The following is a 44758-nucleotide window of genomic DNA, read 5'->3' as shown; positions in this document are numbered from 1 at the left end:
GCCGGCGCCCATCGCCTGTTCCTGCCCCCCTTACAGCCCCGATCTGAGCCCGATCGAGCAGCTCGTCTCAAAGCTCGAGCATCTCACCCGACAGGGCGAGCCCGGAACCGTCGAAGCCACTCGGCGGCGCGTCGGACGCGTCCTCGATCTCGTCGCGCCCGACGCATGCTGAATGCCATGCCGTGCCGTACGTGCTACGCGGCGGCGTGTCCTGCAGGCTTCTCCCGCATGAGTACCCGTTCTGGCACAGCGTCTATGACCAGTTCCGTCGCTGAGTCCGGAGCGGTTGACACAGCGCGACGGCCATCGGGACCGGTCGTGGGAGACGCGTGCGCGCCGGATCGATCTGGCGATCCCGAAGCTGAGGAAGGGGAGCTATTGGCGTAGACGTTGCACGCAATGTGCGCGAGCAGGACGTTCATGAGGGTCACTCCGAGGTGGGAGCGATTGGCAGCGCGGACGTCAGCCGCCGCTCAGGAGGTGGTTTCGGGTAAGGAGCAGCGTTGCTCGATACGCCAGATTGCACTGTCGAGAGGTGTGCCCCGCCATTGCGCAAGGTGGCGGTTACTCGCCATCAGGGCAGCCTGATCGACCCCGGTGCGGATGCCCATCGCATCCAGCATGGACACGACGTCCTCGGTCGCGACGTTGCCGGTCGCGCCGGGCGCGTAGGGACAGCCGCCGAGGCCACCGACGGCGGTATCAAAGTGGACGATGCCGGCTTGCAGCCCGGCCAGGGTGTTGGCCAGGGCGCAGCCGCGCGTGTTGTGCAGGTGAAGCTCGAACACGACGTCGGGGAAGTGCGCGATCAACTGCCGCGACAGCCGGTCGACTTGTGCCGGGTTAGCGACGCCGATCGTGTCGCATAGGCCGATCCGTTCGCAGCCACCGTCGACGAGCCGGGTCACGATGGCGAGGATGCGTTCGTCCGGCACCTCGCCGTCGAAGGGGCAACCGAACACCGTCGACAGCGAGATCCGCCGCCGCAGTCCGTGCGCTCCTGCGGCCGCGTGGAGATCGAGGATTTCCGCCAGCGATTCCTCGGTCGAGCGGTTGAGGTTGCGCTTGTTGTGGCTATCCGTCGCCGAGAAGACGAAGGTCATGCCGGCGATGCCGGCGCGCTGCGCCCGCTCCATGCCGCGCTTGTTGGGGATGAGCGCGAAGGCGCTGACCGGCAGATGGCGGGTCGCCTTCACGACCTCCTCGGCATCGGCGAGGTTCGGGATCCACGACGGATGGGTGAACGAGGTCACCTCGATCTCGCCGAGGCCGGACGCCGCCAACTGCTCGATCAGCCTGACCTTCGCTTCCGTCGGCATGAAGCGGGCTTCGTTCTGGAGGCCGTCGCGGGGACCGACCTCGGTGATGTGGGCGAAAGCAGGCAGCTTCATCGTCAGCCCTCCGGCCGGAACGCACGCCCGAGGATATCCATCAGGCCCTCGTAGGTGACTTCGCGCGGGTTCGGACGGATCTGGCGGACATTCGTCAGGCCGTCGCGGGCGAGAGCGTCCATGGCGCTGCGCGGCACACCGAGGTTGTCGAGGTGCGCCGGGATGCCGGCGTCGCGCGACAGGGCTTCGACTGCCACGACCGCCCGCTCGGCACCCTCGCGGACGGAGACATGGGCAACCGTCTCGCCCAGCGCCACGGCGATGTCGCGGTAGCGCGGCAGAGCCGCGACGAGGTTCCAGCGCATCACGTGTGGCAGCAGAACGGCATTGGCGATCCCGTGAGGGATGTTGAATTGCCCGCCGAGCGGCATCGCCAAGCCGTGCACCATCCCGGTCGCGGCGCTGCCGAAGGCGTATCCGGCGTAGAGGCTCGCCGTCAGCATCGCTTCGCGCGCCCCGATGTTCTGGCCATTGTGAACGGCCGTCCGCAGGTTCCCACCGATCAGGCGGATTGCCTTGAGGGCGAAGTCGTCGGTCAGCGGCTGGGCGAAGCGCGAGACATAGGCTTCGATTGCGTGGGTCAGGGCATCCATGCCGGTTGCGGCCGTCACCGAGGCCGGGAGCCCGAGCGTCAGCTCCGGATCGAGAATGGCTGTATCGGCAAGCAGGTAACGGCTGACGATACCCTTCTTGGTGTTCTGCGCCTTCAGGCTGAGCACGGCGACGTTCGTCACTTCGCTGCCGGTGCCGGCAGTTGTCGGGATGATGATTTTCGGAACGCCCGGGGACGTGACCTTGTCGATGCCGAGGTAGTCCTCGACGTTGCCCGGGTTGGTGGCCATGACCGACGCGCACTTGGCGGTGTCGATGGCACTGCCCCCGCCCAGGCCGATGATCAGGTCGCATTTGAGCGTTCTCACGCGGTCGGCGCAGGCGACCACCGTCTCGATGCTCGGATCCGGCTCGACGTCCGAGAAGACCTCGACGTCGCGTCCCATCAGCAGGTCGAGCGTGCGTCCGGCAATGCCGGCCTTCACGAGGCCGGGATCCGTGACCAGCAGGATCCTACGCAGGCCGAAGCGGTCGACCTCGTCGGCGAGCTGGTTCAGGGCGCCGCAGCCATGCACCATTCTCTGGATGGCAGTGAAGATCGCGATGTCTGACACGGGCGTGCTTTCGTTGGGATTGAGTCTGGCCATGGCGTCGCGGCGGGATCAGATCACGCCGTCAGCCTGGAGCCGGGTGATGTCTGCCGGGCTCAGGCCGAGCCGTTCGGACAGGACCTCGTGCGTGTGGCATCCAAGCGATGGACCGACCCACCTCACTGCACCGGGAGTGTCGGACAGCCGCGGCGTCACGCCTTGCATCGTGAGGCGGCCGTACTCCTCGGACTCGACGTCCACGACCGCGCCGCGCTCACGGAAGTGAGCGTCCTGCACGATGCCGGCGGCGTCGTTGAGCGGGCCGGCCGGCACGGCGGACCGCTTGAGGATGGCGAGGAGATCCTCGAGCGGCAGCGTCCGCGTCCAGGCAGCGACGAGGTCGTCCAGCTCCTGCTGATGAGCGCCGCGGGCGCGGTGCGTCGCGTAGCGCGCGTCGGCGGCGAGGCCGGGGTTGCCCATGGCCTCGGCCAAGCGCTTGAAGATCGCGTCCCCGTTCGCGCCGATGATCACCCACTGCCCGTCGCTCGTCGGGTAGAGGTTGGACGGTGCAATGCCGGGCAACCGCGTCCCGGTCCTCTCGCGCAGCGAGCCGGTCGCGCTGTACTCCGCCAGGATGCTTTCCTGCACCGCCAGGACGGCATCGGTGATGCCGACATCCACCACCTGCCCCTTGCCGGTCTTGCGGCGGGCTTCGAGCGCGGCCAGCGTGCCGAGGGCGGCGAAGACGCCCGCCAGCGAGTCTCCGATCGACAGGCCGGCGCGGGGCGGGGGCCGGTCCGGAAAGCCGGCGAGCGTGCGGAGCCCACCCATCGCCTCCGCGATCGCGCCGAAGCCGACATCGCGGCTGTAGGGGCCCGTCTGCCCGAAGCCCGAGACCCGCGCGACGATCAGGCCGGGATTGGCCTTCCACAACGCGGCCGGGCCGAGCCCCCACCTCTCCAGCGTGCCGGGACGAAAGTTCTCGACCAGGATATCCGCATCCTCGATCAATGTGCGTGCGATCTCCTGTCCCCGCTCGGTGCGCAGGTCGAGCGTCAGGCTGCGCTTGTTGCGCGCGATGACCGGCCACCACAGCGACTTGCCGTCGAGCTGGACGGCACCCCACTGGCGCATCACGTCGCCGGATTGTGGCGGCTCGATCTTGATGACGTCGGCGCCGAGATCGGCGAGCAGCTGACCGCAGAACGGGCCCGCGATGAACGAGCCCATTTCGACGACGCGGATTCCGGCCAGTGCGCCAGGGTTCAAGTTTTGGGTCATGATGCCTTTCCTACTACGGAGAAGCCGCGGACCTGATGAGAAGGCACGTCCGTGAGCCTGCTGCCGATATTGCGTGACCGCACTCCATCGATGTGGCACGCGATCGCCGCCGCAGCCTCGTCGGCGCGGCCTTCGCGGATGAAGTTCAGGATCGCGTGATGCTCATCCCAGGATCGGTCGCGGCCCTCCACCGTCCAGACTTCCAGCCACCGCGCCCGCGACAAGCGGATCATCAGGTCCTCGACCGCACGGATGTAGAAGCCGTTGTTCGTCAACCGTGCCAGTTCGACGTGGAAGTCCGAGCCGACGCGGTGCCATGCGGCACGAGACTCGTCCCCCCGGCAGGACGCGAGGATCTCCTCGATGAACGCGATGTCGGCGTGCTGCGCACGACTGCACGCGAGCTTCACTACCTCAACCTCGATCACCTGCCGAAACTCGATGGCTTGCTCGAGTTCGTCCAGGGAGATCGGCGTTACGATCCAGCTCCGATCCTCCCGGGCGACGAGCCCGTCGGTTTCCAGCCGCGCCAGCGCGGCGCGGATGGGAGTGCGCGATCCATCGAAGCGACTTTCCAACGATCGCTCGCTGAACCGCTCACCTGGAGCCATCTTCAGTGAGAGGATGGCGTCCCGAAGCTGTTCGTAGATCGCAGTCATCTGCGACATGCTCTCGCCTCCTTCGGGCAGCGGCAGCAAAGTCACGCCAGCGCAGTGAAGCTATGCTCGGTGCATCGTCGGAACAGGCGTTGGGACGCTCAGTGCCACGACCGCCGGCGGGGCACTGGAGCGGCACGCGACTCGGCGACGGGTCAAGCACAGGATCCCCCACGGCGGACCGCTTCACGACATCCCACGTCAAAGAGGGCCAACGACATCCTGCAGCTTATTCCAGAGTTCATCGCCGAACTTGGCCTGCCAGTTTTTGTAGAACCCGCTTCTGCGCAAGTTATCGCGGAAAGCCGCACGATCGACGTCGACGAACGTGATGCCCTTGGATTGGAGATCCCCGCGCAGAGTGTCGCTGAGCTTGACAACATCCTGCCGCTGCTCGATAGCTGACTTGTTGATCTCGTTCACGACGATGTCACGTAGATCCACGGGCATCCCCGAGAAGGCACGGCGGTTGCCGACGACCCAGAACCCATCCCAGACGTGATCCGTCATCGAGATGCTGTTCTGCACCTCGTAGAGTTTCGTCGTGTAGATCAGCGGAAGCGCGTTCTCCTGACCTTCGACAATCTTCGTCTGCAGGGCAGAGTAAACTTCGTTGAAATTGATTGGCGTGGGGCTGGCGCCGAGCGACTGAAACAGGGACGTGAGCATGGGCGCGACCGGCACACGGATCTTGAAGCCCTTGATGCTCTCCGGGTTTGTGATCCTGCGCGTGGAGGAGCTGACTTGCCGGAAGCCGTTGTTCCATATCTTCTCGGTTACGAATAGGCCGGACTTCGCGATTTGCGCGCGGACGTGATCGCCGAAGGCACCATCCATTGCCTTCCAGACATGGTCGTAATCGGGAAAGGCAAAGCCCGTATTCAGCATCCCACACGACGGGACTAATGTTGCGAGGACCGAAGATGAGATGTTGAGGATCTCGATCCCGCCGCTGCGGGCCTGCGAGATCAGATCGGTGTCCGAACCAAGCTGATTGGCTGGGAAGAGGTTGATTTCGACGCGGCCACTCGTAGCCTCGCGGATGCGCGCGATCGCCTCAGCCGCGCGAACGTTGACGGGATGTGTCGGATCCTGACCTGTCGCGTATTTCAAGACGAACTCGGCGGCCCTGCCGCGCGATGCGCCTATCGATACGAGTGGAAGAGCAGCTATCCCAGACAGTAAGCCACGTCTGGATAATGTGCTCGTTTGATTGTTTATCATGAGAATTCCTCCAAGTTGATTTTCTTGTCGACGGTAATTGCTACGAGAACCCGGGAACATCCATAATCATACAGGCTTTGTTGCACAAACAGCGCTTCAGGCGCGTGATGTGTTCCGGCTGCGGATCCTCATCGGCAGGACTGACAAATTTCCCAGAAGGGATACCGATTGGTATACCAATCGGTATCCCTTTCACGTGTAAGCTGTCAAGCGCTGACTTCCTAATGCACAGGCGCGGACGGACGCAGCAGGCCCTTGCTCACCAACCACCTGTGAACGTGCGAGAAATCGCACTGAGCCATGCACCCTTCGAAGGCGTCGGTGCACTAGATGTATGGTCCCGGGATGAGGTGGTGCGGATTGATCCTGAACCGGTCGGGGTCTTTGGTCCAGGCCTGACAGATGGTCTGGAACGGGGTTTTCCAGTGAAGAGCTTTGAGGTGCTTGGCGAAGTTGTAGGCCGCGACGAAGGCCAGGACATGCGCCTTCAGGCTCTTCAGATCTTCGTAGTGGAAGACCTTGACGGTCGCGTCCTTGATCGTCCGGTTCATGCGCTCGGCTTGGCCGTTCGTCCAAGGATGGTAGGGCTTGGTCAGTCGATGCTCGATGTCATGCTCGCTGCAGACGCGATCGAAGATGTGCGGTCCGAGGAACCGTCGGCTCGGCTCTGTTCTGTTTTTCGGCAGGTCGGCGAAAGCCATGCCGTTGTCGGTCAGCACCGTGTGGATCCTGTAGGGAAAAGCTGCCACGACGTTTCTGAGGAAGGCTGATCCTTCCATCTTTCCCGCACTATCGTGGAACTCGACGTAGATGAACTTCGAGACTCGGTCGATAACGAGGAACATGATCAACTTGCCGTCGGCGTGGCGCAGTTCGCAACTGTCGATGTGCACGTAGCCAATCTCGTAAGTCTTGGACCGTTGGCGCGTTTGCGCCTTCTCGGCTGCCGGGAGGCGGGAGATACCGTGTCGTTGCAGGCAACGATGCAGGGCGGAGCGGCTGATGTTCGGGAGCGTGTCGCGCAGGCAGCCCAGGACATCGTCGAGCGGCAGCAGCGTCCGCCGTCGGAACGCGACCACGATCGCTTCCTCGGCCGGCGTCAGGACCGTGCTCTTCGGCGTCCTCGGCCCCATCGGGGCATCGCTCGTCACCGCCCGCCCGCGCCACTTGGCGACCGTCTTCGGGTACAGGCCGTACCGGGCGGCCAGGGCGCGGCAACTCTCTTTCGACGCTGGGAGCTCGGCTCGAAGACGCGGCGTCGTGCGGGCGCTGCCGTGAAGAACTCCCGCCATAGTGCATCCTCCGCCTCGCGCCTCAGCGTCGATGATGCACCATCACACTCCGGGACCGAACAGGCACCGCCGCGCAGGCAAAGTCGAGCCTGAACGCTCCCTTCGCCTCTACGGTCTCGGCCACGCTGACGGCGATCAAGGACATCGTGACCGGTAGCGACGTGCCCTATAACGAGGGCGCCTTCCGACCGATCAGCATCAAGGCGCCGCTTGGCTGCTTCCTGAACCCGCGCCACCCGGCTCCAGTCCAGGCCCGGATGGAGCCGATCTACCGGGCCTTCGATGCGGTGCTGAAGGCACTGGGCCAGGCGATGCCCGAACGCGTCATTGCTTGCGGCTACGACAGCACCTACTCGACCTCGCTCAGCATTTTGGAGGAGCGCGGCTACCAGGTCTTCATGGAGGTGCATGGCGGCGGCTGGGGTGCGTCCGCCGAGGGCAACGGCGCTGACAGGGTCGCCCAGCCGATCTCCAACAGCACCAATGTCCCAGTCGAGATGATCGACATGGGCTACGACTATTTCCGAGTTGAGAACTACAGCCTGATCCCGGCTTCGGGCGGTCAGGGGAAAAATCGCGGCGGCCACGGCACGATGCGGGCCTTCCGCATCCTCAAGGACGGCGTCCGCTTCGCCATCAATGCCGACCGGTTCGACGTGCCGGCGGCCGGGCTCAAAGGCGGCCAGGACGGCAGCCGAGCGAGCTGCGAGGTGCTGCGCGGCAACGAGCGCATTTCGTATCGGCCGATGGGGTCAGACGTGCTCCGCAAGGGCGACCTGTTGGTGATCCGCACCGGCGGGGGCGGCGGGTTCGGGGCTGCGTGACGGAAGGACAGGCCAGCCGATCGGGTAGAATGCGCATCCGACAGCTCGGTGGCTGCTCACCGGGTTCAGGGAAGTGCTGGGCGCCTTCACGTGTCAGCCGCGCTCTCAGAGCAGCGACATCACCCCCGACAGCAACACCCGGGGACTGGCTGGAGGCGGAGGGTGACCGGTTCGCCTACCGGCGCGACCGCGTCGCCGACGAGGTGGCTGCTCGCCGCCACATGACCCAGGACAAAGGCGAGCGCGACCGCATCTTGGAACTGCGGCTCAGGCACGAGTTGCTCTGCGAGCGGCGGATCCACGATCAAGCGTTGTTGGCCGAGATCGTGCAGGCGTGGGGGCAGCCGGAATGAGGCTGCTGTTCCTGATCGTCTCCCCGTTCGCCTCCCTGCATGTCCGCTTCGCGGTCTGGCAGGTGCGGCGGGATCTCGACCGATCCGCCTGGCATCACGAAATGGCGGAGGCGTACCGCGCGAGGGCGGGTGCGAGGGCTCGCCATCATGGAGAGCTGGCAGCAGACCGCCTGATTCGGCCGCCCCTCCCCGCTGGACGACGGGTAATCTGGGTTGGGCGAGCCCCTCCCCTGTTACCCGTAGTGTTACCCGAACGACAGAGCCGCCCTCCCGGGCGGCTCTGAGTGGCACCTAAATGCTTGAAAACGTTGGAGCGGGTGAAGGGAATCGAACCCTCGTCATCAGCTTGGAAGGCTCAACTAATTCATTGATCTAACGAACCCACGTTCCTCGTCGCACAGCGACGACAGGAGCGCGTTGTGGGTACTTTAAAGAGAAACGCCGCCCCGGGGGTAGGAGCCCGGAACGGCGCTGAGATTGGAGCTTCCGAGAAAAGAAGCGGGCCTGACCGTAAGGTTCCCTACCCTCCCCTGACAAGCCGCCTTATGGCCCTCGTGGACCGTGAAGGGCACGTCTGCGGCCTGTCCACCACGCCCTCGGCACTGCGCCTCCGTCTACAGGGGGGCGCCGCGTGACGGCGATCAATCAGTGGCGCATCGCCATGCGTGTTCACAGCCGCATCGAGCGCACCTTTTACTGCTCCACCCAGGCCGCATCCGAGCAGGCCGCCGAGTTCGTCAGGCGCTTCGACCGCATCCCCGCGCCGCGTCCTCGTACACAGACCACTAGAAAGGGGACGAGGGCATGAGTTCAGCCACTCCCTACGTTTCGACCAAGGATGCGCAGCGGGCCGTCCAAGGCCGTGAGATCGAGATCCTGAACGGGATCGGTATTCCCTGGCGGAAGGGTCGAAGCGAGCACATCGACTGCCCTTATCCCGACCACCGCGGTGATGGCGACTGGCGATTCACGAACAAGAACCGAGCCATCTGCACCTGCACAGGCGGCAAAACGGACAGTGTGTTCGATGTAGTTAGCAAGGTCGAGGGCTTGGACTTTGAGCGATCAAAGATCCGGTGCATTGAAATCATCGGCCGTACTGACATCATCCGACGGAAGTCTGGTGAGGGCAGCTACCAAGCGACCGACGCCTGGAGCCTACTGAACGCCCCGGCCGAGCGCCGCAACGACAGTCTGCCCCGCGCCTATCTCGCGCACCGGCTCGGAATTGAGCCCGAGGCGGTGCCGATGCCGCGCACGCCCGTGGTCGGCCTATTTGCGCTGGCCTACTATGACCCGCCGAAGTCCGGCCGAGATAAGCCGGGGAAGGTCGGTGAGTACCCCTGCGCCGCGTTCGGCATCACCGACGCGGATGGGCGCCAGCACGCCCACCGCATCTATCTAGCCCCCGGTGGGGCCGGAAAGGCGGATCTTGGACTGCGTGCCGACGGCAAGCCGCGAGATCCGAAGAAATCCGCCCGTGTGATCGGCGAGGAGAGCACCGCCGGCCGGGCCGTGATCTGGGGCGATGCCGATGCCGCGCCTTGGGGCATCATCACCGAGGGCATCGAGACCGGCGCCGCCGTTGCTAACGCGTTCCGGCCCGAGATCGAGGCGGGCGAGGCCTACGTGGCTGCGGGCATCAACGCCGTCGGCATCGAGGCCTTCGCGCCCTGGCCAGCCACGAAGCGGATCACCATCGCGGCAGATCGGGACGAGGCCACCAAGCCCGGCCGCCACGATCCGACGCGCCGGGGCGAGCGGGCCGCACGGACCTTCGGCATCCGGCGTCACACCCAGTTCGCCGTAGCGATCGCGCTGGCCGGCGATCCTAGGACCGCGACCGACTGGCTCGAAGTTCATGGCCGGGACGGCGTCGAGGCCGTGCGGTCAGGGATCCTCGCCGCGGCGGCGTTCGTGCCGACGGCCGCGGAGATCCAGGAGGAGCGGGACCGGCTTGAGGGCATCGCTACCGTGCAGACGGTCGCGCGCGACTACCCGTTGCCCGCTTTGGAGAGCATGACCCTCACTTATCAGCGCACGCGCTCCGGCAAGGTATGGGTGCACCAAGCCGTGAAGGTCGGCTACAGCATCGATATGGTGCCGGTGACCTCGCCGTTGGGGGTGGTGGCCCGCCTGCGAATGGTCGACGACGGCGACGCCTACGGCCTGCGGCTCGCCGTCGAGGGGTTCGATGGGAAGCGCCGCACCATCGACGTCGACCGGGCCACCTTCGCGAAGCAGGGCGCGGCTGAGATCCGGGCCATGCTGTTCGGCGCCGGCCTCCGGGCCGAGGGAGAAGGCGAGCACGTCGCGGTGAGGGCGCTTAAGGCCGCCGACCCGCAACAGGAGATCTCGGTGGTACGCCGGCCGGGCTGGCACCGAGTCGATGGCACAGCGGGCAAGTTCTTCGTCTGCCCGAGCGGGCGGATCATCGGCGCACCCGAGGGTACGCCGCTTGAACTGTCCATGGCCGCCCGGGTGAGCGAGGGAATCGCGCGCGGCGGAAGTCTGGAGGGCTGGAAAGAGGCCATCGCCATCGCCGTCGGCGTGCCACGCTGCGAACACTGGGCGATCGGCGCGATGGCCGGGTTCGCCGGCACGCTCTTAGCTCTCGTCGGGCTCGACAGCTGCGGTATCAACCTCTCGGGGGCGACCACGGGCGGCAAGACTACCGCGCAACGCCTCGCTGTCTCGGCATGGTCCCGGGCGGCTCTCGACCAGCGCGACAGCCTCCTACAGACCGCCAGGGCAACCGCGAACGGCGTCGAGGCGATGGCCGCCCGGTCGCACAGCACCGTCCTCGCGATGGATGAGCTGGGGCACGTCAACGGCAAGGAACTCGGGCGGACCATCTACAGCCTCGCGAGCGGCGTCGGGAAGCAACGGATGAGCGCCGACGCCACGCTTCGGGCGAGCTACACTTGGAGCACCTTCATCATCCTCTCGGCCGAGAAGAGCCTGGAGGAGAAGATCCGCGGTGACGGCGGCGAATGGCTCGGCGGCATGGCCGTCCGCATCCCGGACGTCGACATCACGGGCGTAGACCGCGCGGTGGACCGGGCGGTGCTCGCCAAGATCAACGCCGTCGACCAGCACTTCGGCCACGCCGGGCCGGCCTTCGTCGAGAGCATCGTGGCCGAGGGCCTGCACCACGAGACGCAGGATCTCCGGGCGGTGATCAACGCCGCGGCAGTATCGCTAGCGGGCCCGAACGCGGAGGGCACACTGGTTCGGGCGGCGCTGCCCTTCGCCATCATCGGCACGGCTGGCATCCTCGCCCGCAAGTTCGGGCTGCTGCCCGCCACTATGGACACCGGCAGGGCGATCCGCTGGGCCTGGGCGAAGTTTCAGGACTCAACCGACGCTGTCGCTCTGGACCCCGAGGCACAGGCCACGGCCAACCTGCGCACCTGGATCGCTGAGCGGTGGGGCTCAAGCATCCACCCGACCGTCGCGGATGAGGATATCCGGGCGCCAAACCGCGACGCCGTCGGCTGGTACGATGAAGAGGCGGTCTACATCCCGGCCCACCGCATCGTGGAGGCGGCCGGCGGCGCCCTCAAGGAGATCGAGATCGGGCGCGCCCTCGATAGGCAGGGGCTCATTGCCAAGACCAAGGGCGAGCGGCACCTGTTCGTGAACTTCGTCCCGAAGATCGGGAAAGTGAAAGCCTACGCCCTCTCTCGGTCCGGCTTCGGCCGCAGCGGGCGCTCCGAGCCGGTCTTCGCGGTGCACAGCGGAGGGCGGGCCTGATGGACCTCGCCGCCCTTAACCGCGAACTCGCCGTTGAACTGGCGCCCCCCGCAGAGCCAACCGCGGCGCCCGCCGTTCCCACTTTTCCCACTTCTCACGACCCATGTGGGAACGTTCAAGATATTGATATAAAATACATTTCCCACATTTCCAACGGTTCCCACTCGCGTGAATGCGGGTTGGGGTCCGAACCGAACTCCGGACCCCAGGTGAGCGCGAGCGCGGGCGCGAGTGCGCGCGAAGAGAGACCTAACCTGAAACGGTGGGATATGTGGGAAGCGTGGGAAAAGACCGCAAATCCAGATACTTGCATTTCCCACATCCCTCCTCAGAAGTGGGAAATGTGGGAAATGGGAGCCGCCCCTCTGCCGGGCGCCGCTCCCCCCATGCCGCCCCTCGCCGCCGGCACCGAGGAACGGGCCGCCATCATGGCGTTCGTCGGTGGCATGTCCCGCGATGAGGTTGAGGCCTGCGCTGGTGTTCCAGCCGCGCCCACCGTCCTCGACCCCCTTCCGGCTGGAGATGGTCTCGGCCTGTGGCGCGCAGGCGTGGCCCGCCTCTCGCCCCACGCTCCACAGTGCCCCGACTACCACGAGGGCGAGTGGCGCCAGGTCTACGCGCGAGCGATGGCGTTCCTCGACGCCTTCGGCGCACAGGCGGAGGCGCTGGGTTGGACGACGCCCGAGCTGTGGGGTGTTCACCCGATGCTCGGCACGGTCCGCGTTGATCACTGCGGTGCCCTCGCCCTGGTGGTCGGCGGGCCGGTCGTCGTCATCACCCGGGACGCCATCCACCACGACCGTCACACGTTCCGTCGCCGCCCGCACGCTCCTCGAGGCATACCGCTGTGGGAGTTCGGCTGATGATTCTCGCAGCTGACCGCTGGGGGCCCTTCGAGGAAGGCCTCGACTCGGCCGAGCGCCTGGCCCGCCTGTGCTCGCTGCGAGCCGTTGTGCACCTCTGCTGTGGACCTCATGGGCACGCCCTCTCCGATATTTTGCAGCGGGCAGAATGGGACGGGGACGCACTACGGGCTGCCGTCGACGAGTTCGCCCGCCTTGAGCCGCCTGATCGCAGGCGCGTGTTGGCGACCTTCGCCCGGTTCCACCGTCCCGACAGGCTGGAGCAGGCTCGATGACCGCAGGCCTCGAAACCTTCGCCAAAGTTCGCGCCCTCCACGATGGTGCCGCTACGGCTGGCGAGCGCGCTGCCGCAGCGGTGAAGATGCAGACCTTCGCCCGGAAGGCCGGTCTCACCGTCGAGCAGGCTGTGTCCAAGTTGGATGCCGAGGCTCGGGCCGCAGCGAAGCCCGCACCACCGCCGCGCAACCCGTTCGAAGAACTGTTCAAAACGCCGGAGTTCCGGGCCCAGAAGGCTGAGCGCGAGGCGAGGCGCGCCACCCGCCGCGCCGAGGCCCTGGCGCGGTACGGGTCCGAAGAGGCCGTATGGGAAACATGCGAGATCCAGCGGGCCCTTGAGGAGGCGTGCCGGCCAATCATCACCCGCAAGCCCGTCATCGGTGGCGAGATGGACACCCTGCAGGGGTGGAGCGGCGGCCCGGATCTGCCGCCTGCCGCCCGCGCGGCCATATCGGAAGGCTACCCGCTGCCAGACACGGTGCACGGCGTCTGGACCGAGTACCGCTATTGGGACGAGCGGTGCGACGAGCAGGAAGCGTTCTGCCCCGACATCGACCACCCGCTCGCGGTCCAGGCCCGCCGGCACGTCCTCGAGGAACTGCTGGACACCCTGCCGGCCCGCTCGCTGCGGGACACGCGCGCCCGGCTCGACTGGATGCAGTGCGTCCTGGACTGGGGGACGAGCCGCGACGTCAGCGACGATCAGGCCTGCCTCACCACCCTGTGCAACGGCATCGAGCGCATGGCCGAGCGCATACGGGATCAGGATGCTGAGTCAGCGAGCGTTCGTTCTGGACGCCCAAAGGACAGGGATTCTCCGGGATCGGGGAGTTTCACGGCGGCGGCGCTAAACCTGTCTGATGGGCGGGTTCTGAACTCGTCCGTCCAAACTGGACACGACCGACTGGATGTAATCCGTTCGGCTCCCTGCCCCCTGCGCCGAACCAACGCCGACAAGCGCCGCGACGTGCTCGCCCTGCTCGGCTTCAGCCTTTCGGACCGCGAGATCGCCCGCCGGGCCGCAGTCTCTCCGCAGACCGTCGGCAACATCCGGAGGGCATCGTGAGAAACTTCGACAGCGCCTGGCTCCGGAAGTGCATGGCCCTCGCCGTCGGCGGGTCGACGAAGGGCGAGCGCCAGGCGGGTCAGGCTGCGGCCGCCCGTGTGGCCGTATCCGCCGGGCTGTCGTTCGAGGAAGCCGAACGCCTCGCCGGCCGAGACCCTGACAGCGAGCGGTTCGAGGACGCTTTGTCGGAAGCGTTCGCGGAGGCGATGAGGAAGGCCCGGGAGAAGGCCGCCCAGCAGGAGGCCATTCGCGACCAAGAGCGCCGGGAGGCCGCGAGGGTGCGGCGCCAGCGGGCAAGGCCGCCAGGGAGGCGCAGGCCGCAGCCGACCGCGAGATGAAGGAGTGGCCGGAGCGCGCCAAGGCCGAGCAAGCCGAGCGCGACCGGCAATGGGCCGAGCAGCGCCGCCGCGCGCAGGAAGGCACCGCAGCCGCCGCGGGAGCCACCTCATGAGCAAGGCCCGTGTCGCCTACCACGCCGCCATCTGGGACCTGCTCTTGGTCGACTGCAATGCCGCTGCCGTGGGTTGCGCTGGGCACCAGGTTCGCCGCCCTGGCCCTGGCGGCCGGGACCATTTGTCGAGCGTTCGACGAACCGCACGGACGCTCCGTGAGGCCAAGGCCTGCGCCGCAGAAACTGCGCCCGCGGGAGGTCTCTAATGACCCGTACCTCCGCTTTCCAAGTTTGCAGGTTGGAAGGGTGCGCGGCATTCCTAGAAGCCGGTGTCACGGATTGCCGCGTTCGAGGCGGAGTTCTGTTCCAAGGCTGCTGGTGCAGCCACCCAGTGCGAGAGTGGTGACGATGCCAGGTGTAGGCAGAAAGTTCGAGAGGGGCCAAAGCGGCAACCCGGCCGGCCGGGCCAAGGGCTCGCGCAACCGAGCGACGCTCGCTCTGGAGGCGCTCCTCGAGGGCGAGGCCGAGTGCATCACCCGCAAGGCGATCGAGATGGCGCTCGCCGGCGACACGGTGGCGCTGCGGCTGTGCATGGAGCGCCTGATCCCGGCCCGCAAGGACCGCCCGATCCGCTTCCCGTTGCCCGAGATCCAAGGCCCCCAGGACCTGACCCGGGCCACGGCGGCTCTGCTCGAGGCGGTGGCAGCCGGTGACATCACTCCCAGTGAGGCAGCGGAGCTGGGCAAGCTGGTCGACGCCCACGTGAAGGCGGTAGAGGCGGCCGACTTCGCCCAGCGCCTCGCCGCCCTCGAAGCTAGGACCGGAGGGACCTAAATGCACACGCGAATGAAGGACCGGCTGAGGCGGCTCGAGGCGCGCCGGATCACGGCCTTGCAGCAGATCCCGCCTGGGTCAATCCCGGTTACAATGTTCGTGATCGCGGCGCGACTGGGCGGCTATCCGCAGCCGCAGGACCTCGACCCGTCGCGCAGCGTAGACGGCGTCTGCGACGGCTTCGCCCGCGGCCTCGGGTATCGCGACTATGCCGACATGGACCGTCAGGCCGAACAGGATCCGGATGCCTGTGTCCGGCACCTAGAGAGCGCCTTCACCAAGGTCCTCCGCACGGAGCGGGTCGACCGCGACCGAGCCGATAATGACGAGATCTTCGCCGGCCTTGTTCGCATCCTCGACGGCGTGACGGCGGACTGCGCGATGGGCGGCGCCTTCCTGGGATGGACCGACGTCGAGGAGCGCCTGGACGATTGGATCCGATCCTGTGGCCTTTTGCCGAAGGAGATCCGCGCAGTGGCATGATCCTAACCGTCGGCTATCGCGAGAGCCGCCGTGGTGCATTGTTTGGCAGCGGAACGTTGTTGGGATCAGGTTCGTAGGGCGATTGAGGAGCGTGCCTGGCGCTTCGAGCCGCCAAAGCGTTCCTCCCGGAGGCGCGCTAATGCTCGCGATCCATCCCAATGTCCGCACCACCCCGGCCGTCCGCGCCGAGATCGCCCGCTCCCCGGATCCCTCCAGCGTGCTGGCCAAGCGCTACGGCGTCTCCTCCAAGACCATACGCATATGGCGCAAGCGCGGACCTGACGACTGCCAGGACCGTTCCGCCCGACCTCACAAGCTGCCCCGAAAAGCCAGCGATGAGGAGCGCGCCATCGCGTGCGCGCTCCGCCGCACCACCAGCTTCCCGCTCGACGATCTCACCTTCATCGTCAGCCACTTCCTGCCCCACCTGAACCGGGATGCCGTCTGCGGCATCCTCAAGGTCGAGGGCCTCAACCGTCTGCCGCCCGCTGACCGCACGTGCAAGCCGCACAGCTCCTTCAAGGAATACGAGATCGGCTCGTCGACATGGATGTGATGCACCTGCCCAAGCTGCGGGATCGCGATGGAATGAGGCGCAAGCGCTACCCGTATGTCGCGACCGACAGCGCCTCGCGCTATGTGCACCTGGCCGTCAAGGATGACGAGATCGCGGCCTCCGCCATCGCCTTCCTGGACGAGGCGCTTGCGGCCTTGCCGTTTCACATCACGTACATCCTCACCGACCACGGCTCCTGCTTCACCTCGGATAGCTTCGAGAAAGCCTGCCGGCAGTACAAGATCGAGCATCGCGCAACCCGGCCCTACACGCCGCGCACCGACGGAATGGTGGAGTGCTTCAATAGACGTGTGCAGCGCGAGGTACTGGGCATCACGATCTATAACCATCGTGATCTTGAGACGGTGCTGGCCGGCTTCAACACAGCTTACAACAGCCGTCGTCAGCGTGCCCTGAAGTGGCGCTCACCCGACATGGTGCTGCGTGAGCACCTGAAGGCGAAACCCGAGCTGGCCAAGCCCGCCACCAAGCCGCCTGAGAATGGCGTTCTCCCCAAAGCGCTCAAGGTTGTCGCGGCTGCCAAGGAGGTTTTGCATCCAGACAGCTAAAACCCGTGTCCGCGAAATCCGAGGAAGAGCAAAGAGTTGCCGCTGCGTGTAGTCGTGACGCGAGGTGCTGCTGGGGTAAAGCGGCAGCGCAGCCTGACCGGCCGCGAGCGCCTCTCTGGCGACGCACAACGCCGAGTTCGTCATCCCGCGCATCAGAGCTTACTTGCTGACGACCAGATTGGCCCGAACCCGACACACCAGCGAAGGGTTTCAGAAGAGCAACCTCGCTTCATACCAAGCTCCTCTGGTCCTGGCTGATCCTCTCAATCAGCCCGGTCCAAAGCCAGCCGGTTAGGTCAGCGGGATAGGGGCAGTCAAGCGTGAAGCTGGCCCCGGCCGGGCGCCGTAGCGCCCTGAAGCCAGAATAAAAGATCTCCGATTGGCATTGGCATCCCGAGCAGATGCCCTTGGGCGTACCGGCAGCCGTGGCGGCGCGCCGCCGCCAATTGCTCGCGCGTCTCGACGCCCTCGGCGATGCAATCAAGCCCGAGATTCTGGCACAGGTCGAGGATCGTCACGACCACGCTGCGGCCGAGATCGGACTCGATGTCGGCCATGAAGCTGCGATCGATCTTGATCTTGTCGAGCGGCAGGCGATGGACGTAACCGAGGCTGGAATACCCGGTCCCGAAATCGTCCAGCGCGATCTTAATGCCCAGCGCCCTGAGGGTGGCGATGGCCTCCTTCGCGCGCTGAAAGTCGCGCATCAGCGCCGTCTCGGTCAGTTCGAGCGTGAGCCGCCGCGGATCGAGGCCGCTCTCGCCTACCGCCGCGAGGATCGCGCAGACCGTCTCGGACGATGCCAGATTGTGTGACGACAGGTTGAAGGACAGGCCGACCTCCAGCGGCAAACGGGTGGCATCGGCTAGCGCCTTGCGCAGGAGCAGGATCGTCACGGTGTGGATGATCCCGCTGCGCTCCGCCGCCGCGATGAAGTGGTCGGGCGGGACGCGGCCGAGAGTTGGGCTGGTCCAGCGCGCCAGGCCCTCGACGAGGGCGACCGCTTCCGTGGCCGTGTCGAGGATCGGCTGGTAGTACACCTCCATCTCGGCGGCGAGGTCGGCGCTGAGAAGGGCGGTCTCGACTGCCAGCTCGGCGCGGATCGCGTCCTCGTGCTCCCGAGAGAACAGGGTCGCGGCGCCGCGCAGGCGCTCCTTGGAGTGGTAGAGGGCGTAGTCCGCGCGGTCGAACAGCGCGTCGGCGGTGCGCCCGGCGCTCGGATAGAGGGCGAGGCCGCACGAGCACCCCGCGACGACCTTCGCCTCGCCGATCCGGATCGGCACCCGCAGCGCCTCGCAGATGCAGTTGCAGAAGGTGATCACCTCGGCCTCCGGCCGGGACGAGCGGATGAGAAGGCCGAACTCGTCGCCCCCGAGCCGCGTCGCCGTGACGTCCGGGCCCGCGAAGGCGGCCAGCCGCCGTCCGATCTCGGTGAGCACGCGGTCGCCAGCGGTGTGGCCGTATGTATCGTTGATCGGCTTGAACCGGTCGAGGTCGAGGATCGCAAGGCCGAACGGCGCGTCGGTTCCGGCCGCATCCTGCAGCAGGCCGTCGAGACGCTGGAAGAAGAAGCGCCGATTGGGAAGCCCGGTCAGGCTGTCGGTATGGGCCAGTCGCGCGTTCTCGTTCACTAGCCGCTCGGCGCGCGCCTGCGCTTCGACGAGCCGGGTGAAGGTCAAGAAGTTGTCGGCGAGGATGCGCACCATAACGGCCGTCACGAAGGCGGTGTTCAGAGCGATTGCGACGAAGATTCGGTTGCCGCTGGTCAGATGGTCGACCAGGAAGACGCCCATGACGATGGCGGTCACCAGGAAGGCGGCGACTGGAAGGTGCGGCAGGCAGAAGATGCAGGCCACGACCGTGACGGCGGCGAAGATCGCGACGTGCCCCTGCTCGAACGGCCCGCCGAAGCGGCCGAGGGCGATCGCCCAGGTCACGAAGGCGGCCGAGAACACGGCCGTCAAGAGACTGGTGGCCCGGAACTGGCGCACGGCGTCCGTCACCGGCAAGTCCTGGGCCCGCAGGCGCCACCAATGGATGGCCCGCAGCGCGCAGAGCGCCACGAGGGCTCCGGGCATGCCCAGGGTCATCCAGGCCGGCGCCACGGCGTAATGTGTGAACGACAGCGCGCATGTGTTGACGGCAAGCAGTGTATACAAAGACAATATGTATTTCTTAAGTTCGGCAACTTGCCTCCCTTCGATGTCGGACCAGAGCGGGTTGCCGGACACTCCAGTGAGAAATTCTTTCCAGTGCTTCATCGAGGTGGGCGATCCTGTAAACGGACGGCAGGTTAGCCGGCCGCACTTAAGAGTTGTTTCAATTTAAGGTTGAATACGCGAGCGAATTCTCTCCGATGTTGTGGGCCGGGGAGGCCCGCGAACCGCCGCGGCACCGACGCGGTCGGGAGGACGAGCCGGATCCGGGGGACTGCGCCGCGCACCGCCGGCCGCGGCTGCCTCGGTGCTCGCGCGAGCCTCAGAACCCGCTCTCGCGGATGAGCACCGCGGTCGCGGCGCGCCACCAGCGGCGGGCGAGGCTGCGCGGCTCCGTCGTGATGGCAACCTCGCCCCGGATCGTGCGGCGCCAGTTGCCCGGAGGAGCCTCTGCCCGGAGGCGGACGCGGTAGAGCGCCGTCACGGGCTCGTAGTGTCCGTCTTTCTGGCGGACGGGCAGCGGTCCGCCGAGGGGCTCGGCGAGGACGGCATCCGGCAGCGTGCGCAGGTCGCTCCGCTCGACCTGCTCCACGACGGCGTCGAGCGCCGGAACGTCCGCCTGGGCGGCGTGGAACCGCGCCGCCGCGCCCTCGCGGAGCGTGGCGACGTCGCTCTCCGCCACATAGGCCTGGAGGATCCACGCCTCCGGGGCGATGATCAGGCCGATGCCGTCGTTCTCCGAAAGCCAGCGGCCGGGGGTCAGGTGGTCGGCGAGTTGCCGGATCTCGCCGGACATTCCCGCGCGGATCACGAGCCGCGCCTTGAGGTCCTGCTGCAGGGCGAGCTCGCGGCGGCTCGCCGCCAGGGTCTCGGTCAGGGTGCCGAGGCGGTCGGCGCTCGCCTGCTCGGTCGCGCTGAGCGCGATCTCGCGCTGCGTCTCGGCGATCCTGGCCTGCGCGATGGCGATCTGGTCGTCGAGCTCTGGCGCCACGAGCGTGACCAGCGGTTCGCCCTCCGCGACCCGGGCGCCTTCCGTCACGTGGAGCACTGCGATCCGGCCCGAGGCGGCCGGGAATACGCGCAGGAAGGCAGCGGCGCGCAAGACCGACGGCGCATCGACCCGCCCGCGCCACGGCAGCGCGACCGCGGCGAGCCCGGCCCCGAGCAGCGCGAGGGCGAGGAGGCCCGACCGGGTGAGGCGGGCGCTCCGGCGCAGGCGCCACCAGGTCCCGAGCTCCCGCAAGACGGGGCGCACCACGAACCAGCCGATCTCGACGAGGAACAGGGCGATGCCGACGAGCTTGATGAAGAAGTGGTAGACGACGAGGGCGATGGTCGTGAACAGGACGAGCCGGTAGAGCCAGACCGCCCAGGCATAGGCCGTCATCCAGGCCCGGACCCAGCGCGGCAGCGGCTCGGCGGCGGGATCCTCCGTCCCGAACAGCGCCCGCCTCAGCCCCTGCGCCGCCGCCGAGAAGGCCCGTGGCTGGAGGTTCGGCATGCCGACGGCGTCGGCCAGGAGGTAGTATCCGTCGAAGCGCATGAAGGGGTTCAGGTTCACCGCGAGCGTTGAGGCCCAGCTTACCGTGGCGATCATCAGGGTCGCGTCGCGCGCCGGCCCGTCGGGCACAAGGCTCCACAGCAGCAGCGCCGCGACCGCGAGGACGAGCTCCGCGCCTATGCCGGCCGCGTCGATGGCGAGCAGCTTGCGCCGGTCCGTCAGGCGCCAGGCATCGGTGGTCTCGGTGTAGAGGCGCGGCCAGAACACCACGAAGGCCACGCCCGCCGTCGGCACGCGGATTCCGAGATGCTTTGCTACCATCGCGTGGCCGAGCTCGTGCACGCATTTCGCCAGGACGACCGCCGCCATCAGCCATGACAGGCTCTCGGCCGAGGCAATAGCGGCGACGCGGCCGGCGAGCACGTCCCATTGCCGCTCGGCGAGGTAGAGGCCGAGGCCGAAGCCGAGAAGGACGACCCCCGCGAAGGTCCGGGTAAACAGGGGGCGTGCCAGGGGGGCGAGCCGGGTCAGGGCCGCGTCGGGCTGTAGGAGCGGCAGCTTGAAGAACAGGTAATGGTGCAGGAGCCAGGACCAGGGCCCCGCGCGCCGCCGCGCGCGGTCGGCCGCGTAGAGGCGCCACGCGCCGGGCGCTTCGGCTGAGACCAGGTGGTTCGCCTGGAGCGCGCGCAGCAGGGCCTCGACGTCGCCGGCCTCTACGTCGAGGCGCGTCTCGGCTCGCACCCGGCCGGCCAGTTCCTCGGCGGTGACAGGGTTCCAACGGGCTAGAATCTCGAAATCGACCCAGCCGAGCCGGAAGTAGGTGTTGCGGACGGGATCGTGCAGCGTCCAGGTCGGCGCGCCGCCGCGTGCGCGCGGGCCCTCAAGGAGGTCGAGCTCCTGGCGCAGGCCGGGCAGGCGCGCCGGCGGCGGGGTGCCGTTCGGCAGGCTCGCCCCCAAGCGAAGCGGGATGGCGGTCACAGGCCGAGGATCCGGCGCATCGCGGCGAGGGGCCGCCGGAACACGAAGTAGAACAGCGTGACGCGCTCACCGTAGAGCTTGGCCGTGCCCTTGAGGCCGAGGCGCGGCGGGGCCTCCGCGGCCGCGAGGTCGCCGCGCGCCCGGTAGGAAAGCACGTTGAGCGGCGACATCTCGGCGTCATAGCCCGCCTGGGCGAGCCGCGCCTCGACCGGCTGCAACGGGTCGACGTTCATGAACAGGCGGACCGGCGCCCCGGGCTCGAGGTCGATGGCGTCGTCGACCGGGATCCAGATCTGCAGGCGCGCCTGGGCCGGCGAGGCGAGGGTCATCACTTTCTCGCCGACCTTGACCGGACGACCGCGCCACTCCTCTGGGTCGCCCATGATGGCGATGCCGTCGCGGGGCGCCCTGACCTCTGTGCGCGCGAGGAGCTCGCGATAATAGTCGGTCTCCGCCTGCCGAAGGTCGACGCGCCGCTCTAGCACGGCCGCCTCGGTGCGGCTCTTGTCGGCCCCAAAGGCCTTTTGCCGGGCACCGAGGAGCTCGGCCCGGGCGACCTCGAGCTGGCGCAGGGCGACCTCGTACTTGCCGCGCAGCTCGGTATCGTCGAGGCGGAACAGCAGGTCGCCGGCGCGGATCTCGGCGCTCGGGGCCACCAGGATGCCGGTGACCACGCCAGTCGCCGGTGCGGCGACGATGGCGGCGTCCCGCGGCACGATCTCGGCCGGCGCGAGCACCGACTGGCGCACCGGCAGGAACGTGAGCAGGCTGAGGACGGCCGCCGCCGCGAGGCCGCCCCGCAGAGTCGCGAGGTCGCGCCAGGACCGGCCCGCCCGGCGGAAGAACGAGGCCGCGTGGGCGAGCGCCCCGGCGACGTGCTCGGCGGCGGCGCGCTCGGTCTCCCCCCAGGGCGCTTGCCGGAATAGGATCAGGCCGCCGAGGAGACGGCCGTCCCGCCGCAGCGGCAGGATCAGCGCCTGGTGCGGCAGCCCCGGCGGCCAAGCCTCCTTCGGCACGCCCTGCACCCCGCCGGACTCGGCGCCTTGCCCCGCCGGGACCGCGACGAACGACGCCCTCGCGCCTGCCGGCACCTGGCCCGCGGCCGGCATCAGGTCCGCGGCCGTAACCTGGCCGGCGAGGCGCACCAGCGCACGCGCGAAGGGCGAGGCCTCGTCGACCTCGGCGACGGCCGAGACCGACGCCAGGACGGGGCGGCGGCCGGCGTAGAAGAGCGCGGCGGTGTCGTACGCCACCACGTGCTGGGTCTCGTTGACCGCCGCGAAGGCGAGTTCCTGCGCGCTCCGCGCCGCCCGAAGCGTTGCCTCGAGGTGCAGGGCGGCGGCGAGCCGCTGGGCGCGTCGGTCGCTCGTGAAGCTGTGGGGCGGCGAGTGGCTGGTCATTGCGAGGCCGGCATGGTCGGGAAGGCGGCGGTGCCGCTCATCCCTGGCAGCAGGTCGCGCACGTCCTCGATCCGCCCGAGGACTTCGATCGACTGGCTCGCCGGATCGACGCGGCCGGACAGGGCCGCGACCGAGGCCCGGTAGCTGCGCCCGGTCTCGTCGACCCGGACCGAGAACGCGTCGCCGACCTTGAGCCACCGCAGCCAGGGCGACGGAACGATGGTGGTGAGGCGCAGCGGCCCGTCGCTGACGATCGACAGGATCGGCCGGTCGGCGGCTACCACCTCGTGGGCGTTGGCGTGCCGCTTGGCGACCCGTCCGGCGAAGGGCGCGCGCAGGAGGCAGTGGCTGGCTGCGGTGCGGGCCTCGGCCAGTTCGCCCTCGGCCTTTTGGGCCTCGGCCGCGGCGAGCTCGACGTCGAGGCCACCGATCGCCCCGAGCTTGACGAGGCGCTGCTTCGAGGCGAGGCGGGCGAGCGCGCCCTTGTGGACGCCCGCCGTCGCGCCGACCCGGGCCTCGCGCAGGGAGCAGTCGAACCGGGCCAGCACCTGGCCGGCCTGGAACCGGTCGCCGAGATCGACCTCGATCCGCTCGAGCAGCAGCGGGCCGTCGGAGGTGAGCGTAGCTTCGCGGTCGGCCGCCAGAAGGGCGCGCGCCTCCTGGGCCCAGGCGCCGGTGGCGCTGAGGAGCGCGAGCAGGATCCACGGGGTGGTGCGGGACAGGGCTCGGCGGGTCATTCGGCCCTCCCGGTCGCGCTGGCCTCGCGGCGGATCTCGTTCCCCACGGACGGCCCGGCCTCGGCCCTCGCCTCCGGCGCGGGCGCAGGCGCTGCGCTCTTCGATGGGATCGAACCGGTAGTAGCGACGCGGCGCGCCTCGCGCGCCTCGGCGAGGTGCCGAACGAGCGTGGCCGAGAGGCCGCGCTCGACGAAGTCGCGCAAGGAGGCGGTCAGGGCCGGTAGGTCAGTATCCTGGGCGCCCGGGAAGACGTCGACACCGAGGGAGGTCAGGACCGTGGCGTAGGCCTCCTGCAACTCGGCGAAGGTGTAGTAGTAGTCGAGGGCCGCGAGGGCGTAACCGGCCCGTGCCTCAATCAAGGAGGCGTCGCCGGCGGTCGTTGCCTCCTTGTTGGCCCGCACGTTGGCGAGCGCGTGGGTCTCGTTCTGGAGGATGCGCCGGGCGAGCTCGAAGTCGCGCAGCTTGGTGGCGTAGGCGCGCATCGCGAGGTGGACCTGCGTGACGACGGACAGCGTCATCGCCCGGCGCTGCGCCTCGATCAGCACCTGCTTGGTCTCGTTCTGCTGCAGGCGGGCCGGCAGGCTGATGAACTGGGTCAGCTGCAGCGACAGCCGCGCGCCGAGGTCGAACCAGTTGTTGTTGTAGAGGTAGCGGTTCGAATCGTAGGCGTAGCCCGAATCGATACGCAGGCCCGGCAGGGTTGACAGGATCTCGATCTGGCGCTCGAGCCGGGCGATGCGCAGCTTGTAGTCGTGCTCGTAGAGCTCGGGCCGGGTCATCAGCGCGACGGTGCGCAGGGCCGCCAGGTCGCCCGGGAGCTGCGGCGGCCGCAGGCTCTCGCGGCCGCTCAGGTGCAGGGGCTGGGCCGGATCGACGCTGATGAGCGCCGCGAGCTCGGCGCGCGAGAGCGCCATCAGCTCCTGGCGCCGCTCGATCTCGCGCAAGGTGCGCAGCATCCGGCGCTCGAAGTCGAGGGCGGCCTCCGGCGTGAGGTCGCCTCGCGCTTGAGCTTGGCGGGCGTTGCGGATCGCCGCGTTGGCCGAGTCGGCGATCGCCGGCAACTGGGCGCCGATCCGCTCGGCCGCGTAGGCGCGCCAGTATGCCCGGCGGGTGTCGGCGAGGATGCGGGAGGTGGTCTTGCGCTCGACCTCCCGGGCGAGCCAGACGGCGTTGCCGTCCTGCTGCATCTTCACGTAGCTGACGCCGAAATCGAGCGTGCTCCACAACACGCGCCCGTCGGCAACGCCGCGGTTGCGCTCGAGCGAGGTCGAGGGCTCGAGGGACTGGCGGCCTGTGAGCAGCGACTGGCTCGACGACCCCGCCTGGTTGCTGCGGCCGAGATAACCGCCGCCGATGCTCGCATCAGGCAGGAGCTTGTACTTTGCGAGGTCGAACTCGCCCGAGGCGTAGAACTGCTCGACGAGGCGGATGCGCCGGTCGAGGTTATACTTCAGCGCCCGGGCCATCGCGCCGTAGAGGTCGATCCGCCCCTCGACCGGGGCCTGGCTGGCAGTGATCGCGTCAAGGTCCCGGATCGCGACATCGAGGCGCTCGGCCTCGGTCACCGGCTCCGGCATCACGCAGGCGCCGAGTGCAGTGAGGACGAGGGCCGTCGCGACCGCGCGGGCCGGCCTGTTCGGCCAGATGCGTCCGCGACGGACCGGGTTCCATCGGAGTGAGCGGCGGATCATGCGGGAGAAGCCTCGGGGATTGGGTACGGGGAGGTGCGGGGATCAGCGGCGTCCGGCCACCTCGGAGGGTGACGGCGGTTCGGCAAAGGCGGCGTGGAGGAGCTCCTGGCCGTGCTCGAACCGGTTCGCGAAGCCGCGCAGCTTATGGGCGAGGCCCGGCCCCGGCGCCTCGGCCGGGTCCGCTCCGGCTGGCGCCGGGTCGTCCCGGAACATCCAGTCGGACGGCGCCACCTCGCCCTTGCGGATCAGGATCGGCGCCGGCTCGGGCGAAGCCGGCAGCTCGGGGAGCGCCGGCCGCGCGGGCGCCGGAGCGACCGGCTCGGACAGGCGCGGCAGGTCGAGGACCGGGAGCGGCCCGGCCTCCAGGCGCCAGGCCTGGAGCGGGTCCACTACCTCCGGTGTGATCCGCAAGCTCGTGCAGAAGGGCCGGCCCTCGTGCAGGACTTCGCACCCCCCGGGGGCTGCGTGGCGCGGCAGGGCGTCCGCGAGGCGAAGGCCGGTGGCGTAATGGACCCGGGCGTGCTCGACGACGTAGGGCAGGATCCGCAACGTCCCGACCTCGGGGCACGGCCCGGCCGCGAGCAGAGGCACGTCCTCGACGATCCAGCCCGCGCCGAACAGCAGCCGCTCGCGGCTCGCCTCGCCGCGGTCGCGGGTGATGTTGTCGCCGGCCTGGACGGGGGCGACGGTGCCGCGCACCGCCGCGGTCGCGATGGCGCCCTGCCCGTCCGACACGGTGTAGGTGAAGGCCGTCGCGCCGGAGAATCCCGGGTTCTGCACGAAGAGCAGCGTGCCGTCGGCGTTGAGCGTCACCCGGCCGCCCGCGACCGCGACGCTGCCCCCGGGCGCGAGGGGCCGGCCGTCGACCGCGGTGACGGCGAGCGGGCCGCCGTCGGGGTCGCGATCGTTGGCGAGGACCGGGATCACCGAGGGCGCGCCGACGCTCAGGAAGGCGTCGTCGGCTGCGACCGGGGCGTCCGCGACGGGAGCGATCATGCCGAGGACCGTGCCGGTCGCGGTACCACCGCTTCCGTCGGTCACCGTATAGGTGAAGCGGACGGCGCCGCTGACGTCCGGCTCCCCGAGGAAGACCAGCTTGCCGTCGCCGGAGAGGCGCACGAGGCCGCCAGCGACGGCGACAGCCTCCCCGGGCGCGACCGGCCGCCCGTCGACCGCCTTGACGAGGAGCGCCTCGCCCTCGACGTCGCGGTCGTTGGCCAGGACCGCAATCGTCACCGCGCCGTCCTCCGCGACGACGAAGGCGTCCGTGCCCGGCACCGGGGGNTGACCGTCCGACACCGTGTAGGTGAAGGAGACGGGGCCAGCGAAATCAGGCTGCGGCACGAAGGTGAGGCTGCCGTCCGGATTCAGCGTCACGCGACCACCCGCGACCGCGACCGTGCCGCCGGGAGCCACCGCCTGCCCGTTGATCGCCGTGACCGCTAGGGGATCGCCGTCCGCGTCGCGGTCGTTGCCGAGCATGGCGATCCGTACCGGAATCTCCTCGACCGTCGTGAAGCGGTCGAGCCCGAGGACGGGCGCGTCGTTCACCGGCGTGATGGTGCCGGTGACGGTGCTCGTGGCGGAGCCGCCCCGCCCGTCGGACACGGTGGCGCTGAAGCCGACCGGACCGGTGGCGTCCGCCGCCGGGACGAAGGTCAGGGTGCCGTCCGGATTCAACGTGACGGTGCCGCTCGGGACCGCGACCGAGGTTCCCGCCGCGATCGCCTGGCCGTCGATGGCCGTGACCGTCAGCGGGTCGCCGTCGACGTCGCTGTCGTTGGCACGAAGGTCGAAGGTGACGGCGCCATCCTCGGGCACGGTGAACCCGTCGTCGCCGAGGACCGGTGCGTCGTTGACCGGCGTGATGGTGCCGGTGACGACCGCGGTGGAGCTGCCGCCCTGCCCATCCGACACCGTGTAGGTGAAGGAGACCGGTCCATTGAAGTCGACGGCCGGCGCGAAGGTGAGCGTGCCGGCCGCGTTCAGGGTCACGGCGCCGTTCGCCACCGCGACCGTGCCGCCGGGCGCGATCGTCTGCCCGTCGATCGCCGTGACCGCCAGCGGATCGCCGTCCGCATCGCGGTCGTTGGCCAGCACCGCGAGGGCCGCCGGCGTGTCCTCCGCCGTGGTGAAGGCGTCGGCGATCGCGACGGGTGCATCGTTCACCGGCGTGACCGTGCCGGTGACGGCGGCCGTGGCGGTGCTGCCCTGGCTGTCCGACACGGTGTAGGCGAACGAGACCGGGCCGCTGAAATCGGCGGCTGGGGCGAAGGTGAGCGTGCCGTCGGCGTTGAGCGTCACCGCGCCGCCCGCCACCGCGACCGAGCCGCCCACTGCGATCGCCTGACCGTCGATGGCGGTGACCGTCAGCAGGTTGCCGTCGACATCGGCGTCGTTGGCCAGCACCGGCACGGGGATGGATGTATCCTCGGCGGTCGCGAAGCCGTCGGCCGTCGGTGCCGGCGCGTCGTTGACCGGGTCGATTGTGCCGGCGACCACCGCGGTCGCGGTGCCGCCCCGACCGTCGGACACCGTATAGGTGAAGGAGACCGTGCCGTTGGCGTTCGGGGTCGGCGCGAAGGTGAGCGTGCTGTCCGGGTTCAGCGTTACGGCGCCGCTTGCCACCGCGACCGTTCCGCCGGGTGCGAGGGCCTGCCCATCGATCGCCGTGATCGTCAGCGGATCGCCGTCCGCATCACGGTCGTTGGCGAGAACCGTGACGGTCGCGGGCGTGTCCTCCGCGGTCGCGAAGGCGTCGGCGATGGCGACGGGCGCGTCCTGGACCGGCGTGACGATCCCGCTCACCGTCGCGGTCGCGCTGCCGCCCTGCCCGTCGGAGACGGTGTAGGCGAACGAGACCGGGCCGTTGATGTCGGTGACCGGCGCGAAGGTGAGCGTGCCGTCCGGGTTCAGCGTCACCGTGCCGTTCGCCACCGCGACCGTGCTACCTGGACTCACCGCCTGCCCGCCGATCGCCGTGATCGCCAGCGGGTCGCCGTCGACGTCGCGGTCGTTGCCCAGCACCGTCAGGGTCGCGGGCGTGTCCTCCACCGTCGTGAAGCCGTCGGCTGCAGGGACCGGCGCGTCGTTCACCGGCGTGACGGTGCCGGTCACGGTCGCCGTGGCGCTACCGCCCTGACCGTCCGACACCGTGTAGGTGAAGGAGACCGCGCCGTTGGCGTTCGAGGCCGGCGCGAAGGTGAGCGTGCCGTCCGGGTTCAGCGTCACCGTGCCGTTCGCCACCGCGACCGTGCTACCTGGACTCACCGCCTGCCCGCCGATCGCCGTGATCGCCAGCGGGTCGCCGTCGACGTCGCGGTCGTTGCCCAGCACCGTCAGGGTCGCGGGGGTGTCCTCCGCCGTCGTGAAGGCGTCGGCGACAGCGAGGGGCGCGTCGTTGACCGGCGTGACCGTGCCGCCGACGCTCGCCGTGGCGGTTCCACCCTGCCCGTCCGAGACGGTGTAGACGAACGAGACCGGGCCGTTGACATCGGCGGCCGGCNCGGTCGTTGCCCAGCACCGTCAGGGTCGCGGGGGTGTCCTCCGCCGTCGTGAAGGCGTCGGCGACAGCGAGGGGCGCGTCGTTGACCGGCGTGACCGTCACGGTCACCGTGTAGGTGCTCGCCGCCGTCCCGTCCGAGACCGCGTAGGTGAAGCTGTCCGTCCCGCTGAAATCCGGGTTCGGCACGTAGGTGAAGCGGCCATCGGCGGTGACCGTGGCGCGGCCGTTCGCCGGGTCGGCGGCGAGCGCGTAGGCGATCGCGTCGCCCTCGGCGTCGAAGGCCGGCGGCAGCGTCCCGGAGACCGTCGCGTCCTCCTGCGTCGCCACGGCGAGCGGGGCGGCGACGGGTGCGTCGTTGACCGGCTGCACGGTGACGGTGACGGTCGCGAGCGCGGTGCCGCCCTGGCCGTCGTCGACCCGGACCTGGAAGGTCTCGACGCCGCTGGCATCCGGGTTCGGCTTGTAGATGAAGGTGCCGTCCGGATCGAGGCGGACGGTGCCGCCCGCCGGCTGCGCCACGAGGGTGAAGGTCAGGGCGTCGCCGTCGAGGTCGGCCGCGGTGATCGCGCCGGCCACCGGCTGCTCCTCGAACGTCGTCAGGGCGAGGTCCCCGACCGCCGGGGCGTCGTTCACCGGCGCGATCAGGATCGTGGCGACGTCGAGATCCGCGAGCGGTCCGCCGGCGCCGCCGGCGCCGTCGTCCACCGTCCGCATCGTCAGCGTGACCGCATCGGTGGCGTTCGTGGGCGGGGTGAAGACCGGGGCCGAGGCGGAGAGGAAGGCGTTGAGGGCGTCGCGCGTGCCCGACAGCGTCAGCGCGCCGGTGCCGCTGCCGGCGACCGTGACGCCGCCCGACGGGATCGCCGCGAGCGCACCGGCATCGACCGTCAGGGTCACCGTCAGGGTACCGGCGCCGGCATCGGCGTCGGCGACCGACAAGCCGAGCAGCGGGAGCGTCGCGTCCTCCTGCCCGGTGAAGGCGGGCGGGAGCCCGTTCACCGGCGCGTCGTTCACCGGCGCGACGGTCCCGGTCACCTGCCCGATGGAGAGGGCGGTGCCGTCGGAGAGCGTGTAGGCGAACTGCACCGGGCCGGCGAAGTCCGGGGCCGCTGCGAAGGCGAGCGTGCCGTCTGGGTGGAGGGTGACGGTGCCGCCCGCGACCGCGACCGAACCGCCGGGCGCGACCGCCCGGCCGTCGATGGCGACGACCGCGAGCGGGTCGCCGTCGACGTCGCCGTCGTTGGCGAGGACAGGGATCGTGGCGGTACCGTCCTCAGCGACCGCGAAGGCGTCGGCGAGCGCCGCCGGCGCATCGTTGACCGGCGCCACCGTGATGGTGACGGCGGCGAGGCTGGTGCCGCCGTTGCCGTCCGAGACCCGGTAGGTGAAGCCGTCGGGGCCGGCGAAGTCGGGGTTCGGCGTGTAGGTGAAGCGGCCATCCGGGAGAAGCACGATCGTGCCGTTGGCCGGCCCCGTGACGAGCCCGTAGGAGAGGGCATCGCCGTCGGGATCGGCGTCCGGCCCGGCGCCGTTATCCGCAGCCAGGCTGCCGGCCAAGACCCCGTCCTCGGCGATCACGAAGGCGTCGTCGGCGGCGACCGGGGCCGGGTTGACGATCGTCCAGTCGACGCTGCGGCTCGCGGCGGCACCGGACGGATCGGTGGCGGTGATCGTCACCCGGTAGGTCGCGCTGCCGCCGGCCCCCGAGGCGCCGGGCGCGACCGTGCCGGAGATCGCTCCCGTCGCGGGGTCGATCACGAGCCCGGGCGGCAGGCCGGTCGCCGCGAATGTGAGCGCTCCGCCGTCGGCGTCGCGGAAGGCCGCGCCCGCTGCGAGGGCGACAGTTTCCCCGTCGGCGTTCCGGAGCGGCGCGAACGCGTCGGCGGCCGGCGCGTCGTTCAATCCGTCGACCCGCACGGTGAGCACCGCCGTCGCGAAGCCGCCGGCGCCGTCCGAGACGGTGTAGCCGACGCTCGTCGCCCGCGACGCGCCCGCCGGGAGGCCGACGAAGTCCGCGCCCGGATCGAAGGTGAAGCCGCCATCCGCCCGGATGGTGAAGGTGCCGCCGGCCGAGCCCGCCACGGCGGCGCCGACCCCGCCCGCGGGCGCGCCCGCGCCCACCACCGTCAGGACGTCGCCGTCGATGTCGGTGTCGCGGCCTGCCGGGCCCAAAATGACGTTGCCGGTGACCGCCGTGTCCTGGCCCGTCGCCGCGGCGTCGTTGGCTGCGATGGGGGCGTCGTTGACCGGGGTCACCGTGCCGGTGACGAACCCGGTCCCCGTGGCGCCGTTCTCGTCCGCCAGCGTGTAGGTGAAGGAGACCGGGCCGACGACGTCGGGGGCCGGGGTGAACAGAAGGGTGCCGTCCGCCTGCAGCGCGACCGAGCCGGTACCGATCGCGACGCTCTCGCCGGGGAGGATCGCGACACCGTCGATCTGCGTCACCGCGAGGGGATTGCCGTCGGCATCGGTGTCGTTGGCGAGCACCCGGATCGTGACGGATGCGTCCTCGGGCGTGACGAAGGTATCGGCGGCGGCGGCCGGTGCGTCGTTCACCGCAGCGACCGCGACGGTGACCGTGTAGGTCACGGCCGTGGTGCCGTCGCTGACCGTGTAGGTGAAGCTGTCGGGCCCGGAATAGTTCGGCGCCGGGGTGTAGGTGAAGGTGCCGGCGGGATCGATCGCGACCGTGCCGTTCGCCGGCGCCGTCGCGAGGGCGTAGGTCAGGGCGTCGCCGTCGAGGTCGGTGGCAGTCGGCAGGCGATCGCTTACCGGCGTGTCCTCGACCGCCGCGAGGGTGGCGTCATTGCCGACGGGCGCGTCGTTGGCGCCCGTGACCGTGACGGTGAGAACCGCAGTCGCGGTGCCGCCCTGGCCGTCGGAGACCGTGTAGTCGATGCTCGAGCTGCGGGTGATCCCGGCCGGCAGGTCGTCGAAATCGGCGCCGGGCGCGAAGTCGAACGTGCCGTCGGCGCGGATCGTGAACAGGCCGCCGGCCGAGCCGGCGCGCGGGGTGCCGACGCCGGCACCGGTACCGTCGACCGCGACGACGCTCAAGGAATCGCCGTCTGGGTCGCGGTCGGGGCCGGCACCGTTGTCGGCGAGGACCGAGCCTGCGACCGGCACGCCCTGGACCGTCGCGACGGCGTCGGCCTCGGCCACCGGGGCCGGGTTGGCGATCCGCAGGACGACGGTCTGGGTCGCCGCGGCTCCGGAGGGATCACGCACCGTCACCGCGACGGCGTAGAGGCCGCCATTGATCTGCGAGGAGGAGGCATCGACGGTGCCGGCGATCACCCCGGTGGCGGAATCGATCGCGAGCCCGGCCGGGAGGCCGGCGGCGGAAAAGAGCAGGGCGTCGCCGTCGATGTCGGTGAAGAAGCCCGCGACGTCGAGGCGGACGGGCTCGCCGTCCGCGAAGGCCCGGTCGGGGATCGGCGCGGCGACCGGCGCGTCGTTGACCGGCGCCACGGTGACCGTCACCGCGTAGGTCACGGTGCTGCGGCCGTCGCTCACCGTGTAGGTGAAGCGGTCGGTCCCGGTGAAGTCGGGGTCCGGCGTATAGGTGAAGGTGCCCCCGGCGCTGACCGCGACGGTGCCGTTCGCTGCCTGCGCGCCCTCGGCGTAGACGAGGGTATCGCCGTCGGCGTCGGTCGCACCCGGCAGCGCCCCGGCCAGGACCCCGTCTTCCGCGGTCGCGACCGCGAGGTCGGCGGCGGCCGGCGCGTTGTTGGCGCCGGCGATCGTGACGGTGAGCGTCGCCGTCGCGGTGGCGCCGGACGGATCGGCGGCCGTGTAGGTCACGCTCGTCGCGCGGCTCTCGCCCTGCTGCAGGTCCTGGAAGGCCGCGCCCGGATCGAAGTCGTAGGTGCCGTCCGGCCGGATCGTGAAGGTGCCGCCGGCCGAGCCCGCCACGGCGGTCCCGACACCGGCCGGCAGGCCGGCGACCGCCACGACCGTGAGGGCGTCGCCCTCGGGATCTCGGTCGTTGGCCAGCACCGAGGCGCCGGCAAGGATCGGCGCGTCCTCCCCCGTCGCCGCCGCGTCGTCGGCCGCCCCCGGCGCGGTGTTCACCGGCACCACCGCGACCGTCGCGACGGCGGCCTGCGAGACGTTGTCGGCCGTGTCGACCACGTTGAAGACCAGGGTGCGCGCGCCGGGCGTCGGCGCGTCGCTCACGTTCTCGTAGCGGATCGCCGCCACTAGCGAGCGCAGGGTGCCGGCGGGCAGAGGCGTGCCGGCACCGGCGGCGTTCACGACCGTGAGGGTGCCGTTGCCGTCATAGGCGTAGGAGAGCACGCTGCCGCCGAAGGCGATCGTTCCGCTCGCGGCTGCGTCGCGCCGGATGTCGACGGCGCCGTTGAGGTGCAGGATCTCGCTGCCTGCGTCGGCCGCCTCGCCGCCGAACACGATCTGCACCCCGAAGGCGTCGTCCTCGGCGTCGGCGAGGCTCACGCTCGGCGCCACCGCGACTGGGCCGCCGCCCTCGACGAAGACGACGGCGGAATCGGGGCCCGGCGTCGCCGGGTCGAGGTCGATCACCGGCGCGTCGTCGACCGCCACGACCGTGAGGCTCACGGCGGCATCCGCCATGGCGCCGTCCGCATCGACGATACCGTAGGTGATGACGGTCGTGCCGTTGAAGTTCGCGGCCGGCGCGAAGGTGAGCGTACCGTCGGCGTTGAGCGTCACCGTGCCGTCGGCGACGGCCACTGTCTCGCCCGGCGCGATCGGCCGGCCCTCGACCATGGCGATTCTGAGCGCGTCGCCGTCGGGATCGGCATCGGCGCCCGCAGGACCGCTCGTCGTGCCGAGGCCGGAGATCGGATCGAAGGTGACCGGGACGTCCTCGGTCGTCGTGACGGTGTCGTTGACCGCGACCGGGGCCGGGTTGGTGACGGTGAAGACGAAGCTCGCCTGGTCTGGCACGGCGCGGCCGTCGGACGCCGTGACCGTGACCGTGTAGGCGCCGCCCCGCGACGCGGAAGCGTCGAGGGTGCCGGAGATGACGCCCGCCGGGCTGATCGTCAGGCCGGGAGGCAGGCCGGCCGCCGTGAAGGCGAGGGCGTCGCCGTCGGCGTCAGTGAAGAAGTCCGAGACGTCGAACGCCACGGCCTCGCCGTCCGCCCGGACGCGGTCGGGAATCGTGCCCGCGACCGGCGCGTCGTTGACCGGGGCGACCACGATCGCCACCGTCGCGGTGTCGGTGCCGCCGTTGCCGTCGTCGATCGTATAGGTGAAGGACTCGGTGCCGTTGAAGTCCGGGTTCGGCGTGAAAAGCAGGACCGGGCGCCCGGCCCCCCCGGCGACGAGCTGCACGATGCCGTTGCTCGTCGGGACAGCGGGACCGCCGACGACCAGCGCGACGTTCTCGACGCGGATCACCACGTTGGTGTCGCCGTCCGGATCGACGTCGTTGCCCAGGACATCGACGAGGACCGGCACGTCCTCGACCGCGTCGATCACGGTGTCGTTCTGGGCCTGCGGCGTCAGGTTGTTCACCGTGTAGGTGAACTGGCTCGACGCCCGGGCGCCCTGGGAATCCTCGGCCGTGACGGTGATCAGGTAGTCGCGCGTGCCCGTCGGCCCCGAGGCGTCGGGGGCGATCGTGCCCGAGATGACGCCGCCCGCCGTGATGGCGAGCCCCGGCGGCAGGCCGGTCGCGAAGAAGGTGAGCCGCTCGCCCTCGGGATCGCGGAAATCGCCCGAGACGTCGATGGTGATCGCGTCGCCGTCGTTGCGCACGGCGTCGGCGATCGGCGCCGTCGCGACCGGCGCGTCGTTCACCGCGGCGACCGAGACGTTGACGATCGCGGTCGAGAGGCCGCCCTGGCCGTCGCTGACCCGGTACACCACCGTGTCGACGCCGCTGTAATCGACGTTCGGCGTGTACCGCAGGGTGCCGTCCGGGTTGATCGCGACCGTGCCGTTGGCCGCCACCGGGGCGAAGGCGGGATCGACGAACAGGGCGTCGCCGTCGGGGTCGACGTCGTTGCCGACGACGTCGATGTCGACGCTCGTGTCCTCCGGGATCGTCACGGCGTCGTTGACGCCGGTCGGCGCCGGGTTGGTGACGGTGAAGACGAAGCTCGTCGCGGCGGTCGAGGCGCCGTCCGATGCGGTGACGGTGACGGTGTAGACGCCGTCGCCGGCAGGCCCGCCCTGGCTGGCGTCGCGGGCGATCGTGCCGGTGACCGCGCCGGTCGCGGGATCAATCGCGAGGCCCGGCGGCAGGCCGGCGGCGGTGAAGGCGAGGGCGTCGCCCTCGGCATCGGCGAAGAACGGCGCGAGGACGAGGGCTTGCGGGCCGAAGCCGTCGCCATCGGCGCGGATGACGGCCGGGATCGCCGCGGCGGCGGGCGCGTCGTTCACGCCCGTGACCACCACCGTCAGGGTCGCGGTGTCGGCGCCGCCGTCGGCGTCCTGCAGCGCGTAGACGATGCTGGTGGCGCGCGTCTCCCCGGCCCGGAGGTCGGCAAAGTCTGGCCCGGCCGCGAAGGTGAAGGCGCCGTCGGCCGCGACCGTGAAGCTGCCGCCCGCCGAGCCACGCACCGTGGCGGATGCACCGGGCGCGATCGCCACCCCGTCGACACCGGTGACCGTCAGCGGGTCTCCGTCGTCGTCCTGGTCGTTGTCGAGCACGTCGCCCGAAGCCGCTCCCGCGAGCGCCGACACGGTGTCGGAGAAGCCCTTGGGCGGGATGTTGGCGATGAACCAGGTGAAGGCCCGGCTCGTGCTCAGGGTGCCGTCCGAGGCGGTGACCGTCACGCCGTAGACGCCGCCCCCCACGGTCGAGGCGTTCCCCGCGATGGTGCCAGAGACGAGGCCGGTGACGGGATCGATGGCGAGGCCCTGCGGCAGACCGGTCGCCGCGAAGGTGAGGGCAACGCCCTCCGGGTCCGAGAAGTAGACCGAGAAGTTCTGCGCCTCGGCGAGCACGAGCGCCTGGCCGTCGGTGTCGATCCGATCGGCGATCGGGGCCGCGACCGGGGCGTCGTTGGCCGCCAGCACCGTGACCCTGACGCTGGCGCTGGCAAAGCCGCCGTTGCCGTCGCCGATCGTGTAGACGATCGTGTCGGTCCCGTTGAAGTCCGGGGCCGGCGTGTAGACGAGCGCGCCGCCGTCGATCGCGACGGTGCCGGCGCCCGCGGAGGCCGCCACGATGGTCAGCGGGTCGGCGTCCGCGTCGACGTCGTTGGCCAGCACCGCGATGCGGACCGGCACGTCCTCGGGGGTGGTCGCGGCGTCGTCGACGGCGACCGGCGCCGGGTTGGTCACCGTCAGGGTGAAGGCCTGGCTCAAGGACTGGCCGCCCGGGTCGGTGGCCGTCACGGTGACCGCGTAGATCCCGCCGCCGACCTGGCTCGCGCCGCTCGCGATGGTGCCGGAGAGGAAGCCCGTCACGGGGTCGATCACCAGCCCCTGCGGCAGGCCGGTCGCCGCGAAGGTGAGCGGGTCGTCGTCGGGGTCGCGGAAGAAGTCGGCGAGGTCGTAGGTGAAGCTCTGGCCGTCGGCCCGGACGCGGTCGGGGATCGGCGTGACGATCCGGGGCGCGTCGTTCACCGGCGTCACCGTCACCAGGGCCGTCGCGGTGTCGCTGCCGCCGTTGTTGTCGATGATCGTGTAGGTGAAGGATTCCTGGCCGGTGAAATCCGGGTCGGGCGTGAAGCGCAGCACCTCGGTCTCGGCGCCGTCGAGGATGAGCTGCACGCTGCCGTTGGCAGTGGCGACCGCCGGGCCGTTGAGCACCAGCACGACGTTGTTGACCGCGATCACCCGCTCGGAATCGCCGTCCGGGTCGGTGTCGTTGCTGAGGATCGGGATGATGACCGGGGCGTCCTCGGCCGTCGTCGCCACGTCGTCGCGCGCCTGCGGCGGCAGGTTGAGCACCGTATAGGCGAAGCTCACGCTGCTCGCCGCGCCGCTCGCGTCCCGCACCGACACGGTCACCGGGTAGGTCAGGGTTCCGGTCGGACCCGAGGCGTCCGCCACCAGCCGGCCGGTGATGCGCCCGGTCGCCGGGTCGAGGCTGAGCCCCGGCGGCAGCCCCGTCGCCGCGAAGCTGAGGGCCTCGCCCTCCGGGTCGCTGAAGAACGCGCCCGCGTCGATCGCGTCGACGTCGCCGTCGTTGCGGATGCGGTCGGCGATCGGGGCTGTGACGGGCGCGTCGTTGACCGCCGCCACCGTCACGCTCACCGCTGCGCTCGCGGTGCCGCCGTTGCCGTCCGAGATCGTGTAGACGATCGTGTCGATCCCGTTGAAGTTCGGGTTCGGCGCGTAGGTGATCGCGCCGTCCTGGCCGAGGGTCACCGTGCCGTTTCCGGCGCTGGCGGCGATCACCCGCAGCGGGTCGCCGTCGGGATCGGAATCCGGCACGCCGCTGCCGGCGCTGCCGTCGAGCACGTTGAGAGTGACGGGGGTGTCCTCGAGGGTGCCGGCGGCGTCGTTGCGCGCGATCGGGGCCGGGTTGGTCACCACCACGGCGTAGCTGTCGGTCGCGGTGCCGCCCTGCCCGTCCGAGACGGTGACGACCACCGTGTAGGTACCGTTGCCGCTGGGGCCGCGCTGGCTGGCGTCGCGGTCGATGGTGCCCGAGACGAGGCCGTCCGGCGAGATCGTCAGGCCCGGCGGCAGGCCGGTCGCCGTGAAGGTCAGACGGTCGCCGTCGACGTCGGCGAAATAGGCGGCGGCGTCGAAGCTGACCGCCTGCCCGTCGGTGCGCATCCGGTCCGGCAGGGGCGTCGTCGCCACCGGCGCGTCGTTGGCCGGCGCCACGGCGACGGCGACGTCGTACTCGGCGAGCCCCCCGCGCCCGTCGGTGATGACGTAGCTGAAGCGGTCGGTGCCGTTGAAATCGGGCGCCGGCTGGTAGGTGAAGGTGCCGTTCGGGTTGATCGTCACGGTGCCGCTCGCCGGCGTCGTGCTGCCGGGCGCGTAGGTGACCGTGTCGCCGTCGGCATCGAAGGCGGCCGGCAGGGCGGCGGTCAGCGCCGTATCCTCGCCGGTGGCGTAGGCGGCATCCGCTGCGACCGGCGGGTCGTTGACCGGGGCGATAAGGCCGGCGACCGCGGCGCTCGCCGTGCCGCCCTGGCCGTCCGAGACGGTGTAGGTGAACGAGACCGGGCCGTTGACGTCGGCGCCCGGCACGAAGGTCAGGGTGCCGTCGGGGTTGAGCGTGACGCTGCCGCCTGCCACCGCGACCGTGCCGCCGGGCACGATGCCGACGCCGTCGACGGCCGTGACCGTCAGCGGGTCACCGTCGCGGTCGCTGTCGTTCCTCAGAACCGCGACGGTGATGGGGGTGTCCTCGGTGCCGGCGAAGCGGTCCGCGAGTGCCGTCGGGGCGTCCTGGACCGGCGTCACCAGGCCGGTGACGGTGGCGCTGTCGCTGCCGCCGTTGCCGTCCGAGAGCGAGTAGGTGAACGAGACTGGGCCGTTGAAATCGGCCTGCGGCACGAAGGTGAGGGTGCCGTCGGGGTTGAGCGTCACCGCGCCGCCGGCGACCACGATGGTGCCGCCCGGCGCGATGAAGGCGCCGTTGATCTGGATCAGGCCGAGGACGTCGCCGTCGACGTCGCTGTCGTTGCCACTCACCTCGAAGGTGACGGCACCGTCCTCCGGCACGGTGAAGCTGTCGTCGCTGAGCACCGGCGCGTCATTGACCGGGGCGAGGGCGCCGGTGACGGTTGCCGTCGCGACACCGCCGCGCCCGTCCGAGATGGTGTACGTGAAGGAGACCGGGCCGTTGAGGTTCAAGGCCGGCACGAAGGCGAGGGTCCCGTCGGGGTTCAGGGTCACGGCGCCGCCCGCCACCGCGACCGTGCCGCCGGGCACGATGCCGGTGCCGTCGATGGCGGCAACGGTCAGCGGGTCGCCGTCGGCGTCGCGGTCGTTCGCCAGCACCGCGATCAGCGCGGGCGTGTCCTCGGTGCCGGCGAAGCTGTCGGCGAGCGCCACCGGCGCATCCTGGACCGGCGTCACCACTCCGCTCACCGTCGCGGTGGCGCTGCCCCCCTGCCCGTCCGAGACGGTATAGGTGAACGAGAGCGGTCCGTTGAAGTCGAGCTGAGGCACGAAGCCGAGCGTGCCGTCGGAGTTGAGCGTGACCGCGCCTCCCGCCACCGCGACCGTCGTGCCGGCGGTAATCGCCCGGCCGTCGATGGCGGTGATCGTCAGCGGGTCCGTGTCGACGTCCGCATCGTTCGGCAGCACGGCGAGGGTCGCGGGCGTGTCCTCGGCTGTGACGAAGCTATCGGCGGCCGGCACCGGGGCGTCGTTGACCGGCGTGATGGTGCCGGTGACCGTGGCCGTGGCGCTGCCGCCCTGCCCGTCCGAGACGGTGTAGGTGAACGACACCGCGCCGTTGGCGTTCGGGGCGGGCGTGAAGGTCAGCGTGCCGTCGCCGTTCAGGGTCACGGCGCCGTTCGCCACCGCGACCGTGAGGCCGGGCGCGATGGCCTGCCCGTCGATCGCCGTGACCGTCAGCGGAGACCCCTCGGCATCGGTGTCGTTGAGGCGCGGATCGACGGTGACCGGCTGATCCTCGCGGGTCGCGATCCCGTCGCCCTGCGCGACCGGCGCGTCGTTGGTGCCGGTCACGATCACGGTCGCGGTGCCGGTGGCGGTGCCGCCCTGGCCGTCGGAGAGCGTATAGGTCGCCTGCGTCACCCGGGTCTCGCCCGCCGCGAGGTCGACGAAGTCGGTGCCGGGCTCGAAGCCGAAGCTGCCATCCGCAGCGATCGTGAAGCGGCCGCCCGCAGAGCCCGCGACCGGTACGCCGACGAGGCCGGCGGCGCCATTGACGGCGGCGACGGCAAGGGCGTCGCCGTCCGGGTCGAGATCCGGGCCGGCTCCGTTATCCGCCAGCACCGAGCCGCCGACCGGCGTGTTCTGGTCGGTCGCGAAGGAATCGTCCCGGGCGACCGGCACCGGGTTCGCCACCGCGAGGGCGAAGGTGCGGCTGGTGGTGAGCCCGAGGCGGTCGGTGGCGGTGACCGTGACCGCGTAGGGGCTGCCGGCGCTCGCGCCGGCCGCCAGGGTGCCGCTGACGAGGCCCGTCGCGGGATCGACGGTCAGGCCCGCCGGCAGGCCCGCGGCGGTGAAGCGCAAAGCGTCGCCGGCATCCGGATCGGCGAAGCTGTCCGCGAGGGCCAGCGCGAAGGCCGCGCCGTCCTGAGCGGCCTGGTCGGGGATCGGCGCCGAGACCGGCGCGTCGTTGCGGCCGGCGATCGTGACGGTGAAGCTCGCATCCGACACCGCCCCCGAGGGGTCGGCGATCCGGTAGGCGACGGAGGTCGCGCGGCTCTGACCCTCGGCGAGGTCGGCGAAGGCGCCGGCCGGGTCGAAGGTCGCGCTGCCGTCGGCGGCAACGACGAAGCGGCCCCCGGCCGATCCCGCCACGAGGGCGCCGACCTGCCCGGCCGCCCCGTTCACCGCGACGACCGCGAGCGGGTCGCCGTCCGCATCGGCATCGTTGACGAGCAGGCTCGCGGCGACTGGGGTGTTCGCGTCGGTGGCGGCGGCGTCGGGTGCGGCGACCGGCGGGTCGTTGACCGGCGCGACCGACACCGTGACCGTGTATTCGCGGGTGACCGTGCCGTCGTCAACCGTGTAGGTGAAGCTGTCGAGGCCGTTGGCATTGGCCTCCGGCACGTACAGGAAGGTGCCGTCCGGACGGATGTCGACCCAGCCGTTCGCCGGCTGGCGGCTGCCCGGCCCGTAGGTCACGACGTCGCCATCGACGTCGCTCGCGGTCGGCAACCGGCCCTGGAGCGGCGTGTCCTCCGCCGTCGCGACGGCGGCATCCGCCGCCACCGGGGCGTCGTTGACCGGCGTCACCGCGATGGTGCGGGTGTCCGTGTCGGTGAGCGCGCCGCCCGCACCGGTATTGCCGCGATCGTCCGTCACCATCGTCAGCGTGACGGGGCCGTTGACATCAGGTGTCGGCGCGAAGAACGGGGCGGAAGGCCCCGCCAGGAAGGCGTCGATCGCCGCGACGGTGCCGGTGAGGACGAGGCGGCCGGTGCCGGAGCCGACGACCGCGACCTCGGCGGTCGCGGTCGCCGCCAGGGTGCCGCGATCGACTGAGAGCGTGACGGTGACCGCGCCCTGCCCGGCATCGACGTCGGCGATCGCGAGGCCGGTAAGCTGCGCGGGCGTGTCCTCGGCCGTGCCGAAGGCGGCCGGCAGGGCGTTGACCGGCGCGTCGTTCACCTGGGTGACAATGAGCGTCACCGTGTTCGGGGTCGGGTCGGTGTCCTGGCCGCCATTGGCGACCCCGCCGTTGTCGCGCACCCGGAAAGTGAAGGCCGTGACGCCGCTGACATCCGCGATCGGCGTGAAGGTGAGGAGCCCGAAATTGGCGGCGGTGATTACTTGGCCCGCCGCGACCGCAACGCCGCCGAGCGCCAGGGTACCGCCCGCCGGCAGCGTGTCGACGATCACCGCCTCGAGGGCGTTGGCTGGATCGTCGGCCGGATCGGTGAGGCCGAAATCCAGGGCCGAGAAGGTGTAGGTCGTGTCCTCGGCGAGCGTTACGCCGCGGTCGGCGCCCGCGGGCGCGTCGTTCACCGGCGTGATCAGGATCGTCGCGGTGTCGATGTCTGTCAGCGCCATGCCGCCGGTATTGCCGTTGTCGCTGGTCGCCATCGTCAGGGTGACGCTGGCGGTGGCGTTGGCGGCGGGGATGAAGATCGGGGCCGAGGTCCCGGAGAGATAGGCGTTCAGCGTCGCGATCGTGCCGTCGAGGGTCAGCGTGCCGGTGCCGGTGCCCGAGACCGCGACGCCGGCCGCGGGAGCAGCGGTGAGCGCGCCCGAGTTGACGCTCAGGCTGACGCGGACGATTCCCGTGCCGGCATCCGCATCGGCGATCGCGAGGCCGGTGAGGACGAGGCCGGTATCCTCGCGCGTGGCGAAGGCCGTCGGCAGGGTGTTGACCGGCGGGGTGTTGATCGCCGCGACCGCGACCCGGACCGTTCCGGTCTCGGTGACGCCGCCCGCGCTCACTGTGTAGGTGAAGGTCGACATTCCGTTGAAGTCGGTCGCCGGGCCGAAGATCAGCACGCCCTGCGGTGTCAGCGTGACGGTGCCGTTCTCGACCGCGACGGCCGGGCCGCCGGCGGCGATGGCGGTGCCGTTCACCGCTGTGACGGTGCGGCCGACATCCTCGAAGGTATCGTTGGCAAAGACCGGGATCGCGACCGGCGTGTCCTCGTCGGTCACCGCCGCGTCGTCGGCGATGTCGACGACCGGCGCCACGGTGAGCGCCACCGCGCCGCTCGCGGCGAGCGCCCCGTCGGAGACCTGGAGCGTGAGTTGGGCCGGGCCGTTATAGTCCGGGTTCGGCACGTAGGACGCACCGTCGAGGGCCGCGTTGATCGCCGCGGCCGTGCCACTGAAAGTCGTCGCGGCATCCGCCGTGCCATCGCCGGCGGCGAAGGTCAGGCCCGTGATCCCGGCAAGCGAGAAGGTGCCGCCGGTGACCGCGATCGAGACGGTGAGGACGCCGCTGTCGACGTCAGCTACCGCGAGCGCGTTGCCGCCGGCGGTGGAGAAGACCCGCGCGGTGTCCTCCGCCGTGACCTGGGCGCCGGGTACTGCGACGACGGGGGCGTCGTTCACCGGCGTGACGATCACCATCACGGTCGCGGTCTCGGTCACGCCGCCGGCGGTCACCGTGTAGGTGAAGCTCGTGACGCCGTTGAAGTCCGGCGCCGGCGCGTAGACGATCGTGCCGTCGGCCGAGGCGGCGACGCTGCCCTGGCCGGCGGGCGGCTGGGTCACGGCGGTCAGCGTCCGGCCCGGATCGGAAAAGCCGTCGGCGGTGGCGCCGTTGGTGCCGAGGATCAGGTTGGTGCCGAGCGCCGTGTCCTCGCCCGTCGTCAGGGTGTCGGCCGTGATGTCGGCGACCGGCGTCACCTGGATGGCGATCGTGTCGGTATCGGTCGCGATGCCGTCGCTCGTCGCCAGCGTGAGCCCGGCGGCGCCGTTGAAGTCGGGCGCGCCCCGGTAGGTCAGGCCGGCAAGCGCCGCATTGATCTGCCCCGCGCTGCCCGAGATGACGATGCTCGCGCCGCCGTTGCCGGTGATCGTCGCCCCGCCCCCCGCGGCGACCGTCGCCGTCCCGCCCGTGATGGTGAGCGTGGTGGTAAGCGCGTCGCCGTCGACATCCGCCACGCGGACGGCGCTGCCGTTGACGAAGGCGAGCGGCGCATCCTCGGCGACGACCTGGGCGCCCGGCACGGTGTTGACGGGCGCGTCGTTGACCGGGGTGACGGCGACGGCGACCGTGGCGGTCTCCGTCACGCCCCCTGAGGTCACCGTGTAGGTGAAGCTCGTCGCGCCGGTGTAGTCGGGTGCCGGGGCGTATGTCAGCGTGCCGTCGGCGTTGAGCCGCACCGTGCCGTTCGGCACCGCGACCGCCGCCCCACCTGGGCTGACCGAACTGCCGTTGACGGCCGTGATGGTGCGGGCGGGGTTCTCGAAGCTGTCGTTGGCCAGCACCGCCAGCGTGACCGGCGTGTCCTCGGGTGTGCTCGCCGAGTCGCCCGCGATGTCGGCCACCGGCGCGATGGCAATCGTGCTCGTGTCGGTGTCGGTGAGCGGCGTCCCTGTTCCGGTGTTGCCGCCGTCGTTCGTCGTCATCGTCAGCGTGACGGCGCCGTTGGCGTCGGCGACCGGGGTGAAGACGGGAGCCGAGGCGGAGGCGAGGTAGGCGTTGAGCGCCGCCTGCGTGCCGGTGAGCGTCAGCGAGGCCGAGCCCGAGCCGGTGACGGCGACGCCGGATCCCGCGGTGGCTGCGAGCGTACCGCCGGTGACGCCGAGCGTGACGCTGAGCGCGCCGGTCCCGGCATCGACGTCGGCCACGCTCAGGCCGGTGAGCGCGAGCGGCGTGTCCTCGCTCACCGCGAACGAGGCCGGCAGAACGTTCACCGGCGCGTCGTTGACCGCCACCACGTTCACCGTTGCCTGCGCTACCGCCGAGCTCAGCTGCCCGTCGCTCACGCTCACCGCCACGATCCGCGGCAGCGTCGGCGGGTTCTCCGAGGTCGAGGCGAACCGCACCGCCGCAAGCGTCGCCTGGTAGCTCGCCAGGCTCGCCGGGCCCGACAAGGTCAGCGTGAAGCTGCCTGCGTCGTAGCTCGCGCTCACCCCTGCCGGCAGCCCGGCCGCCGCGAGCACGTCGCCGGCCTGGCCGTTGGTGATCGTCACGGTGGCCGAGGCCAGGGTGGGGCTGTCGACGTCCTGGATCAGCACGTCGGTGTCGGCGATCGGCACACCGGCGCCGTTCTCGGTGTAGGTGGCGGAGAAGCCGGTGCCGGGACCCGAGGCGTCGAGGTCGAGGACCGGGGCGTCGTCGACGGGCAGGACGTTGATCGTGCTGGTGTCGGTGGCGGTGAGTGCGCCGCCGGCGCCGGTATTGCCGGTGTCGGAGGTGGTCAGCGTCAGCGCCACGGCGCCGTTGAGGTTGGCGGCCGGGGTGAAGACGGGAGCGGCGGCCGACGCCAGGTAGGCGTTGAGCGCCGCCTGCGTGCCGGTGAGCGTGAGGGTGGCGGTGCCCGAGCCCGCGACGGTGACGCCGCCGGAGGCGGTCGCGCTGAGGCCGCCGGTGCCCGCGCCGACGCTGAGGGTGAGGCTGAGGGCGCCGGTTCCGGCATCGACGTCGGACACCGCGAGGCCGGTGAGCGCGAGCGGCGTGTCCTCGTTGGTGGTGAAGCTCGCCGGCAGGGTGTTGACGGGCGCGTCGTTGACCGGCGCCAGGGTGATGAGGGTGGTGTCGACGTCGGTGAGCGCACCGCCGGCACCGGTATTGCCGTTGTCGGAGGTGGTCAGCG

General features: G+C 70.3%; 20 protein-coding genes and 4 pseudogenes. 10 read left to right on the top strand and 14 right to left on the bottom strand.

Going from position 1 to position 44758, the window contains the following annotated elements:
* Nucleotides 1-274: 274 nt before the first annotated feature.
* Nucleotides 275-382, top strand: a pseudogene (locus tag DT057_RS00715) (transposase); the annotation flags it as partial.
* 91 nt (nt 383-473) lie between these two features.
* Here DT057_RS00715 and DT057_RS00710 read toward each other — a convergent pair.
* The 6 genes from DT057_RS00710 to DT057_RS00685 form a co-directional block, all read right to left on the bottom strand.
* Entirely contained in the window at nt 474-1391 is a 918-nt protein-coding gene (locus DT057_RS00710) for a hydroxymethylglutaryl-CoA lyase (RefSeq protein WP_128560212.1), read from the bottom strand.
* Nucleotides 1392-1393: 2 nt separating this feature from the next.
* The gene (locus tag DT057_RS00705) at nt 1394-2557 is read right to left on the bottom strand and encodes an iron-containing alcohol dehydrogenase (RefSeq protein WP_128560211.1); all 1164 of its coding nucleotides are present in this window, start codon (nt 2555-2557) and stop codon (nt 1394-1396) included.
* Between the two features lie 48 nt (nt 2558-2605).
* The gene (locus DT057_RS00700; RefSeq protein ID WP_128560210.1) at nt 2606-3814 is read right to left on the bottom strand and encodes a CaiB/BaiF CoA transferase family protein; all 1209 of its coding nucleotides are present in this window, start codon (nt 3812-3814) and stop codon (nt 2606-2608) included.
* Complete coding sequence (locus DT057_RS00695; protein WP_128560209.1) at nt 3811-4482, bottom strand: GntR family transcriptional regulator; 672 nt, start codon at nt 4480-4482, stop codon at nt 3811-3813. Before DT057_RS00695 ends, DT057_RS00700 begins: the two co-directional genes overlap by 4 nt.
* Nucleotides 4483-4671: 189 nt before the next feature.
* Nucleotides 4672-5694, bottom strand: a complete 1023-nt coding sequence (locus tag DT057_RS00690) for a TRAP transporter substrate-binding protein (RefSeq protein ID WP_128560208.1) — start codon at nt 5692-5694, stop codon at nt 4672-4674.
* 326 nt (nt 5695-6020) lie between these two features.
* Entirely contained in the window at nt 6021-6986 is a 966-nt protein-coding gene (locus tag DT057_RS00685) for an IS481 family transposase (RefSeq protein ID WP_128560207.1), read from the bottom strand.
* 41 nt (nt 6987-7027) lie between these two features.
* Between DT057_RS00685 and DT057_RS00680 the strand changes: the two genes are divergently transcribed.
* The 9 genes and pseudogenes from DT057_RS00680 to DT057_RS00645 all read left to right on the top strand — a co-directional run bounded on the left by DT057_RS00680 (nt 7028) and on the right by DT057_RS00645 (nt 16957).
* Nucleotides 7028-7810, top strand: a complete 783-nt coding sequence (locus DT057_RS00680; protein WP_128560206.1) for a hydantoinase B/oxoprolinase family protein — start codon at nt 7028-7030, stop codon at nt 7808-7810.
* A gap of 221 nt (nt 7811-8031) precedes the next feature.
* The gene (locus DT057_RS37155) at nt 8032-8163 is read left to right on the top strand and encodes a hypothetical protein (RefSeq protein ID WP_269153127.1); all 132 of its coding nucleotides are present in this window, start codon (nt 8032-8034) and stop codon (nt 8161-8163) included.
* A gap of 804 nt (nt 8164-8967) precedes the next feature.
* Nucleotides 8968-11919, top strand: a complete 2952-nt coding sequence (locus tag DT057_RS00675) for a DUF927 domain-containing protein (RefSeq protein ID WP_128560205.1) — start codon at nt 8968-8970, stop codon at nt 11917-11919.
* Between the two features lie 386 nt (nt 11920-12305).
* Complete coding sequence (locus DT057_RS00670) at nt 12306-12782, top strand: hypothetical protein (RefSeq protein ID WP_128560204.1); 477 nt, start codon at nt 12306-12308, stop codon at nt 12780-12782.
* A gap of 271 nt (nt 12783-13053) precedes the next feature.
* Nucleotides 13054-14124 carry a hypothetical protein gene (locus DT057_RS37370; protein ID WP_128560203.1) on the top strand — a complete coding sequence of 357 codons (1071 nt, stop codon included), beginning with the start codon at nt 13054-13056 and terminating at the stop codon, nt 14122-14124.
* The gene (locus DT057_RS00660; RefSeq protein WP_128560202.1) at nt 14121-14462 is read left to right on the top strand and encodes a hypothetical protein; all 342 of its coding nucleotides are present in this window, start codon (nt 14121-14123) and stop codon (nt 14460-14462) included. The genes DT057_RS37370 and DT057_RS00660 overlap by 4 nt, the downstream gene beginning before the upstream one ends.
* A 461-nt stretch (nt 14463-14923) precedes the next feature.
* Nucleotides 14924-15349 (top strand): DUF5681 domain-containing protein, encoded by a 426-nt coding sequence (locus DT057_RS00655; RefSeq protein WP_128560201.1) that lies wholly within the window; start codon nt 14924-14926, stop codon nt 15347-15349.
* On the top strand, nt 15350-15832 hold the full coding sequence (locus DT057_RS00650; protein ID WP_128560200.1) for a hypothetical protein: 483 nt from the start codon (nt 15350-15352) through the stop codon (nt 15830-15832).
* Nucleotides 15833-15971: 139 nt separating this feature from the next.
* Nucleotides 15972-16957: pseudogene (locus DT057_RS00645) on the top strand (DDE-type integrase/transposase/recombinase).
* Between the two features lie 314 nt (nt 16958-17271).
* Here DT057_RS00645 and DT057_RS00640 read toward each other — a convergent pair.
* From DT057_RS00640 to DT057_RS37425, 8 genes and pseudogenes are all read right to left on the bottom strand, one after another.
* Nucleotides 17272-19218, bottom strand: a complete 1947-nt coding sequence (locus DT057_RS00640; protein WP_128560199.1) for a putative bifunctional diguanylate cyclase/phosphodiesterase — start codon at nt 19216-19218, stop codon at nt 17272-17274.
* Between the two features lie 217 nt (nt 19219-19435).
* Nucleotides 19436-21592 (bottom strand): HlyD family efflux transporter periplasmic adaptor subunit, encoded by a 2157-nt coding sequence (locus tag DT057_RS00635; RefSeq protein WP_128560198.1) that lies wholly within the window; start codon nt 21590-21592, stop codon nt 19436-19438.
* On the bottom strand, nt 21589-22992 hold the full coding sequence (locus DT057_RS00630; protein ID WP_128560197.1) for an efflux RND transporter periplasmic adaptor subunit: 1404 nt from the start codon (nt 22990-22992) through the stop codon (nt 21589-21591). Before DT057_RS00630 ends, DT057_RS00635 begins: the two co-directional genes overlap by 4 nt.
* Nucleotides 22989-23729, bottom strand: a complete 741-nt coding sequence (locus DT057_RS00625; RefSeq protein WP_128560196.1) for an efflux RND transporter periplasmic adaptor subunit — start codon at nt 23727-23729, stop codon at nt 22989-22991. The genes DT057_RS00630 and DT057_RS00625 overlap by 4 nt, the downstream gene beginning before the upstream one ends.
* Entirely contained in the window at nt 23726-25306 is a 1581-nt protein-coding gene (locus DT057_RS00620; RefSeq protein WP_162501282.1) for a TolC family protein, read from the bottom strand. The genes DT057_RS00625 and DT057_RS00620 overlap by 4 nt, the downstream gene beginning before the upstream one ends.
* A 156-nt stretch (nt 25307-25462) precedes the next feature.
* Nucleotides 25463-26704: pseudogene (locus DT057_RS37435) on the bottom strand (Ig-like domain-containing protein); the annotation flags it as partial.
* Between the two features lies 1 nt (nt 26705).
* A pseudogene (locus DT057_RS37430) lies at nt 26706-28925 on the bottom strand (Ig-like domain-containing protein); the annotation flags it as partial.
* 1 nt (nt 28926) lies between these two features.
* Nucleotides 28927-43568 (bottom strand): Ig-like domain-containing protein (locus DT057_RS37425; RefSeq protein WP_420870298.1); only part of this gene is annotated, 14642 nt, incomplete at its 3' end.
* Nucleotides 43569-44758 lie beyond the last annotated feature (1190 nt).

This window comes from Methylobacterium crusticola (assembly GCF_003574465.1).
Lineage (GTDB): Bacteria > Pseudomonadota > Alphaproteobacteria > Rhizobiales > Beijerinckiaceae > Methylobacterium > Methylobacterium crusticola.
The sequence above is the reverse complement of the archived record's forward strand: the minus strand, read 5'-3'. Positions and strand labels throughout refer to the sequence as shown.

What these genes read in the sequence shown, in the direction of transcription:
- DT057_RS00710 (WP_128560212.1), bottom strand. Translation starts at nt 1,391, where the DNA reads ATGAAGCTGCCTGCTTTCGCCCACATCACCGAGGTCGGTCCCCGCGAC.
- DT057_RS00700 (WP_128560210.1), bottom strand. Translation starts at nt 3,814, where the DNA reads ATGACCCAAAACTTGAACCCTGGCGCACTGGCCGGAATCCGCGTCGTC.
- DT057_RS00695 (WP_128560209.1), bottom strand. Translation starts at nt 4,482, where the DNA reads ATGTCGCAGATGACTGCGATCTACGAACAGCTTCGGGACGCCATCCTC.
- DT057_RS00690 (WP_128560208.1), bottom strand. Translation starts at nt 5,694, where the DNA reads ATGATAAACAATCAAACGAGCACATTATCCAGACGTGGCTTACTGTCT.
- DT057_RS00685 (WP_128560207.1), bottom strand. Translation starts at nt 6,986, where the DNA reads ATGGCGGGAGTTCTTCACGGCAGCGCCCGCACGACGCCGCGTCTTCGA.
- DT057_RS37155 (WP_269153127.1), top strand. Translation starts at nt 8,032, where the DNA reads ATGACCCAGGACAAAGGCGAGCGCGACCGCATCTTGGAACTGCGGCTC.
- DT057_RS00675 (WP_128560205.1), top strand. Translation starts at nt 8,968, where the DNA reads ATGAGTTCAGCCACTCCCTACGTTTCGACCAAGGATGCGCAGCGGGCC.
- DT057_RS00670 (WP_128560204.1), top strand. Translation starts at nt 12,306, where the DNA reads ATGCCGCCCCTCGCCGCCGGCACCGAGGAACGGGCCGCCATCATGGCG.
- DT057_RS37370 (WP_128560203.1), top strand. Translation starts at nt 13,054, where the DNA reads ATGACCGCAGGCCTCGAAACCTTCGCCAAAGTTCGCGCCCTCCACGAT.
- DT057_RS00655 (WP_128560201.1), top strand. Translation starts at nt 14,924, where the DNA reads ATGCCAGGTGTAGGCAGAAAGTTCGAGAGGGGCCAAAGCGGCAACCCG.
- DT057_RS00650 (WP_128560200.1), top strand. Translation starts at nt 15,350, where the DNA reads ATGCACACGCGAATGAAGGACCGGCTGAGGCGGCTCGAGGCGCGCCGG.
- DT057_RS00640 (WP_128560199.1), bottom strand. Translation starts at nt 19,218, where the DNA reads ATGAAGCACTGGAAAGAATTTCTCACTGGAGTGTCCGGCAACCCGCTC.
- DT057_RS00630 (WP_128560197.1), bottom strand. Translation starts at nt 22,992, where the DNA reads ATGACCAGCCACTCGCCGCCCCACAGCTTCACGAGCGACCGACGCGCC.
- DT057_RS00625 (WP_128560196.1), bottom strand. Translation starts at nt 23,729, where the DNA reads ATGACCCGCCGAGCCCTGTCCCGCACCACCCCGTGGATCCTGCTCGCG.
- DT057_RS00620 (WP_162501282.1), bottom strand. Translation starts at nt 25,306, where the DNA reads ATGCCGGAGCCGGTGACCGAGGCCGAGCGCCTCGATGTCGCGATCCGG.